This window comes from Variovorax sp. AC194 (assembly GCF_979257995.1).
The window spans coordinates 3,705,147-3,760,604 of sequence record NZ_OZ409823.1; the positions used below are offsets into that span (position 1 = coordinate 3,705,147).

Annotated in this window: 51 protein-coding genes and 1 pseudogene (2 of these 52 running past the window's edge); 22 read left to right on the forward strand and 30 right to left on the reverse strand. The window is 66.9% G+C overall.

What is annotated here, in order from left to right; genetic code table 11:
- The 4 genes from ACZYRS_RS17680 to ACZYRS_RS17695 all read left to right on the forward strand — a co-directional run.
- Nucleotides 1-404: the 3' portion of a TolC family outer membrane protein gene (locus ACZYRS_RS17680; protein ID WP_463420292.1), read on the forward strand. The gene continues 964 nt to the left of window position 1, outside the view; 404 of the gene's 1,368 nt are visible here — the last part of the coding sequence; the start codon falls outside the window, past its left edge; the stop codon is at nt 402-404.
- 433 nt (nt 405-837) lie between these two features.
- Complete coding sequence (locus ACZYRS_RS17685) at nt 838-1,608, forward strand: response regulator transcription factor (protein WP_463422500.1); 771 nt, start codon at nt 838-840, stop codon at nt 1,606-1,608.
- A gap of 285 nt (nt 1,609-1,893) precedes the next feature.
- A complete protein-coding gene (locus ACZYRS_RS17690; RefSeq protein ID WP_198783800.1) occupies nt 1,894-2,439 on the forward strand; it encodes a cysteine hydrolase family protein in 546 nt (181 codons plus the stop codon).
- Between the two features lie 61 nt (nt 2,440-2,500).
- Complete coding sequence (locus ACZYRS_RS17695; RefSeq protein ID WP_463420293.1) at nt 2,501-3,400, forward strand: LysR family transcriptional regulator; 900 nt, start codon at nt 2,501-2,503, stop codon at nt 3,398-3,400.
- Nucleotides 3,401-3,442: 42 nt separating this feature from the next.
- Here the strand turns inward: ACZYRS_RS17695 and ACZYRS_RS17700 are convergent, their stop codons facing one another.
- From ACZYRS_RS17700 to ACZYRS_RS17725, 6 genes are all read right to left on the reverse strand, one after another.
- Nucleotides 3,443-4,231, reverse strand: a complete 789-nt coding sequence (locus ACZYRS_RS17700; RefSeq protein WP_463420294.1) for an enoyl-CoA hydratase/isomerase family protein — start codon at nt 4,229-4,231, stop codon at nt 3,443-3,445.
- 20 nt (nt 4,232-4,251) lie between these two features.
- The gene (locus ACZYRS_RS17705; RefSeq protein ID WP_463420295.1) at nt 4,252-5,157 is read right to left on the reverse strand and encodes an alpha/beta hydrolase; all 906 of its coding nucleotides are present in this window, start codon (nt 5,155-5,157) and stop codon (nt 4,252-4,254) included.
- A 26-nt stretch (nt 5,158-5,183) separates the two neighbouring features.
- A complete protein-coding gene (locus ACZYRS_RS17710; protein ID WP_463420296.1) occupies nt 5,184-6,356 on the reverse strand; it encodes an alpha/beta fold hydrolase in 1,173 nt (390 codons plus the stop codon).
- 34 nt (nt 6,357-6,390) lie between these two features.
- Nucleotides 6,391-7,104, reverse strand: coding sequence for a flavin reductase family protein (locus ACZYRS_RS17715; RefSeq protein WP_463420297.1), 714 nt, complete (start codon nt 7,102-7,104; stop codon nt 6,391-6,393).
- 153 nt (nt 7,105-7,257) lie between these two features.
- A complete protein-coding gene (locus tag ACZYRS_RS17720) occupies nt 7,258-9,333 on the reverse strand; it encodes a 2Fe-2S iron-sulfur cluster-binding protein (RefSeq protein WP_463420298.1) in 2,076 nt (691 codons plus the stop codon).
- Nucleotides 9,334-9,362: 29 nt separating this feature from the next.
- Complete coding sequence (locus ACZYRS_RS17725; protein WP_463420299.1) at nt 9,363-9,974, reverse strand: glutathione S-transferase family protein; 612 nt, start codon at nt 9,972-9,974, stop codon at nt 9,363-9,365.
- A 152-nt stretch (nt 9,975-10,126) separates the two neighbouring features.
- Here ACZYRS_RS17725 and ACZYRS_RS17730 point away from each other — a divergent pair, with 152 nt between their 5' ends.
- Entirely contained in the window at nt 10,127-11,026 is a 900-nt protein-coding gene (locus ACZYRS_RS17730) for a LysR family transcriptional regulator (protein ID WP_198783808.1), read from the forward strand.
- Nucleotides 11,027-11,092: 66 nt separating this feature from the next.
- Here ACZYRS_RS17730 and ACZYRS_RS17735 read toward each other — a convergent pair whose 3' ends face one another.
- Nucleotides 11,093-11,560, reverse strand: a complete 468-nt coding sequence (locus ACZYRS_RS17735) for a nuclear transport factor 2 family protein (RefSeq protein WP_198783809.1) — start codon at nt 11,558-11,560, stop codon at nt 11,093-11,095.
- Nucleotides 11,561-11,800: 240 nt separating this feature from the next.
- On the opposite strand from ACZYRS_RS17735, the gene ACZYRS_RS17740 reads away from it, so the two are divergent.
- From ACZYRS_RS17740 to ACZYRS_RS17750, 3 genes are read left to right on the forward strand one after another with little or no spacing between them, the layout of a single operon-like run.
- Complete coding sequence (locus ACZYRS_RS17740) at nt 11,801-12,175, forward strand: DsrE family protein (RefSeq protein ID WP_198783810.1); 375 nt, start codon at nt 11,801-11,803, stop codon at nt 12,173-12,175.
- 52 nt (nt 12,176-12,227) lie between these two features.
- Entirely contained in the window at nt 12,228-13,151 is a 924-nt protein-coding gene (locus ACZYRS_RS17745; protein ID WP_463420300.1) for a pyridoxamine 5'-phosphate oxidase family protein, read from the forward strand.
- A 47-nt stretch (nt 13,152-13,198) separates the two neighbouring features.
- Entirely contained in the window at nt 13,199-13,918 is a 720-nt protein-coding gene (locus ACZYRS_RS17750; RefSeq protein ID WP_463420301.1) for a hypothetical protein, read from the forward strand.
- 104 nt (nt 13,919-14,022) lie between these two features.
- Here ACZYRS_RS17750 and ACZYRS_RS17755 read toward each other — a convergent pair whose 3' ends face one another.
- A complete protein-coding gene (locus ACZYRS_RS17755; protein ID WP_463420302.1) occupies nt 14,023-14,400 on the reverse strand; it encodes a winged helix-turn-helix transcriptional regulator in 378 nt (125 codons plus the stop codon).
- A gap of 87 nt (nt 14,401-14,487) precedes the next feature.
- Here ACZYRS_RS17755 and ACZYRS_RS17760 point away from each other — a divergent pair, with 87 nt between their 5' ends.
- On the forward strand, nt 14,488-15,639 hold the full coding sequence (locus ACZYRS_RS17760; RefSeq protein WP_463420303.1) for an alkene reductase: 1,152 nt from the start codon (nt 14,488-14,490) through the stop codon (nt 15,637-15,639).
- 128 nt (nt 15,640-15,767) lie between these two features.
- Here the strand turns inward: ACZYRS_RS17760 and ACZYRS_RS17765 are convergent, their stop codons facing one another.
- The 3 genes from ACZYRS_RS17765 to ACZYRS_RS17775 all read right to left on the reverse strand — a co-directional run bounded on the left by ACZYRS_RS17765 (nt 15,768) and on the right by ACZYRS_RS17775 (nt 17,887).
- Nucleotides 15,768-16,532: a TonB C-terminal domain-containing protein gene (locus ACZYRS_RS17765; RefSeq protein ID WP_463420304.1), complete on the reverse strand. Its 765-nt coding sequence runs from the start codon at nt 16,530-16,532 to the stop codon at nt 15,768-15,770.
- 187 nt (nt 16,533-16,719) lie between these two features.
- Nucleotides 16,720-17,154, reverse strand: a complete 435-nt coding sequence (locus ACZYRS_RS17770; protein ID WP_463420305.1) for a VOC family protein — start codon at nt 17,152-17,154, stop codon at nt 16,720-16,722.
- A gap of 106 nt (nt 17,155-17,260) precedes the next feature.
- The gene (locus tag ACZYRS_RS17775) at nt 17,261-17,887 is read right to left on the reverse strand and encodes an NAD(P)H-dependent oxidoreductase (protein WP_463420306.1); all 627 of its coding nucleotides are present in this window, start codon (nt 17,885-17,887) and stop codon (nt 17,261-17,263) included.
- Between the two features lie 61 nt (nt 17,888-17,948).
- Between ACZYRS_RS17775 and ACZYRS_RS17780 the strand changes: the two genes are divergently transcribed.
- Nucleotides 17,949-18,557, forward strand: coding sequence for a TetR/AcrR family transcriptional regulator (locus ACZYRS_RS17780; RefSeq protein ID WP_463420307.1), 609 nt, complete (start codon nt 17,949-17,951; stop codon nt 18,555-18,557).
- Nucleotides 18,558-18,714: 157 nt separating this feature from the next.
- On the opposite strand, the gene ACZYRS_RS17785 is transcribed toward ACZYRS_RS17780, so the two are convergent.
- The gene (locus ACZYRS_RS17785; protein ID WP_463420308.1) at nt 18,715-20,880 is read right to left on the reverse strand and encodes a M14 family zinc carboxypeptidase; all 2,166 of its coding nucleotides are present in this window, start codon (nt 20,878-20,880) and stop codon (nt 18,715-18,717) included.
- A gap of 128 nt (nt 20,881-21,008) precedes the next feature.
- On the opposite strand from ACZYRS_RS17785, the gene rrtA reads away from it, so the two are divergent.
- Nucleotides 21,009-21,608, forward strand: coding sequence for a rhombosortase (rrtA, locus tag ACZYRS_RS17790; RefSeq protein WP_463420309.1), 600 nt, complete (start codon nt 21,009-21,011; stop codon nt 21,606-21,608).
- Nucleotides 21,609-21,688: 80 nt separating this feature from the next.
- Here rrtA and ACZYRS_RS17795 read toward each other — a convergent pair whose 3' ends face one another.
- The 4 genes from ACZYRS_RS17795 to argE form a co-directional block, all read right to left on the reverse strand.
- Entirely contained in the window at nt 21,689-22,693 is a 1,005-nt protein-coding gene (locus tag ACZYRS_RS17795; RefSeq protein ID WP_463420310.1) for an ornithine cyclodeaminase family protein, read from the reverse strand.
- Nucleotides 22,690-23,700 (reverse strand): threonine/serine dehydratase, encoded by a 1,011-nt coding sequence (locus ACZYRS_RS17800; protein WP_463420311.1) that lies wholly within the window; start codon nt 23,698-23,700, stop codon nt 22,690-22,692. Before ACZYRS_RS17800 ends, ACZYRS_RS17795 begins: the two co-directional genes overlap by 4 nt.
- Before the next feature lie 31 nt (nt 23,701-23,731).
- On the reverse strand, nt 23,732-25,033 hold the full coding sequence (locus ACZYRS_RS17805) for an MFS transporter (protein WP_463420312.1): 1,302 nt from the start codon (nt 25,031-25,033) through the stop codon (nt 23,732-23,734).
- 69 nt (nt 25,034-25,102) lie between these two features.
- On the reverse strand, nt 25,103-26,317 hold the full coding sequence (gene argE / locus ACZYRS_RS17810; protein ID WP_463422501.1) for an acetylornithine deacetylase: 1,215 nt from the start codon (nt 26,315-26,317) through the stop codon (nt 25,103-25,105).
- Nucleotides 26,318-26,337: 20 nt separating this feature from the next.
- Here argE and ACZYRS_RS17815 point away from each other — a divergent pair, with 20 nt between their 5' ends.
- The 4 genes from ACZYRS_RS17815 to ACZYRS_RS17830 all read left to right on the forward strand — a co-directional run bounded on the left by ACZYRS_RS17815 (nt 26,338) and on the right by ACZYRS_RS17830 (nt 28,726).
- A complete protein-coding gene (locus ACZYRS_RS17815) occupies nt 26,338-26,997 on the forward strand; it encodes a helix-turn-helix domain-containing protein (RefSeq protein ID WP_233101474.1) in 660 nt (219 codons plus the stop codon).
- Nucleotides 26,998-27,088: 91 nt separating this feature from the next.
- Nucleotides 27,089-27,379 carry a DUF1330 domain-containing protein gene (locus ACZYRS_RS17820; RefSeq protein ID WP_198783838.1) on the forward strand — a complete coding sequence of 97 codons (291 nt, stop codon included), beginning with the start codon at nt 27,089-27,091 and terminating at the stop codon, nt 27,377-27,379.
- Nucleotides 27,380-27,576: 197 nt separating this feature from the next.
- Nucleotides 27,577-27,894, forward strand: a complete 318-nt coding sequence (locus ACZYRS_RS17825; protein WP_463420313.1) for a hypothetical protein — start codon at nt 27,577-27,579, stop codon at nt 27,892-27,894.
- A 49-nt stretch (nt 27,895-27,943) separates the two neighbouring features.
- Nucleotides 27,944-28,726 carry an exodeoxyribonuclease III gene (locus tag ACZYRS_RS17830; RefSeq protein WP_463420314.1) on the forward strand — a complete coding sequence of 261 codons (783 nt, stop codon included), beginning with the start codon at nt 27,944-27,946 and terminating at the stop codon, nt 28,724-28,726.
- A gap of 33 nt (nt 28,727-28,759) precedes the next feature.
- Here ACZYRS_RS17830 and ACZYRS_RS17835 read toward each other — a convergent pair whose 3' ends face one another.
- From ACZYRS_RS17835 to ACZYRS_RS17855, 5 genes and pseudogenes are all read right to left on the reverse strand, one after another.
- Nucleotides 28,760-30,502, reverse strand: a complete 1,743-nt coding sequence (locus tag ACZYRS_RS17835; RefSeq protein ID WP_463422502.1) for a xanthine dehydrogenase family protein molybdopterin-binding subunit — start codon at nt 30,500-30,502, stop codon at nt 28,760-28,762.
- A gap of 87 nt (nt 30,503-30,589) precedes the next feature.
- Nucleotides 30,590-31,078 (reverse strand): annotated as a pseudogene (locus tag ACZYRS_RS17840) (xanthine dehydrogenase family protein molybdopterin-binding subunit); the annotation flags it as partial.
- Nucleotides 31,075-32,061 (reverse strand): FAD binding domain-containing protein, encoded by a 987-nt coding sequence (locus ACZYRS_RS17845; protein WP_463420315.1) that lies wholly within the window; start codon nt 32,059-32,061, stop codon nt 31,075-31,077. The pseudogene ACZYRS_RS17840 and the gene ACZYRS_RS17845, both read right to left, overlap by 4 nt.
- Nucleotides 32,058-32,582: a 2Fe-2S iron-sulfur cluster-binding protein gene (locus tag ACZYRS_RS17850; RefSeq protein ID WP_463420316.1), complete on the reverse strand. Its 525-nt coding sequence runs from the start codon at nt 32,580-32,582 to the stop codon at nt 32,058-32,060. Before ACZYRS_RS17850 ends, ACZYRS_RS17845 begins: the two co-directional genes overlap by 4 nt.
- 44 nt (nt 32,583-32,626) lie before the next feature.
- Nucleotides 32,627-32,971: a PRC-barrel domain-containing protein gene (locus ACZYRS_RS17855; protein WP_463420317.1), complete on the reverse strand. Its 345-nt coding sequence runs from the start codon at nt 32,969-32,971 to the stop codon at nt 32,627-32,629.
- Between the two features lie 279 nt (nt 32,972-33,250).
- Between ACZYRS_RS17855 and ACZYRS_RS17860 the strand changes: the two genes are divergently transcribed.
- From ACZYRS_RS17860 to ACZYRS_RS17870, 3 genes are all read left to right on the forward strand, one after another.
- A complete protein-coding gene (locus ACZYRS_RS17860; protein WP_198783846.1) occupies nt 33,251-33,400 on the forward strand; it encodes a hypothetical protein in 150 nt (49 codons plus the stop codon).
- A 23-nt stretch (nt 33,401-33,423) separates the two neighbouring features.
- Entirely contained in the window at nt 33,424-34,068 is a 645-nt protein-coding gene (locus tag ACZYRS_RS17865; RefSeq protein WP_463420318.1) for a flavodoxin family protein, read from the forward strand.
- A gap of 114 nt (nt 34,069-34,182) precedes the next feature.
- Complete coding sequence (locus tag ACZYRS_RS17870; protein WP_463420319.1) at nt 34,183-38,574, forward strand: DEAD/DEAH box helicase; 4,392 nt, start codon at nt 34,183-34,185, stop codon at nt 38,572-38,574.
- 70 nt (nt 38,575-38,644) lie between these two features.
- Here the strand turns inward: ACZYRS_RS17870 and ACZYRS_RS17875 are convergent, their stop codons facing one another.
- From ACZYRS_RS17875 to ACZYRS_RS17900, 6 genes are all read right to left on the reverse strand, one after another.
- Nucleotides 38,645-39,532 carry a 2OG-Fe(II) oxygenase gene (locus tag ACZYRS_RS17875; protein ID WP_463420320.1) on the reverse strand — a complete coding sequence of 296 codons (888 nt, stop codon included), beginning with the start codon at nt 39,530-39,532 and terminating at the stop codon, nt 38,645-38,647.
- Nucleotides 39,533-39,542: 10 nt separating this feature from the next.
- Entirely contained in the window at nt 39,543-40,214 is a 672-nt protein-coding gene (locus tag ACZYRS_RS17880) for a hypothetical protein (protein ID WP_463420321.1), read from the reverse strand.
- Between the two features lie 41 nt (nt 40,215-40,255).
- Nucleotides 40,256-40,918 carry a hypothetical protein gene (locus tag ACZYRS_RS17885; RefSeq protein ID WP_463420322.1) on the reverse strand — a complete coding sequence of 221 codons (663 nt, stop codon included), beginning with the start codon at nt 40,916-40,918 and terminating at the stop codon, nt 40,256-40,258.
- Nucleotides 40,915-42,348 (reverse strand): cytochrome c peroxidase, encoded by a 1,434-nt coding sequence (locus tag ACZYRS_RS17890; RefSeq protein WP_463422503.1) that lies wholly within the window; start codon nt 42,346-42,348, stop codon nt 40,915-40,917. The genes ACZYRS_RS17885 and ACZYRS_RS17890 overlap by 4 nt, the downstream gene beginning before the upstream one ends.
- A gap of 100 nt (nt 42,349-42,448) precedes the next feature.
- Nucleotides 42,449-44,902, reverse strand: coding sequence for an alkaline phosphatase family protein (locus tag ACZYRS_RS17895; RefSeq protein ID WP_463420323.1), 2,454 nt, complete (start codon nt 44,900-44,902; stop codon nt 42,449-42,451).
- Between the two features lie 502 nt (nt 44,903-45,404).
- Complete coding sequence (locus ACZYRS_RS17900) at nt 45,405-46,229, reverse strand: IclR family transcriptional regulator (protein WP_463420324.1); 825 nt, start codon at nt 46,227-46,229, stop codon at nt 45,405-45,407.
- A gap of 226 nt (nt 46,230-46,455) precedes the next feature.
- On the opposite strand from ACZYRS_RS17900, the gene ACZYRS_RS17905 reads away from it, so the two are divergent.
- From ACZYRS_RS17905 to ACZYRS_RS17915, 3 genes are all read left to right on the forward strand, one after another.
- Nucleotides 46,456-47,460 carry a tripartite tricarboxylate transporter substrate binding protein gene (locus ACZYRS_RS17905; RefSeq protein ID WP_198783854.1) on the forward strand — a complete coding sequence of 335 codons (1,005 nt, stop codon included), beginning with the start codon at nt 46,456-46,458 and terminating at the stop codon, nt 47,458-47,460.
- A gap of 46 nt (nt 47,461-47,506) precedes the next feature.
- The gene (locus tag ACZYRS_RS17910; RefSeq protein ID WP_463420325.1) at nt 47,507-50,254 is read left to right on the forward strand and encodes a DUF6351 family protein; all 2,748 of its coding nucleotides are present in this window, start codon (nt 47,507-47,509) and stop codon (nt 50,252-50,254) included.
- A 190-nt stretch (nt 50,255-50,444) separates the two neighbouring features.
- Nucleotides 50,445-52,406, forward strand: a complete 1,962-nt coding sequence (locus ACZYRS_RS17915) for a PAS domain-containing hybrid sensor histidine kinase/response regulator (RefSeq protein ID WP_463420326.1) — start codon at nt 50,445-50,447, stop codon at nt 52,404-52,406.
- Between the two features lie 28 nt (nt 52,407-52,434).
- On the opposite strand, the gene ACZYRS_RS17920 is transcribed toward ACZYRS_RS17915, so the two are convergent.
- Both ACZYRS_RS17920 and ACZYRS_RS17925 read right to left on the reverse strand, forming a co-directional pair.
- Nucleotides 52,435-53,382 (reverse strand): YihY/virulence factor BrkB family protein, encoded by a 948-nt coding sequence (locus tag ACZYRS_RS17920; protein ID WP_198783857.1) that lies wholly within the window; start codon nt 53,380-53,382, stop codon nt 52,435-52,437.
- Nucleotides 53,379-53,753: a response regulator gene (locus tag ACZYRS_RS17925; protein ID WP_198783858.1), complete on the reverse strand. Its 375-nt coding sequence runs from the start codon at nt 53,751-53,753 to the stop codon at nt 53,379-53,381. Before ACZYRS_RS17925 ends, ACZYRS_RS17920 begins: the two co-directional genes overlap by 4 nt.
- 171 nt (nt 53,754-53,924) lie before the next feature.
- On the opposite strand from ACZYRS_RS17925, the gene ACZYRS_RS17930 reads away from it, so the two are divergent.
- Nucleotides 53,925-55,145: a zinc-dependent alcohol dehydrogenase gene (locus ACZYRS_RS17930; protein WP_463420327.1), complete on the forward strand. Its 1,221-nt coding sequence runs from the start codon at nt 53,925-53,927 to the stop codon at nt 55,143-55,145.
- Here the strand turns inward: ACZYRS_RS17930 and ACZYRS_RS17935 are convergent.
- Nucleotides 55,129-55,458, reverse strand: partial view of a L,D-transpeptidase gene (locus tag ACZYRS_RS17935; RefSeq protein WP_463420328.1) — the 3' portion only. The gene runs 303 nt beyond the window's last position; the window shows 330 of its 633 coding nt (coding positions 304-633); the start codon falls outside the window, past its right edge; it ends in the stop codon at nt 55,129-55,131. The two genes, ACZYRS_RS17930 and ACZYRS_RS17935, sit on opposite strands and share 17 nt — an antisense overlap.

The following is a 55,458-nucleotide window of genomic DNA, read 5'->3' on the forward strand; positions in this document are numbered from 1 at the left end:
TGGCCCTCGCGGACCAGTCGCGCGCCACGCTGGACAACACGCGTCGCAGTGTTTCGGTATCGACGCGCGCCGCGTTTCTCGGACTGGTTTCCGGCGCGAGCCAGGTGAAGGCGCTCGAAGCCGCGGAAGCGTCGAGCCAGGTGGCGCTGGACGCCAACCGCATGGGTTACCAGGTGGGCGTGCGGATCAACATCGACGTCCTGAATTCGCAGAGCCAGCTGTTCCAAACCAAGCGCGATCTGGCGCAGGCGCGCTACAACGTTCTGCTGGGAACCCTGCGGCTTCGGCAGGCCAACGGCACGCTGACGCCCGAAGCGCTGGACGCGCTCAACGCGACGCTGGCGCTCGACGGCAGGCCGGCGGTGGACAGCACGGCCCCGGGTGCGGGTGCGCGCGTGCGGTGAACAACGGGAGCATCGGATGCCGCTCGCACTTCTTCTCCAGCTTCTGCGCAGGCGATTTCCTGTCACGCTCACCGCGGAAGCGGACATCCGGCATGCATCGGTGCTCGTGGCGACCGGGCTGATCGAAGCCGAATTCCAATTCGACGGCTTCGGCTACCAGCATTACGAAAGCGCGGTCATCCTGGCCATCACGGACGAAGGGCGCGCGGAAATCGCGCACCTGCGCAACCGCGGCGGCATGGCGGATGAAGAGCGCCAGGAATCGCTCGTCACGCCGCTCGATCAGCCGCACAGGGTCCTGGAAGCAGCCGGGATGGTGGAGGCGGCCGTTCCCCCGGCCCGACCCGCCCGGCAAGAGCCCGCCCACGTCCATCGGACCGAGGACGCGCCCGATGTCACGCTCATTCCTTCCGGCGAACCCGCCTCCACTGCCATGACGCCCTACCGCCAGAACGCCATGCCCGGCGTCTGCGCCCCCGCGACCGCGCTGTGGCCCGACTTCCTCACAGGCCAGGAAAGATCGCCGGTTCGCGTGCTGCTCGTCGACGACGACGAGCTGGTGCGCCGCACGATCGCCCGGGAGTTGCTGGCGGACCTGCGCATCCAGCTGGAGGGCCAGGCCGACAGCATCCGCGAAGGACGCAAGCTCCTGGTCGCGCACGAGTTCGACGTGCTGATGGTGGACCTGCGGCTGAGCGATGGCCTGTGCTTCGAGCTGATCGACGAAGCGCGGCGTCACCGCAGCAACATCGAGGTCATCGTGATCTCCGCCTTCGAAGACGAAGCGCATGTGCTGCGCGCCTTCGAGCTGGGCGCGACCGGCTTCCTGCTGAAGAACGCCTGGCTGCAGCGCTTTCCCGATGCGGTGCTGCACGTGATGAACGGCGGCGCGGCCATCACGCCGCGGCTCGCACGGCGCCTGCTGCACCTCATGAACCAGCAACCTCCCGAGCCGCTGGCCGACGATGCGTTTCCGTTGTCGGCAGCGCCGTCGGCACCGCTCCAGCACGAGACGACGCTCTCGCACCGGGAGAGCCAGATCCTGCGCTTCGTTGCGTTGGGCCACGTCTCGGTGGAGATCGGCGCGAAGCTCGGCATCACCGGCCAGACGGTCGACGCGCACATCAAGAGCATCTACAAGAAGCTGCATGTGCATTCGAGGGCGCAGGCGGTGAGCCTGGCCGTGCAGGCGGGCCTGATCTGAGCGGCAGGCGCTCGCACGCTGGGCTCCCGCCATCACGCCGCACCAGGCGGTTGCGAGCAACTTTCGGTTGTCACAAGCATCGCAACAAGGCTGCATTGGATCTTCCGCAGCCACAACTACCGACGACTTGCAGAAAAGTGAATTGAAGATCCCGCTCATTCCCCCCGAGAGAGAGCAACCCTACATTCGTTGAACGGCAGAAAGCAACGCAATCGCTTCTCCATCCAATCGATGGGTCCGGCTTGTGTGCTCCTGTATTTCATTCAACTTTCTCAAGGACAGGCAATGACCAATCAAGCACTCATCGTGGTCGACATTCAGAACGACTATTTCCCCGGCGGTAAATGGCTGCTCCATGACGTCGAAAATGCTGCAGATAACGCGGCGCGCGTCATCGATAAGGCCCGGCGCTCGGGAGATCTGGTGGTACACATTCGCCACGAAACGCTTTCCCAAGGGGCTGCATTCTTCGTCCCGGATACCGAGGGTGCGCAACTGCACAAGAAGGCCCTGAATTTGCCCGACGAAACGGTGGTGTTGAAGCACTTCATGAATCCGTATCGCGAAACGAATCTCAAGGAAATACTGGACAACGCCAAGATCGAAAAAGTCGCGGTCATCGGGAACATGAGCCACATGTGCATCGATGCGGTGTCCCGAGCATCGGACGACTACGGTTTCGACGTGACGGTGGTCCATGACGCCTGCGCCACGCACGATCTGGAGTTCGACGGCGTGAAGGTACCGGCAGCTCAAGTTCATGCAGCCTTCATGGCAGCGCTCAATTTCGGCTATGCCAAGGTCGTGTCGACACAGGAGTTCGCGGGGTGAGCTGCGCCTATCATGGCAAGGTAGACCACTAACGGACGAACCCTTGGACCGATTCAATGCAATGGCCGCCTTTGTCCGGGTGGTCGAGTCCGGCAGCTTCACCAAGGCGGCCAAGACCCTGAATGTGCCCAAGCCGACCGTGACGCGGCTTGTGCAGGCGCTCGAATCCCAACTGAACGCCCAACTGCTCCATCGAAGCACACGTGCCCTGACGCTGACGGCCGAAGGCGCGACGTACTACGAGCGAACCGTCCGGCTGCTCGCGGAGCTGGAGGACATCGAGGCCGGTACGCGCAGCTCGCTCGCCAGGCCGTCGGGCAAGATCAAGGTGGAACTCAGCGTCGCGATGGCCGCGATGCTGGTCGTGCCCGCGCTGACCGACTTCTACGCCCGCTACCCGGACATCGAGATCGAGCTGAGCGTGAGCAACCGCGACGTGGACATCATTGCCGACAACGTCGACTGCGCGATCCGCACGGGCCCCATCGCGGACCAATCGCTCGTTGCGCGCCGCATCGGCTACCTGCACTTCACGACCTGCGCCAGCCCCGCCTACCTGGCGCGTCGCGGTGTTCCGACGCACCCCGACGAACTGTCGAAGGGCCACGACACGGTCGGCATGGTGTCGAGCCGCACCGCCCGCCCCTTGCCTTTCGTCTACCACAAGGATTCCGTGCGGCTGGAGGTGACGCCGCAGTACCGCCTGTCGATCAACGACACCCATGCCTATCTTGCGGCGGGTGTCGCTGGCCTCGGCATCGTCCAGGCTGCCAGCATCGCAGTGCAGGACGCCATCGAATCGGGGCAGCTCGTGCCTTTGTTGGAAGACTGGCAATCCGATGTGTACGCGACGAGCATCGTGTATCCGCCGAACCGTTTCCTGAGCGCGAAGGTCCGGGTGTTCGTGGACTGGGCGGTCGATCTCTTCGAGCACAACAAGACAGTCAAGCGCAAGTCCTGATTCGCGCCCTGGCTTCCCCGCGCCTGTGCAGCGCGCTTGCGCTCAACGCCCCTTGAAGTCCATGACGGGCCGAGGCTTGCCCGCCTTCAATGCGTTCACTGCGGAGGGAATGCCTTTCTGCACATCCTCGGTATCGAACACGGGCATCGCGATGTCGAACATCACCTCGTCCGCGGCGCTGATGCCGCCCACCGCCCAGGTGCGCAGCAGCGCCTTGTGCGCCGCGTAGGCGCGGGTCGGTCCGGCGGCGATCTTCGCGACGAAGGCCGAAGCCTCGGCGAGCAACCGGTCATCGGGCACGACCCTGTTGACGACGCCGAAGCGCTCCATCGTCGCCGCGGGCACCTGCTCCGAGGTGAGCGCCCATTCGGCCGCACGCGAACGCCCTGCCCGCTCGGCCACGCGGTAGACACCGCCCAGCACCGTCACGATGCCCAGCGACTGCTCGGGGTGGCCGAAACGCGAGGTCTCGGATGCAAGGATCATGTCCGCGCGCAGCGCCAGTTCGAGCCCGCCGCCAAAGCACAGGCCTTGCACGGCGGCCACCACAGGCAGGGGCAGCCGTTCGAACTGGTTGAAGACGCTCATGTAGCGCTCGAACAGCGCGCGCAGCGATGCACGGCTCATGTCCGGCCACGGCAGGATGTCGCCGCCGAAACTGAAGTCCGGGCCTTCGGCGCGCAGCAGCACCGCACGCGCATCGCTTTTGCCGATGGCCTTGATGGCCGCCGCGAGTTCGTCGGCCATCTGTTCGTCGATGCGATTCTGCGGCGGGTTGCGCAGCACCAGGGTGGCGGTCTGGTTGTCGATGGTGCAGGTCAGGTGTTGCATGGGGATCGATTCGTGCAAGTTCAGGAAAGGTGTGCCTGGAACCAGGCCAGCGCCGCTGCGCTCGATTGCGGGAAGTTCACCAGGTAGGGGTCGAAGTGACCGCCGGGTATCGACACCAGCTTCTTGGGCTCCAGCGCGCGCTCGTAGGCGGCCAGCGCGAGGTCGGTCACCGTGACGGTGTCGTTGAGTGCGACAACCATCAGGAGCGGCGTCGGCGAGACGCGGGCAATCCATGCACCGGGCTCGTACATGCGGGCAGCGCGCGTCGAACGCACGGTCACTTCATTGGTCCAGACCCCCTCGGGCACGGGCTGCAGGTAGAAGTCGATGGCATCCTTCGCGCGGTAGGAAGCCGGCTCGCCCATGTCCGCGCTCACGATCTTCTGCCGGCGCAGCGGCTCGCCTCGCAGCTGACCCCGTTCATCCTCGGAAAACGCCGCTTCGACCGCCGCCACGCCTTCGGGCGGAATGCGCCGCAGCCCCTGCTCGAAGCCGCTGATCGTGGGAACCTGCGAGACCACGCAGCGCAGGCGCCGGTCCGTCGCGCCCAGCACGATCGCGTGTCCGCCTGCGTAGCTGGTGCCCCAGAGGCCGATGCGGTTGGCGTCCACGTAGTCCAGGCTCTCCAGGTACGAGATGGCGCGCCGCCAGTCGGCGATCTGCCTCCACGGATCGACGTCTTGCCGCGGGGCGCCCTCGCTGGCACCGAAGCCCCGGTGGTCGTGCAGCAGCACGACAAAGCCGCGCTCGGCGAAAGCCTTCGCAAAGGCCTCGATGCCGTGCTCCCTGGTGCCGGCATAGCCGTGCGCCATGGTGATGGCGGGATAGGGCTTCACGGGTCTCGTGCCGCCTTCGGGAACATAGAGCCAGGCACGCAGCGCGACGCCTCCCTCTGCCTGGAACTCGACGTCCATTCGCTTGACCATACAAACTCCTTGGGGGTTGGGCGCACTCAGGCGCCGTTGTAGAAATGAGCGGCGGTGATGGTTCCGCTCAGGCGCTCGCGCAGTTCCTGCGAAAAGCGCAGTGCGGCCTTCAGCGGGCGATGGTGGATGGCCACGCGAACGATCTTTCCGGCCTCGTTTTTCTGCAGCACCGTCACGCCGAGCAGTTCCTGGCCGCCGAAGGCAACGGCCTTCCATTCGAGATAGCTGCGCTGCCCGTTCACCGCCTCGTGCGTGAAGACCAGCGACTCGTAGATCTTGCTGGCCGCAGCCATGACCGCCTTGACGTCCACCAGGCCTTGCACCGGCAGGGCCAGCGTGCTCGCCTCCAGCGTCACTTGTGCATCGAAGGCTTCCGCGAAGGCGTCTTCCGATTTCTTCGCGAAGGCCTGCGTCCATCCCTGGCTGCGCACGTCGCTGGCGGTGTTGCCCGCCGATGCGGAGACGTCGATGCTGGCAAGAAATTTGTCCAACAGCCCGGCGACAGCCTGCCGCTGCTCGGCATGGGGCCAATGGCCCGCATGGGCGATGATTTCCGTCGCTGCATGCTGGAAGCGCGGCGCCACGGTCGAGGCGATCAGATCGGCGGTGACGAACCCGTCGCTCTCGCCGCCGACGATCAGTACCGGCCCCGCGAACGTGCTCGGCGATTTACCTACGGGATGCCCCGCGTTCCATGCATCGGCCGTCGCGGCCACGACCTCCGGCCGGACCGGCAGGCCGAGTGCGATGAGCCTGTCGAGCTTCGCGGGCGCAAGCCCTGCGGTCAGTTGCTGCCGCACCGCGGCCTGCGCCGCCGGTTGGCCGCCCAGGCTGCGGAAGGGCTCGAGCGCGCCCGGCGGCATGCCGGTGCCGCCGAGGGGAACCGGCGTCAACAGCACGAGTCCCCTTGCGAGATCCGGACGCGCGGCGGCAACGAGTTCGGCCACCTGTGCGCCCATGCTCTGCCCCACGATGACGAAGGGCTTGGCGAGCGCATCCACCACGGCGCCGACGTCGGCGGCGAACCGGTCGAGGTCGAACGGCCCTTCGTCGGCCACGCGCGCGCCCATGCCCGCCAGGTCGACCTGGACGGCCGCGATGCCATCGGTCTTCAATTCGGCGATCACGTCGTTCCAGACGGCTGCCGCGTCCAGGAAGCCATGAACGAACACGAGCGCGTGTTCCTTGTTTTTCGTCATCGGGGTCTCCAGTGCGTTGTGGATGGAAATGAAATCAGGCGGCCGTCGATCCGGAAGCGGACCAGCCGCCCGTATCGATCGGCGAGAAGTCGGCGGCGTGAGCGTCCAGGCGCGCCATGCGACGGCCGTCCAGCGATGCGAGCAGATCGCTCTCCAGCGGCGTGGTGAACACGTTGTTCACCAGGCTGTACTCGGCGGCGAGGCGACCGACCGCCGCCAGCGCGGCCGTGTCGATGCGGCCACGGTCCAGGTACAGGTCGTCGCGGATGTGGAAGCGCACCACCTCGCCGAAGACGACGTGGTCGCCCAGGTCGCCGATGGTGATCACCCGCTCCAGCCGGCATTCCATGGCGATCGGCGCGCCCTTGACGCGCGGTGCGCGAACCACTTCGCAGGCCTCTTTCTCCAGGCCCACGGCCTCGAACTCATCGACGTCGGAAGGAAATTCGAAAGCGCTGCGGTGCATGTGATGCGCCTGGGGCAGCGTCACGAGGTTCGTCACGAACTCGCCGGTGTCGCGGATGTTGGTGAAGGTGTCCTTGAGCGTGACGCCGTCCGAGCGCGGCTGGAGCGACAACGACACCATCGGCGGCAACCGCCCCACGGCCGTGAAGAAAGAGATCGGCGCCAGGTTGGCCACGCCGCCCGGAGAGAGGGTGCTGACCCAGCCGATAGCGCGCGGAAGAATGCTGCCGATCAGCAGCTTGTAGGCGGAAGTTGCATCCAGCGTGCTGGCGTCGATGATCATGGTGTCTCTCTGTTGCCCTTGTTGCATGTCCCTGATGGACACGGTTGGGGAACGATAGGCAAAAGAGACGCGGCTCGATAGTCAGTTCCGTGGACTGCGCCGTTGTGAAAAGTGAAACAGCCTCCCCGGAGACTCGCAGTGCAGGACCATCTGCTACATCGCCAGATGCAGCGCCGTACCCGATGCCTTCGACGGCATCGCGCAGCAGATCAACGCCTCGCCTTCTTCGAGCGGAAACGAAGGCGTGCTCGCATAGGTGACCGAACCCTCCAGCACGCGCGTCATGCAGGTGCCGCAACTGCCACCACGGCAGCCGAACATGGGAGACAGGCCACGCGCCTCCGCCACCTCGAGCAAGCTGCCGTCTCCGGGGTTCCATCGCCCTTCTTTTCCCGATTCCGTGAAGACGAGGCGAACCGATTCGGTCGCCGCCGGTGGCAGTTGCGGCTCGGCTGCGCCACCAATTTCCCCTGAGCGGCGCAGCGACGACGGGCCGAAGGTTTCGGCATGGATGCGCTCGTCCCTCACGTTGAGTTCGCGCAGGCCGTCGTACGTCGTCTGCATGAAACCCGATGGGCCGCAGAGGTAGAAGTCGTGGTCGCCGAACGGCAGCGTCGCCTTCAGGAGCGCCATGTCGATGCGGCCCTCCTTGTCGTAGTCGCGCCCGATCACCGCGGCACCGGGCTGGCTGAGCGTGCGAACGAGCCGCACGCCGCCGTTGCCGGCTTCCACAAGCGCCGCGATTTCGGCGTCGAACGGCCGGTCCTCGATCGTGCGGGCCGAATGGAACAGCCAGGTGGGCCGCAGCGTTCGCGTGCGCTTTCCTTCGTGCACCAGATGGCGCAGCATCGCCAGCAAAGGCGTGATACCGATGCCTGCGGCGAGCAGCACGGCAGGCCGTCTTTGCGCGGCGTCCACCGTGAAGGCGCCCGCGGGCGCACGCACCTCGAGCAGCGCGTCTTCGCCCAGCGTGTGAAGGTGCCGCGAGGCCTTGCCGTCTTTCTTGACGCTGATGCGGTACTGGCCGTCCGACGGCGCCATCGACAAGGTGTAGGTCCGGCTCAGCGCCTCGCCGCCGTCGGGCAGCGTCATGCGGATCGGCAGGTGCTGCCCGGGCAGCGGCGGGATCATCGCCATGCCGTCCGCCGGCGACAGATAGAGCGAGCGGACGGAGGCGCTCTCCTCCACCATGCGGGTCACGCGGAACGGGCGCCATTGCTGGGCGAGCGCTTTGGCGGCCAGGCGCTGGTCGGCATCGGCCCAGCTCCCGGTCATGAGCAGGTTCGGCGACCAGCCGTCCGCTTCCATCCGCCAGCGCAAGGGCAGGCCCTCGGGCCGATGCACCACGCGGCGCGCGGTGAACGTCCACAGGCGCTCGGCGCCTTCGAACGCGGCGATCTCGGGCGAATCCAGGATGACCGCGGCATCGCCCGTCATCTGCAGCATGTCGCCCGTTTCCGAATCGACGAACAGCAGGCCGGTCTTCGGATTGACGTGGATGTTGCCCAGCGTCATGAAGAACAGGTTGCCCGAGAAGTCGGGAATGGTGAGCACGCCGTCGCTTCCGACCCGCACGAACCCGGGCTTGCCGCCGCGATGGGAAACGTCGACCTGCCGCGTGCCGTCGTCCCGGTCCACATACGACGCGACATAGAAGGTGTCGGCGCGCTCGATCAACTGGCGGGCGCGGTCGTCGAGGGCATCGAGATGGACCGCCGCAGGCTGCGCGGCTTCTGCCGGATCGCGCGCGAAGCTGAAGCTGCGGTTCTGGATGTACCGCGGGCAGTTGCCGAAGCTCTGGGTGACGTCGATGTCGAAGGACGCGTCGTCGTCACCATCGCGCCGCAGGTTCCCGTTCATCCGGTTGCGGCGGCGCGTCATGAGGTCCACGCCCAGCAGGCCGATCGCATCGCCGGCTTCCATGCCGCGCTCGGCCGGATCGGCGTGGTCTCGCGGCGCACTTACGCGCAATGTCGCGGAGTCGGGCGATTGCAGAAAGCCCGGCTCGCCCGCCCTGAGGGTCGCCCACGCATCGCCCTGCGGATCGACGGTGCCCAGCGCGACGAAATGCAGCAGCGGATAGAAGCTGCGGTGCTGCTCGAGCAGGAAGTTGCGCACATACAGCCGGCCGGGCCGGTCCATGTGCTGGACCACCCCGATGCTCGCCTGGATGGCGAGCTCTCCGGCGTGCCACGGCGACTTCTGGTTCGTGTTGTCTTGATCGGTCATGGTGCTGGCGCGCGGGCTGCTCCGAAGAATCAGGCGGTGAGGCCGACGGGGCTCTTGCGAAATTCGACGAAGCCGGGAAGCGCCTCGATGCGCGCAAGCCAGCCGCGCACGTTCGGGTACGCCTGCAGGTCGACATTGCCTTCGGGTGCGCGCGCGATGTAGCTGTAGAGCGCGACGTCCGCAATCGTGGGCAAGGCGGCGGTGATGAAGCTGCGGCCGGAAAGCTGCGCCTCGACCACGGCCAGCACGCCATGGGCGCGCGTGATGACCTCCTCGGGCCTGAACGAAGCACCGAACACGGTGATGAGCCGGGCCGCGGCGGGGCCGTAGGCGATCTGCCCCGCGGCGACGCTCAACCACTTCTGCACCGCGGCAGCGGCCGCGGGCGACTCGGGCAGCCAGTCGGTCAACTTCAGCTTCTTTGCGACGTAGACCAGGATGGCGTTCGAGTCGGTCACGATGGTGCCGTCGTCATCGAGCACCGGGACCTGGCCGAAGGCATTCAGCGCGAGGAATTCGGGCTTCTTGTGCGCGCCCTTGGGCAGATCGATTTCGACCAACTCGTGCTCGACGCCGATGAGTCCGAGAAAGAGCCGTGCGCGATGCGAGTGGCCGGAGAGGGGGTGGTAGTACAGCTTCATTTGAGAATCCTTGGAGAGGTCGGATGGAGGAACGGGAAGAGAGGTGTCCTGGAGCACCGATGGTCCCGCCGATCCCCCGCCTCTAGAATCCCTGCGGGCGACAAGTCACCCTTCTCGAAACGTCAACAAATCCACCGCGCAAGGGAACTGAGATGGATCGAATCCAGGCCATGGCGGCGTTCCTGACGGTCGTGGAGACCGGCGGATTCGCCTCGGCGGCGCGCAAGCTCAATGTGTCGCCGTCGGTCATCACCCGCGCCGTTGTCGAGCTCGAGGAGCGGCTGGGCGTGCGCCTGCTCACGCGGACCACGCGTTTCGTGCGGGTCACCGAGGCCGGCACGAGCTATGCGGACAGTTGCCGCCGCATCCTTGCGGACATCGAGGAGGCCGAGAGCGCCGCCGCCGGAACGCATGCCGCGCCGCAGGGCCAGCTCACCGTGACCTCGTCCGTGAATTTCGGGCGCATGTACGTCTCGCCGATCGTGCGCGCCTACCTGGAGCAGTTTCCCAAGGTGGACATCAACTGCTGGTTCATGGACCGCATGGTCAATCTCGTCGACGAGGGCGTGGACGTCGCCGTTCGCATCGGCGAGCTGCCCGACTCTTCCCTGCAGGCCGTGAAGGTCGGCCAGGTGCGCCAGGTGCTGTGCGCTTCACCGGACTATCTTCGGCGCCGAGGCATCCCCGAACGGCCCGAAGAGCTGACAGCGCACGTCATGATCGCCGCCACCGGCATCACGCCGACGCCCGAATGGCGCTTTCGCGATGGCGACAAGCCCGTGCTGGTGCGGCTGCAGCCGCGGCTCACGGCCACAACGAACGAGGCCGCCGCCGAGTCGGCCGCGGCAGGGCTGGGCATCACGCGCCTGCCCCTCTACCAGATTGCGCAGGCGGTCGAGGACGGCACGCTCGAACTGGTCCTGGAGGCGTTCGAGCGGCCCGCGGTGCCCATCCACGTGGTCCACCGCGAGGGCCGCCACGCCACGCACAAGGTCCGCGCCTTCATCGACATGGCGGTCGATGCGCTGCGCAGCGACCCCAGGCTGCGGTAGCGCCCAGGGCTCCAAGCCCATGCAGCGTCGCCTGCACTGCCCGTCATCGACGGGCCGCGGTGTGCGTCAGAGTCCGAGATCGCTCAGCCCGGGGTGATCGTCCGGGCGGCGGCCCAGGGGCCAATGGAACAGGCGATGCTCCTCGGAAATCGCCAGGTCGTTGATGCACGCGAAACGGCGCTTCATGAGCCCGCTCGCCTCGAACTCCCAGTTCTCGTTGCCGTAGCTCCTGAACCACTGGCCCGAGGCATCGTGCCACTCGTAGGCATAGCGCACGGCGATGCGGTTGCCGGTGAACGCCCAGAGCTCCTTGATGAGGCGGTAGTCCAGCTCCTTGGCCCACTTGCGTTCCAGGAACGCTTGCGCGGCAGCGCGCCCTGCGGGGAAGTCCGTCCGGTTGCGCCAGACGGTGTCTTCGGTGTAGGCGAGCGCGACGCGCGACGCATCGCGCGTGTTCCACCCGTCTTCCGCGAGACGAACTTTCTGCACGGCGGATTCGTGGGTGAAGGGAGGAAGCGGTGGGCGTGTTTCCATGAAAGGCTCCTTGTAGATAGGAGGCCTACTGTGCAACGGCGCTGCCGCGCCTTCAATCCTCCAGCCGGCAATTGACCAGTGCGGAAACTGCAATGCCGGCCTCTCCCACCCACTGTTCCAAATCCCGAAAGAGCTAATTCTCGGCCAGGGCATTTCTCTCGCGGCAGCGTCTGCCTAGCATCGGAACCCAAGGAGAAGCAACGCTCCTGGAACGCCGACTCACTCACCCAAGGAACCCTCATGAAAGCCGCAATCATCATCCTCTCCGACCCCGTCTCGGGTGGCGAAGAAGCCCTCGGACGCGCCTTCAACGGCCTGGCCGCCGCGTACGACTTCAAGCAACGCAAGGTCGAGACATCGATCTACTTCCAGGGCACCGGCACGCGCTGGCCCAGCGTGGTCAGCAAGCCGGACCACCCCATCCATGCGCTCTTCAAGGCCGTGGAAGACACCGTCGCCGGCGTCTCGTGCGGCTGTGCGGACGTATTCGGCGCCCGCGAGGACGCGGTCAAGAGCGGCTTCGACCTGATCACCGACAACAGCGTGCCCGGCACCTCGGGCCTGCCCAGCCTCGGCCAGCTCGTCGAGGACGGCTACACCGTCTTCACGTTCTAACGAAACGCACGCGCCCGCCATCGCCGCCCGACCGAAAAGACAGGAGCACGCCATGACACGACCTTTCGAGTTCCACGACGGAGAGCTGTCCGTTCAGGCCCGCGCCGGTGAAGCGGCGGTCGCGTCGCGCAATGCGCGGCTCGTCTCGGACGCGGCCATTCCGGGCGCGCTCGCCTTCATCCGGAAGCAGCGGATGGTCGTCATCTCGAACGAGGATTCGCACGGCCACGTGTGGGCCTCGGTCGTCTTCGGCGCGCCGGGTTTTCTTTCGGCTTCGAGCGAGCGGACCATCCGCATGGAAGGCGGATTGCGCGGCACCGGCGACCCGGTCGGCGCGCACGTCACGGCGGGGTCGCACCTGGGCATGCTGTTCATCGAGCTGGAGACCCGCCGCCGCTATCGGGTCAATGGCGTGGTTTCCGCGGTCTCCGAAGACGGCCTCGACGTGGAGATCCAGGAGGCCTACCCCAACTGCCCGAAGTACATCCAGCGCCGGCAGCTGCGGGACGTCGCAGCGGCGACCGGCAGCGCTACCGAGGCGGTGCGCGGCGCGCATCTCACCCCGGACCTCGCCGCGCTGATCGCCGGCGCGGACACGTTCTTCGTCGGCAGCATGCGCCCCGGCGGCGATTCGGACGTCTCGCATCGCGGCGGCCATCCCGGCTTCGTCGGTCTGCTCGATGCCTCGACATTGCGGATTCCCGATTACCACGGCAACAGCCTTTTCAACACGCTGGGCAACCTGAGCCTCCATCCGGAATGCGGACTCGTCATTCCCGATTTCCAGGGGCAGCGCCTGCTCCATCTCAGCGGAACCGCCCTGTTGCAATGGGACCTGGACGATCACGAAGGCCGCACGGGCGGAACGCGCCGCTTTTGGGATTTCCACGTCAGGGAATGGCTCTTGCGCCCGCTGCCGGCGGCGCTCGAATGGGATTTCGTCGACGCCTCCCCTTTCAATCCGGCGGCCTCGTAGCTGCGCAGGGCCTTTCGCCACAACCATCTCAACCTCAGGAGAACGACATGAATCAATTGCTCGAGAAGGCGATCCAGGCGCACGGCGGACTGGATCGCTGGCACCAATTCAAGGAACTGAAGGCGACCATCGTGACGGGTGGCGCGCTGTGGGGCATCAAGGGCCTGGTGCAGGATCCCAGTCCGCGCGAGATGACGATCTCTCTTCACGCGCAGACGGCCTCCGTGCGTCCGTTCGGCAACCCGGACTGGCACACCGCCTTCAAGCCCGGGCGCGTCGCGATCGAGGACAGCGCGGGCGCCGTCGTCCGCGAGCGCCTCGACCCGAGAACCTCCTTCGATGGCCACCAGCTCCAGACGCCATGGGACCCGCTGCACCGGGCCTACTTCAACGGCTACGCCCTCTGGATCTACCTCACGACGCCGTTCTTCATGGCGATGCCCGGCATGCAGGTGACGGAGATCGCGCCGTGGATCGAAGGCCACGAAAAATGGCGCGGGCTGCGGGTGCGCTTCCCCGAGGGGATCGAGACGCACAGCCCGGAGCAGGACTTCTACTTCGGCGACGACTTTCTCCTGCGCCGGCACGACTATCACGTCGACGTCGCGGGTGGATTCGCAGCGGCCCAGTACGTCACCGACATCCGGGAATTCTCGGGCCTGCGGTTTCCGACACGTCGGCGCGCCTACGTGCGGGACGACAAGGGCTTTCCCAAGTTCGATGAACTCATGGTGTCGATCGACCTGGACGACATCCGGCTCGGCTGATGACACGCAAGGCCGGTGGCGTGCGACGGAAAGTCACCTGCTGATTGATTTTCAAAAGACTCGCGGGCGATTAAATCGGCGCCGCCTCATGCCCTCCACATGCGTCACCTGGCACGCGCCTGCACGACGGCCTCGCATGGCAAAAGCCGATGGACCTCATCGACCTCCTTGGCGTGATAAGCGCCCCAATCGATCAGCGATTCCAGGATGGGCCGCAGGCTCTCGCCCAAAGGGGTCAGCAGGTATTCGATGCCCTGGGCTTCCGCGGCCATGGGCCGGCGGCTCACCAGTCCATGTTCCTCGAGCGCTCGCAGCTGTTCGATCAACACCTTCTGCGGTATGCCGGCAATGCGCTTTTCCAGCTCGCAGGTGCGTTGCGGGCCGTCCCCGAGGACATGCAGGATGACCGCCTTCCACCGCCCGGACAGGATGCCCAGCGCGCGCTCCACCGGCAAGCCCGGAAGCCGTTTGATGATCTTCATGTGAAACCGCTGACCAATGCGTGTGTAGATGGAATGCCGCGCGAGAAATAACCTTCGATCCATCTGAAATCAATCGAAGGAAGACCTGTGGCAGACCTGTTTGAATCCCACCAGTTGGGCGGCACCGTTGCGCTCAAGAATCGCATTGTCATGGCTCCGATGACCCGCACGCGCACGTCCGAGGGCGACGTCCCCAATGCGCTCATGGCCAAATACTACGGACAGCGGGCCGGCGCCGGCCTGATCCTGACCGAAGTCACCAATGTTGCGCCGTCCAGCAAGGGCTACGCGCTGATGCCGGGCATCTACACCGAAGCCCAGCAAAAAGGGTGGCGCCTGGTGACCGACGAAGTTCATCGCGTGGGAGGCAAGATCTTCCTGCAGCTCTTTCACGTCGGGAGGATGGCGCATCCATCGCTCATGCCCAACGGCGAAGCGCCCTGGGGCGTGACCGCGCAAAGGGCCGAGGACGCCGACGTGTTTGTCCAGGATGCGCATGGCAAGCTGGGCTTCGTTCGTGCGGGTGCACCGAGGCGGCTGGAGACAGAAGAAGTCTCGGCCCTGGTCGGCACATTTTCGGAAGCCTTCGCCCATGCGCGTCGGGCCGGCTTCGATGGCGTGGAGATCCACGCGGCCAACGGCTATCTGATCGACCAGTTCATGAACTCCGCGCTCAACACCCGCGACGACCGCTACGGCGGCAGCAACGTCGAAGACCGCACGCGATTCCTGATGGAAGTCGTCGACGAGGCGGTGCGTCAGTTGGGCCCCGGGCGCGTCGGCGTTCGCCTCTCACCCTTCGGCAAGTTCAACGCCATGCCGGCGGACCCGCGCGTCGAGGAAACCCTGCTGCATGTCGCCGAGCAACTGGGTCGCCGCGGCGTGGCCTACATGCACCTGGTCTACCAGCTCATGCCCGAGGGAAACATGGACACCAGCGAGTTCGAGGAACGCCACATCGACCATGCGTTGCTGGCCAAGGTCCGCGCCGCTTTTCCCGGCGCGATCGTCTGGTGCGGTGGCTTCGCGAATCCTGAGAGCGCTCAGGCTGCGCTGGACACCGGTCTGGTCGACCTCATCGCCTTCGGCAGACCCTACATCGCCAACCCCGACCTGGCGGAGCGGCTGAAGCACGGTTGGCCGCTGGCCGAGGCGGACCCATCGACCTTCTATACCCCTCGCGGCGAGGTGGGGTACACGGACTTTCCTGTTTATTTGGCCGACGATTTGGTCAATTGAGTGGGCGGTCGTTGAAGTGCGGTGGATAGGCGCTCTGCCCGTACAGCCCGTATCCGGCGCATTGACGCATCGATGGACCGGGCTCTCCTGCGCAATGCGCTCAGACTCAAGCCATTGCGCGAACTGAACTATCGTTTCGGCCGAAGCGAAAGCGTCAGGCGCGCAGGTACTTTCCCGTCCACATCGCGAGGCAGCCGCTCCGTCTTCAGGATCCCGCGGCGTGCCGCTGCGTCCCAGTCCGGCCACCCACTGCTCTTGGCAAGCGTCGCCGAAATGATGGTGCCATCCGGCGCCAGTAGCACGTCGAACTCCGCGGCCGGATTGCCGGGTATTTCGTCAGGATCTCCGTAGAAAACGATGTTCGGCCGAAGGGTTGCCGCGACCAGCCCGGCGTACCCGCCTGCTCCGATCGCGGGCGATGCTCCGCCAAGTGGTGGTGATGGTGCTGGCGTGTGTTGAATGACCACGGCCGACACCCGCGTCGCGCCTATCGCAATCAGGGCCTGGTGTGGCGCCACGCCGCTGTCGTCGACCGGGAGGCGTGACGTCTTGCGCAACCCAAGGGACGCCGCACGGTCCCATAGCGGATTTCCGCTGGAGTTGAGCAAGGCTTTGTCGGTGATCGATCCGTCCGGGCTCATGAAGACCGTAAATTCTGCAGTCTGCGCTGGCCGTGGTTGGGAAACGGAGTACTCGATGTTCGGCGCTATTGCCGCCGTCAAGCGGCGATTCCAGGCCTCGCTGATCCGTGCCTGCGGCCGCGAGAGCGATGCTTGCGCTTGTGAGGCAAGGCCTGGTGCGGACGCAGTCGCTTGCCGTTGTTGCGTAGCGCAGCCGCTCAGCACGGCCGCTAGGAGGATTGAACTTATGGCTGGAGACTTGAGCAGGTTCATTGGCATATTCGTCCATCATCCGCGATGCGCGAAGGCGGCAAGTCCGTCAGCGCAAGCATCGTGACTGAAGTTCTCGGCTGAAGGGCTGATGCAGCACTTGGCGCGTTCGTCTGCCTTTCAGGCGGCAGGTCTTTCTACACCCCGATGCAATCCCGTGGAAGTCGTCGCGCGGGCGAGCCGCCCACCCTCAGCCGAGCTTCTCGGCAAGCCCGACGATGATGCCCTCCGGCCCACGGATATAGGCGAGCCGGTACGACTCCCCGTACTGCATCTGGCCGATGATTTCTGCGCCATGGGCCTGCATCCGCGCAACGACAGCATCGATGTCGTCGACGCCAAACATGATGCGACGAAGACCCAAGGTGTTCACCGGCGCATCCACGGGCCCGAACCTGACCGCATCCGGCGTGTGGAATTTGTCCAGCTCGATGCCCAGCCCATCGGGCGTGCGCAGCATCGCGAGCGTGGCCCGGACGTCGCCAAGCCCGATGAGGCTCCCGACAGCAGGCCCTTCCACCGTGGATTGGCCCTCGAGCTCGAGACCCAACTCGATGAAGAACGCCTTCACCGCTTCGAGATCGTCGACAACGATCAGGATGTTGTCCATTCGCTTGACTGTCATGGCCTTCGGCTCCTTTTTCAACGGTGTCACATATCGGGAAAATCGGAGTCTAGATCGAGCGGGATGGACGGGTTTTTCAACGCTCCGGTCTATGCATTCGACAGATTCAAAGCGAGGACACGGTCGGCGAGACCTTCTGGTTTGCGTTAGCTGCAAACGCGTTGCCGCCGAGGGCTCGCGCAGTGACGATGTGAGACGCCCCGCCCTGCCCATTCACATCGAGCAGGAACTCCGAGGTGACGACGCGCGCGCCGCAGAAATCGAAGATGCCGTGGTCGATCTGCGTGCGCATCGCCTTGTCGTAGCCATGCCGCGCGTAGGTGCCCCCGTCCGCGCCGCCGATGCCGATCAGGTGGACGTCGAGGCGGCCGAGCCGCTTTCCGAGCGTGCCGTCCGGCGCCTCGTCATAGGCCCATCCGTTGGAAAATACGCGGTCGATCCAACCTTTGAGCTGGCCGGGGAACGACCACCAGTAGACGGGATAGACCAGCACGAGCGCGTCGGCCCGGTCGATGCGCGCCTGCTCGCGCGGGATGTCCGATGGCAACGGTGCTTGGAGAAAATAGGCGGAGCGGTCGGCCTGGTTGAAGTCCGGCTGGAAGCCTTCCGCGGCGATGTCGGCGATCTCGGTGGTGTGTGCACCGGACTCCGCAACGCCCTCGGCGAACGAGCGCGCGACGGCGTGCGTGAGGGACCGGGAATCGGGATGGCTGACGACGATGAGAGCATGCATGGCGGGTCCTTTGGGGGTGGGTGTAAAATACTTTTAGTAGGTTACCTTTGGTAGTTTAAGAATGTCAAGCAAGCAGACGGAACCGGTTGTGCCAGTCGCACCGAAGAAGCGACTTCCCAAGGACGCGCGCGGCCGCCAGCTGCTGGACGTCGCGTGGTCCATCGTGCGCAGCGAAGGAACCGATGCGCTCACGCTGGGCTATCTGGCCGAGCGCGCGGGGGTGACCAAGCCGGTCGTGTACGACCATTTCGGCACACGCACGGGCCTCCTCGGCGTCCTCTACGGCGAATACGACAGCCGGCAGCACGCGCTGATGGACGAGGCCCTGCGGGCATCGGGAAAGACGCTCCCGGCGGTGGCGAGGGTGATTGCCGCCGCCTATGTCAACTGCGTGATGGAGATGGGGCACGAGATGCCCGGCGTCAGCGCCGCGCTGGCCGGCTCGCCCGAGCTCGATGCCTTGAAGAAGGAACTGGAGGCCGAGTTCTCGGTGAAGTGCCGGGGCGCATTGCAGCCGTTTGCGAAGCGGCCCATCGCGCCGGCAGCGATGCGCGCCATGCTGGGCGCGGCGGAGGCCGTGTCGTTCGCGGCGGCCGCGGGCGAGTTCGATCCGGTGGATGCGGAGAACGAGATCTACGACGCCATCGTGCGGATCGCGCAGAGGGCGTGAAACGGGCGGTTGATGATGTGGGCGCGGCCGGTCTGTGCGCGCGTTGCACCTCGATGGAACCCTTGCAAGTCGACTGCGCGCCACGAAAAAAAGCCCGGGTCACCGAGGTGCTCCGGGCTTTGCTCCATTGCGTGCACGCGGCACGCAGCGTTCAACTTCAGCCGCGTTTGCGGCGTGCGCCGGCGATACCGGCCAAGCCCAACAGCACGAGCGCAAAGTCACCCCAGCCCAGCGAGCCGCCACCGCCGCGCTTGCCGAACGGCATCGCTATGGCTCCGCCCGGCGGAGGCGTCGAGGTGTCGCCGCCCGTGGGTGGCGTGGTTGTGTCCGCTGCCTTCACGTTCAGGAATGCCGCCGACACCGAACCCGGCTTGCCGTCGGCGTTGGTGCCTTGCACGTAGACCATGTGCCGCCCGGCGACCAGGCCCGTGGTGTCGAGCATGCCGCTCGCGGTCTTGGTGGCTTCCGGGAATTCGGCGCTGGCATGCTCCGATGCCGCCAGCGTCAGCGGAATGCCGACCGCTCCGGCTTCCCAGGGCAGCTTGTCGATGTAGGCCATCGCCGTCTTGATGTTCTTGATGACGGGCACCGGCGGTGCGGGAATATCGGATTGACCAGGCTTGGAATAGAGGTAGCGGTTGTCGTCCACCGTCGCTGTCACCGCGGCCTTCGCACCCACCGCGATCGCATCGGCGGCGATCTTCACGTCCACCGTGTCCGGCCCCTGCGGCAGTTGGTATGGGCGATACAGGATGCGGCTGAGGTAATGGAACCCGTTGAAGTTCTCCGGATAGACCTCCTTGTTGAAGTTGTCGCAGGTCTCGTAGAACGAGCGGCCCATCTCCACCGTGTAGGAAGGCGCGCCCAGGTAGCCGTAGATGGCGTCCTTGGTCGTTCCTTCGGTGTCGTAGCCGAGCACCTGTTGAGCGGAGTACTTGTTGTGATAGGCCAGGCGTTGCGCGATGGTGGCCAGGCCGAGGTTGTTCGGCGTCTGGATGCTGCCGTCGTTCTCCGAGCGCGTGACGCCCCACGACCACAGGATGGCGCGCGCATTGCTGTGCAGGTCGATGAAGATGCCGCCGCCGTAGTTCTCGTCGGCACCGGTCTTCCAGTCGAACTCGCCGGCGCCGCCGTTGTCGCGGTTCTGCGCGTTGCAGTAGTTCGCGTTCTTCGGCCGCCCATCGGGCAGCGCGCCGCCTTCCCACTTGCAGGCGGCCTGGTTCCAGGTGCCGCGCACATAGTCCAGCACCGCCTGCGTTTCAGGTTCGGAGACGGGCGCGGTGCCGCGATAGTCCTCCGCGCACTTGTTGTCGGAGGCGCCCGGGCCTCCGGTGCGCCAGCCGAACGGGTAGTTGCGGTTCAGGTCGACACCGCCCCGCGATGCGTTGGTGCTGCAGGCCGCTACCTCGTAGTCGGTGTTCTTGCGTTGGCTGGCGGACACCTGCTGCTCGGCGATGGAGCGGCCGTCGGGGTTGTGCACGGCGAAGTGATAGCGATTGGTGTCCAGCATCATGCGGGCATTCGCATCGGTCTCGTAGTTCGCGAGCATCCACTCGATGTACTTGATGCCCACTTCCTGCGGCGCGTATTCGCGCGCATGGATGCCGCCGGTCCACACCATGTTCGGCGGCTTCTCCGCCTGTGCGTCCTGCTTCTCGAAGTTGCCGGCCACGATCACCTTGATCGGATACGGCTCCTGCGGGAACAGGCTCAGGTTGAAGAGCTGGATCACGCTCAGCGGCAGGTATTTGGCCAGGAGGTTGCCGAACGAAGAGGCCGAGTTGTCGGCGGTGTCGGTGCCGGGCTTCTTGTACTTCGTGCCCAGCCAGGTCTTGCCGAGCGTCTGCACCTTGACCAGCTTCGGATACTTGGCGGCCAGTTCATCGAAGGAGGTGTAGACCTGTCCGACGGTGCGGTAGCACAGGGAGTGCGAGCCAGCGTCGGAGATCTTCTGCGAGCCGACCTGCCCCGCGCTCGAAGGCTTGGTGCGCTCGGCGATGAATTCGCCGATGCGCGCCGTCTCGGCTTCGTTGATCCGTACCGTCAGCCCCAGCGCCTGCAGCTTGGCAAGCTCCTCCGCACCGACCTCCGCGGAGACCGTGCGGGCTTTCTGGTCCACGTAGGGGTGGTCGATCAGCCGGGTCAGGGCGTTGAGGTCGTTGTCGTTGGAATACGGAACGACGATCGAGTAGACCTTGCCCCAGCCGGACGTGTCCGAAGGGTCGGCGGCCGACACCATGTTGCAGGTGGTGATGGCCGCCGCGAGAACGATGGACCAGCGTGCGACTCGGACATACTGGCCTTTGTTGGTTTTAATGTTCATCGAAATTGAGTTGGTGAGTTAGATGGAGGTTGGAAATCAGCAATTTCCAGCATCAGTATCTAATCCTTTCATTTTGCTTTCAATGGAAAATACGAGCAGATAAGCAACTTCTCAACAAGGCATAAAACATGCGCGCGCACACGTCCCGTTCAACGTTTTTGAACTTGCTTACACCTACGGCGTCGGCCTTTCTGATCGTGCTTTTTCAGATGGGCGGCGCGCCGATGTACGAACTGCTGCGCTATGAGCGGCAGGCCGTTTTCGCGGGAGAGTGGTGGCGGCTGGTTACTTCAAACTTCGTGCACCTCGGTTGGGCGCACTGCCTGCTGAACCTGGCCGGGCTGGCTGTGTGCGCGGTTTTCGCTGCCGACACCCGGTCCTGGCGCGAATGGGCCAGCGCCGTTGGCGTGTTGGCGCTCGGTGTTGGCCTGTTGCTGCTGCTGGCGTCGCCCCGGGTCGGGGACTACGCAGGCTTGTCGGGCGTGTTGTATGGGTTGTTTGTCTGGGTGCTGGCACCGCGAGCCTGGCGCGGCGGCCTCGTGCCGCGGCTCGCGCTTGCCTTCGTCTGCGCTCGCATCGCATGGCAAATGCTGTTCGAGTCACCGGGTGCGGCAAGCGAGTTGATCGGGGGCCACGTCGTGGCCGAAGGGCATCTGTACGGTGCTCTCTGCGCCATTGCCGTGCTTGGATGGGAAGGCTTGCGGGCGCGCAAGAAATCGGCCGATTGAATCGTTGAGCGGCGCAGTCGCCCTGCCTCGTCTTCGACCATGACTTCCATAGAAACAGGCGCGTCATAAGTCGGTATTGGTTATTGAATCAACCAGGTCCCAGCGTCGAAAGACCGCGCCTGCTTGTACAGCCACCGCGCCGCCGCCACATCCTCGAGCGCCATGCCCAGCGACTTGAACAGCGTCACTTCATCCGAGCTCGAACGTCCCGCGTGCCGGCCGATGACCAGTTCGCCTATCTCCGCGAGCAACCTCGCCGGCGTGACCAAGCCGGCGTGCAATGCATTCAGATAGTCACCCGATTCGCTCAACGTGGACTCGCGCCTGTCGACGAACAAGGAGGCATGCGCCATCAGCGCCGGCGCGATCTCGCAATGCGAGGGCGTGCTGGAGCCCACTGCATTGATGTGCGTGCCCGGCGCGATCCATTGCCGCTGCAGGATGGGTTCGCGCGCGCTCGTGACGGTGACGACGATGTCGGCGTCATGCACCGCGGCTTCCACCGAGTCCACGGCTTCCATCGCAAAGCCGTACAAAGGCTGCTGCGCTTCGACAAAGCTTCGCGCGCTGGCCAGGCTGCGTGCCGCGACCTTGACCGACGACAGCGTGCGCACCGCCGCGACGGCCTGTAATTGCCAATGGGCCTGGTGGCCGCTGCCGATCAGGGCCAGGCGGCCGGCCTCGGGCCGCGCGAGCAGGCGCGTGGCCAGGCCGGTCATCGCGGCGGTGCGGATGCCGGTGATCTCGGACGCAGACATGACCGCCATGAGCGCGCCGGTCTCGCCGCTGAACAAAAGAACGCAGCCCTGGTGCGGGTCCATCCCGATCGCGCTGTTGCCCGGAAAGAAGCCGCCGGTCTTGGCGCCGTACACCGGCTCGGTGCCGCCGATGTAGGCAGGCATCAGGCCCAGAAGACCCTTGGCGTCCGGCGGGCGCACGATCTGGCGCAGCGGTTGGTGCACCTCGCCGCGTGCGAGCGCGGCCATCGCGTCGGCCATGAGGTCGATGCAATCCGCAACGCTGAGCAGGCGCGCGATGTCCTGTTGGCCGAGAAAGAGAACGGGCGCGCCTGCACCCTCTCTCATGCGAGCGCCCGGGCCGCGTCCAGGTGCCGGGTGAGCGTGCCCAGGTCGGTGTTGGTGCCGCACAGCAGAACGCCCACGCGTTGGCCTTGGAGCTGGTCGCGCAGGGGGCCGAGCAGCGCCGCCGTGGCGGCCGCGCACGCGGGCTCCGGCGAGAGCTTGAGCTCCTCGAACAGGTGGACCATGGCGCGGCGGATCTGGTCGTCGGACACGGTCACGAGCTGGTCGATGCTGCGGCGGCAGAGCTCGTAGCTGTAGGCCTCGGTGTGCGGCGCCATCAGGCTGTCGGCAATGCCCTGCATCGGACCCATCTTGATCGGGTGGCCGGCCTTGAAGCTCTGCCCCATGCCATCGGCGCCCTCGGGCTCCACGCCGTAGACCTTGCAGTTCGGCTGCATCAGCTTGAACGCGGTGGACACGCCCGCCGCCAATCCGCCGCCACCGACAGGAATGATCACCGCGTCGAGGTCCGGCGCCTGGCTCGCCCATTCAAGGCCGAGCGTGGCCGTGCCCAGCACGGTGCGGTAGCCGTTGAACGGATGCACGAAGAAGCGCCCTTCTTCTTTCTCGATCTGGTGCACCTGATCGAACGCGGCCGGGCCGTTGTCGGCCATCACGACCTGTGCGCCGTACTGGTGGCACAGCGCCACCCGGAACGGGCTGGCCGTCTTGATCATCACCACCTTGGCGCTGATGCCCAGCTTCATCGCGGCGTAGGCGACCGCGACCGCATGGTTGCCCGCGCTCACGCAGGTCACGCCGGCCTGGCGCTGCGCGGCATCGAGCGCCAGCAGGTTGGAGAAGGCGCCGCGTGCCTTGAACGTGCCGCTGGCCTGCAGCAGCTCGAACTTGAAATTGATGCGCGCATCGCGCAGCGTGGAAATCGCGTCCTTGTCCAGCGTGGGCGTGGTGAACACGTAGGGCTGCAAGGCGGCGGCGAGTTCGCGGATGGCGTCGAGCGTCGGCACCGGCTGGCCGTCGATGAGGGTGGGGGTTGGGGTTGGGGTCATGGAAAGATCGTGGAATGAGCGCGCACGCCGGTCACTTGAAGCCCAGCCGGATGCGCGTGAACACCAGCGCGACGATGCTGATGATCGCGGCGAAGATCAGGTAGTAGCTGGGCGACAGCTTGTCGTTGGTCACGCTGATCAGCCAGGTCAGGATGAACGGCGCGAAGCCGCCGAAGATCGTGACGGCCGTGTTGTAGCTCAGGGACAGGCCCGTGGTGCGGGTCTGCGTGGGAAACAACTCGGACAACAGCGCCGGCACCGGCGCGAAGTACGCGGTCATGAGGCAACCCAGCACGATCTCCACCAGCAGCAGCGTGCCGAAGCTCGGCCGGCTCACCAGCAGCGCGAACATCGGGTAGATGGCCAGCAGCAGGAGCACGCCGGCGATCAGCATGATGCGCACGCGGCCGATCCTGTCCGACAGATGGCCCACGACGGGCGAGAAGAACATCTGGATCACGCCGACCATCATGGTCGCGGTGAAGGCCACCGACGCCGGCAGGCCCAGTTGCTTGACGCCGTACGTGGGCATGAAGAGCACCAGGTAGGTGGCCACGGTGCCGAGCACGACGATGCCCACGGCCAGCAGCAGGCGCTCTTTCTGGTGGCTCAGGGTGTCGCGCAGCGGCGTGGTGGTGGCCTCGATGCTGGAGAACTCGGGGCTCTCATCGACGTTGCGGCGGATGTAGTAAGCGACCGGCCCGATCAGCAGGCCGAAGATGAACGGCACGCGCCAGCCCCAGGAGGCCAGCTGATCGGCCGTGAGCGTGCTCGTGAGCACCGCGCCGAAGCCGGCCGCCAGCAACGTGGTCAGGCCCTGGCTGGCGACCTGCCAGCTGGAGAAGAAGCCGCGCCGCCGGGGTGCGTGCTCTGCAAGAAAGGCGGTGGCACTGCCGAATTCACCTCCGGCAGAGAGGCCCTGGATCATGCGTGCGACGACGAGCACCGCGGGCGCGAGCAGCCCGATGCTGCTGTACGTGGGCACGATGCAGATCAGCAGCGTGCCCGTGAACATCAGCATGATGGACAGCGTGAGCGCAGCCTTGCGGCCGGCACGGTCGGCGTAGGCGCCGATGACGATTGCGCCCAGCGGCCGCATGAAGAAGGAAACGCCGAAGGTGCCCAGCGTGAGCAACAGCGACACCGTGTCGTCGCCCGTTGGAAAAAAGAGCTTGGAAATCGTCGCGGCGAAGAAGCCGTACACCACCAGGTCGAACCACTCCAGCGCATTGCCGATGGACGCCGAGATGACCGCGCGCCACGGCGGCGCATCGGGATGCGGGGAAGCTGCGGGCCGGGCGATGCCGCCTTGCAGGCTTTGAGCGTGGGTCATGGAACTTTCCTTTTTTGTCTCTGTTGGTTTTTCTTGTGTCCCGCCCTGCTCTGCGCGCCTTCGGGGTGTTCAGGCGGCGGTCGACATGCTGTGGATCAGCTTGCGCAGGAAGGCTTCGCATTGCGCCACCTGCGCGAGCGTGACGAACTCATTCGCCTTGTGCGCCTGCTCGATGTTGCCGGGCCCGCAGACGACGGACGGGATGCCCATGCGCTCGAACAATCCGGCCTCGGTGCCGTAGGCCACCTTGCGCACGCTCCGGTCGTGCGTGAGCGCCCGGACCAGTTGCGTGATGGCCGCCTGCTCGGATGCGTCCAGCGTGGGCGCGGTGGCCAGCAGGTCGAACTCGATGTTGGCGCCGGGGTGCTCGCCCTTCATCTGAGGCAGCAGCGTGTGGGCGGCGTAGTCCTTGATGCGCGCGATGATCGGCGCGCTGTCCACGCCCGGGAGGTTGCGGTATTCGAAGCTGAATTCGCAGTGCGCCGGAATGGTGTTGACCGCGATGCCGCCGCTGATAACGCCGGTCTGCAGCGTGGTGAAAGGCACGTCGAAGGCCTCGTCGAACGGGCCCTCGCCGCGAAACTTGTCGGCCTGGTCGCGAATGAAGCAGATCAGCCGGGCCGCGTACTCGATGGCATTGAGCCCCTGCGGCGTGAGCGAGGAATGCGCCGCATGCCCGTGGACCCGGCAGCGGTAGGCATTGATGCCCTTGTGCGCGACGATGACGCGCATGTCGGTCGGCTCGCCGACGATGCAGCCGTTGGCGTGGATGCCGCGGGCCTTCAGGTCGTCCAGCATGTAGGGCGCGCCGATGCAGCCCAGCTCCTCGTCGCACGAGAACGCGAAGTGGATCGGTTCCCTCAGGCGCGCCGCCTTCATCTCCGGCAGCATCGCCAGCGCCACGCCGATGAAGCCCTTCATGTCGCAGGCCCCGCGCCCGAAGAGCTTGCCGTCACGCACCGTGGGATCGAAGGGGTCGCTGTCCCAGTCCTGGCCCTTGACCGGCACCACGTCGGTGTGGCCGGAGAGCACGATGCCGCCCTGCGTGGCCCCGTCCGCCGCGGGAATGGTGGCGAAGAGATTGGCTTTCCTCCCGGTGGGCTCGTAGGTCAGGGTCGAGGTGTAGCCCTGCTGCTCCAGGTGATCGCGGACCGTCTCGATGAGGCCGAGATTCGACGCGAAGCTGGTCGTGTCGAAGCGGATCAACTTCTCGATCCACGGGAGGGAAATGGGTGCTGCGGAAGGGACAATAGGCGTGTTCACAGAATTATCATATGCGAAAATTTTCAGATAAGAAAATTTTTATGGAGCCTTCCATCGCCTCCTCGACCCCGCCCTCTTCCTCCTCCAGCGCCCCCGGACACGGCATCGTCCTGGACAAGACAGAGCTGGGTGCGCGGCTGCGCAGCGCTCGCCTGGCGCAGCAGCTGACCTTGACCGAACTGGCGATCAAGTCGCAGGTCTCGGTGGCTTCCATCTCCAAGGCGGAGCGCGGCCTGCTTGCGCTCAGCTACGAAAAATTCGCCGCGCTGGCGGCGGCGCTGCAGCTGGACTTGTCCACACTGTTCGGCAGCCAGCCGGCCGGCTTCATCGCAGGCAGCGTGGTGGTGACGCGCAACCAGGACGTCGTCGAATACCACTCCGAACGCTACCTGTACGGCATGCTGGCCACGCAGGTGACGACCAAGAAGATGACGCCGATGCTCGGCCGCGTCGAGGCCCACTCGGTGCTTCGGCCCGGCGAGTTCAGCCGGCATCCGGGCGAGGAATTCATCTTCGTTCTGGACGGAGCGCTGGAGATGCACTTCGTGGACGGGCGCGTCGAGCGGCTCGAGAAGCACGACAGCATTTACTTCGACAGCGGGCTGGGCCACCTCTACGTGAACGGCGGCGACGAAGGCGCGCAGATCCTGGTGGTCTGCTGCAACGAACCGGGCGTTCCGTCGATGGACGACGTGGCCTGAACCTGTACGGCGTCAAAATCGAAATCGACGCGGCGACGGGTCGAGACATCGTTCCTCCATTCATTCATTCATCAACCAGAGAGAGATCACCATGGCAAAAGCCTATTGGGTCAGTGCATACCGTGCCGTCAAGGACGCCGACAAACTCGCGGCCTACGCGAAACTGGCCGGCCCGGCGATCACTGCCGGCGGCGGGCGCTTTCTCGCGCGCGGCCTGCCGGCCAAGGTCTACGAATTCGGTTTGGCCGAACGCACCGTGCTGATCGAGTTCGACAGCATCGAGCAGGCGACGGCCACGCATGACAGTCCCGACTACCAGGCCGCGCTTGCCGCGCTGGGCGACGGCGCCGAACGGGATCTGCGGGTCATCGAAGGCGTTTGAGCGACCCGCGCAAGAAGACCGGCTAGCCAGCTGGGCGGCGCGATATCCGCGGCGAATCGACGCCGAACATTTCTTCGCATCCGCACGACCTCGCGACGGCGAATTCGTGCGCGCCTTGGCGGCGCCGGCCTACAAGAGACTGGCGGAAGGCCTCTAGATTCGGTGTCGCCGCGCGCAGACATGACCGAAGGAAACCGATGGCCGAAGAACCCACCCCTGCTGCATTCGTCGCCTGGATGACGGCGGAAACTGCCGCCTACACGGCCATCCACCAGCTTCACCAACGCACGCAGGGCGGGCGCCTCAGCATTCCGGACAACCGCATCGAGCAGATCGCCAGGCTGCGCAAGGATGCGGACGTTCGGTTCGCCAGCCTGTGGAGCACGCTCGGCCCAGCGTCGCCGCAGCCCAGCGCGGTCGCACCGGTACCGGTGCAGCGCGGGCGCGGGCATCGCCCGGCCTTCGAGCTTCTTTCGCGACCGCCTGCCGACACGATCGAGAAGCGCGTCAGTTAGGCGCGGCCACGGTGGCCAGCCCTCTCGGCTCTCTCCCCGCTCGCCCGAGATGAAGATCGCGACCTTCAATGTCAACGGCGTCAACAGCCGCCTCGCCCGCCTGCTCGAATGGCTCGCCGAATCGAAACCCGACGTCGCCTGCCTGCAGGAGCTCAAGAGCCCTGATGCCAACCTGCCGGTCGATGCGATCCGGGCCGCGGGCTACGGCATCGTGGCGCACGGCCAGCGCGCATGGAACGGCGTCGCGATCCTCGCGCGCGGGAAAGAGCCGATCGACACCGGCCGCGGCCTGCCGGGCATGGAGGCCGACACCCAGAGCCGGTACATCGAGGCAGTGGTCGACGGCGTGCTGATCGGCTGCCTCTACCTGCCCAACGGCAATCCGCAGCCGGGCCCGAAGTTCGACTACAAGCTCCAGTGGTTCGAGGCCTTCAACAGGCACGCGAAGAAACTCTTCGCGAGCGGCCTGCCCGTCGTGCTGGCCGGTGACTACAACGTCGTGCCGACCGATGCCGACATCTACAACCCGGCCTCGTGGCGCGACGACGCGCTGCTGCAGCCCGAAAGCCGCGCGGCGTTCGCGCAGTTGCTCAAGCAGGGTTGGACCGATGCGATCCGCGCATGCCATCCCGACCGCGTGCCCTTCACCTTCTGGACCTACTGGCGCAACCGCTATCCGCGCGACGCCGGCCTTCGCATCGACCACCTGCTGCTGAACGCCGAACTCGCGCCGATGCTTCGCAGCGCCGGCGTGGACCGCGATGTGCGCGGGCGCATCGGCGCGAGCGATCACGCGCCGGCGTGGATCGAGCTGGACGTTCCCAAGGCTTAGACCGGTCAGCCGTCCAGTTCGCCGCCAGGAAAACTAGCCCCCCATCAACTTGTCCAACGTGATCGGAAGCGCGCGCACGCGCTTTCCGCACGCGTTGAAAACCGCATTGGCCACCGCGGCGCCCACGCCGGTGATGCCGATCTCGCCCACGCCGCGCGCGCCCATCGGCGAGTGCGGGTCGGGGATGTCGGTCCACATCACATCGATCTCGGGCACGTCCATGTGCACCGGCACGTGGTAGTCGGAAAAGCTGGCATTCATGATGCGGCCGTTGCGCTCGTCGAACTGCGTCTCTTCCATCAGCGCGAGGCCCAGGCCCATGATGATGCCGCCGCGAAACTGGCTGGCCGCCGTCTTGGCGTTGAGGATGCGGCCGCAGTCGAACGAGCCGAGAAAGCGGCTGACCCGCGTCTCGCCGGTCACCTCGTTCACCCGCACCTCGCAGAACATGGCGCCGTGCGAATGCATCGACCAGTGCTGCACTTCGAGCGGCAGCGGCGCGCTAGCTTCGGCGACCAGTTCGTCGCGCCCGGCGCGCTCCAGCATGGCCGCATAGCTGTCGAAACGGCCGGCCTCGTCGATCTTGCCGAGGCCGCCATCGCGGCCGGCCACATCGTCGGACTTCAGGCCATGCAACGGCGAGTCCTTGCCGCAGAGCTTGAGCAATTCGGTCACGAGCGCGTGCTGCGCCGCCATGACCGCGCCGCCGATGGCCGCCGACTGCTGCGAACCGCCAGCGAGCACGACGCCGGGAAATCGCGAATCGCCATGGCAGAACTTCACCTGCTCCATCGCGAGGCCGAGCCGCTCGGCGATGACCTGCGTCTGCGCCGTGGCGGTGCCCATGCCCATCTCGTGCGCCGCGATCTCGACCTTCGCATGGCCGTCCTTCGTGAGCGTGATGCGCGCCGCGCCGCCCGGCATGCGGTAGTACGGGTACGTGGCGGTGGCGCAGCCCATGCCGACCCGCCATTCGCCTTCGCGGCGCGTGCCCGGCGTCGCGCTTCGGCGGTTCCAGCCGAAGCGCTCGGCGCCGGCGCGGTACGCCTGGACGATATGCCGCGACGAAAAAGGCGCGCCCGTGGTCGGGTCCTTCTCGGGCTCGTTGCGGATGCGAAGCTCGATCGGGTCCATCTTCATCGCGTGGGCCAGCTCGTCGATGGCGCTCTCCAGCGCGAAGGTGCCGACCGCTTCTCCGGGCGCGCGCATGAAGGTGTTGGCCACCATGTCGAGCGTCGCCACCTCCACGTCGAGCTTGAAGCTGCCCGCCGCATAGGCCGAGCGCGCCGGCAGGATGAACGGCTCGGGCATGTTGTTGTGCTCGGTCATCGTCACGACGCCGGTGTGGATCAGCGCATCGAAGCGCCCGTCGGCCTGCGCGCCGATGGCCACGCGCTGTTCGGTGTCGGTGCGCCCGCCGACCACGCGGTACACGCCCTCGCGCGTGAGCATGATGCGCACAGGCCGCCCGGCCAGCTTCGAGGCCGCCGCGGCGAGCACATGGTGGCGCCACAGCGTCTTGCCGCCGAAGCCGCCGCCGACGAAGGGCGAGGTCACATGCACCTGCTTCTCGTCGATGCCGAAGATTTCCGCCATCGACCAAGCCATGTGCGCGACGGCCTGCGAGGCGTCGTGAATGACGAGCTCGTCGCCCTTCCAGGCCAGCGTTGCCGCATGCAACTCGATGGCGTTGTGGTTCTGGCGCGGCGTGGTGTACATGACATCGACCCGGTGCGGCGCGGCGGCCAGCGCGGCTTCGGCATCGCCGATTTCCATCTTCAGCGGCTCGCCCTGGAAGACGCCAGGCTTGGTTCCCCTGGCCTTCGCGGCAGCGATCGACGTCGTGGCCGGCGCGGTTTCGTAGGTGACGCGAACCAGCGACGCCGCGTGATCGGCCTCTTCCTGCGTCTGTGCGAGCACCACGGCGATCGGCTGGCCGTTCCAGTGGACCTGGTCGTCCTACATCACGGGCAGGTCGTCGCCGCCGGCAGCCTTGTCCTTGGACATGAAGAGCGGCATGGGCTTCAGGCGCGGCGCGTTCTCGTGGCTCATCACCAGCGCGACGCCGGGCGCCGCCTGCGCCGCGGCCGTGTCCAGCGTCGCGATCCGTCCGCGCGGCACGGTGCTGTACACGAGCGCGGCGTAGAGCATGTCCTCCATCGGAAATTCGGCCGCGAACCTCGCCTGCCCCTGCACCTTGAGCGGGCCATCCAGGCGCGAGACCGGCGCGCCGATCAGGCCGCTCTTGCGCGCGATGAGCGGGTCGGGCTTGCCGCCCGGCATCCACGCATCGGGCGCGAGCGCGACGGCTTTTTTCATGACCGCCTGAACGGCCTCTTGAACGATGCTCATGCTGTCATCTCCTTGAGTTCGGCGAGCACCGCGACGATCGCGCGCGTTGCCAGCTCGACCTTGAATCCGTTGTCGCGCAGCGGCTTCGCGTCGGCCAGTTCTGCCTCTGCGGCGGCACGGAAAGCCTGCGCATCGGCCGGCTTTCCCTTGAGCGCCGCTTCGGCTTTCCACGCGCGCCAGGGCTTGTGCGCGACGCCACCCAGGGCGATGCGCACGTCCTTGACGGCGTCGCCGTCGAGTTCGAGCGCAGCCGCCACCGACACCAGTGCAAAGGCATAGCTGGACCGGTCGCGCACCTTGCGGTAGGTCGATCGCGCCGCGAACGGCAGTGCGGGCAACTCCAGGGCGGTGATGAGCTCACCCGGCTCGAGCAGCGTCTCCACATCGGGATGGTCTTCGGGCAGGCGATGGAAGTCCGTGAAGGGCAACGTGCGCTCGCCGCTCGCGCTGCGCAGATGCACGACGGCCCCCAGCGCGGCGAGCGCCACGCACATGTCGGACGGATGCGTGGCGACACAACTGGGCGAAGCGCCCAGGATCGCGTGATAGCGGTTGATGCCTTCGGCGGCATCGCACCCTTGGCCCGGGTTGCGCTTGTTGCAGCGCGAGCCGTCGTCGTCGTAGAAATACGCGCACCGCGTGCGCTGCAGGATGTTGCCGCCGACCGTGGCCATGTTGCGGATCTGCGCCGACGCGCCGGCGGTGATGGCCCGCGCGAGCACCGGGTAACGCGCGCGCACGGCGCGGTGCGAGGCGAGCGCCGTGTTGCGGGTCGCCGCGCCGATCAAGAGGCTGCCATCGGCGCGTTCCTCGATGTCGCACGACAGGTCCGTCACATCGACCAGCGCGATCGGACGCTCGATGGTTTCGCGCATCAGGTCGACCAGGTTCGTGCCGCCGCCCAGGTACTTGGCGCCGGGCCGGTTGCCCAGCTGGAGCGCATCGCCCGTGTCGTGCGCGCGGGCGTAGGTGAAGGGGGTCATGCCGGCTCCTTCTCGAAGTTCTCGAACGTCTCGAAGGTCTCCGAGATGGCCGCGACGATGCCGTTGTAGGCGCCGCAGCGGCACACGTTGCCGCTCATGCGCTCGCGCAGTTCGTCATGGCTGAGCGCGATGCGCTCGGTACAGAGGTCGGCGGTGACGTGGCTGGGCACGCCCTGCCGCAACTCTTGCGCCATGCCCACGGCCGAGCAGATCTGCCCGGGCGTGCAGTAGCCGCACTGGAAGCCATCATGTTCCACGAAGGCCTTCTGCAGCGGATGCAGGTCGCCTTGCGTCGCGAGCCCCTCGATGGTGGTGACTTCACGCCCCTCGTACTGCACGGCCAGCGCAAGGCATGACAGCACGCGTTCGCCGTCGACAAGCACGGTGCAGGCGCCGCATGCGCCCTGATTGCAGCCCTTCTTGGCGCCGAACAGATGCAGGTGCTCGCGCAGGAGATCGAGCAGCGAAACCCGCGGATCGCCGGGCAACTCGACCGGCGATCCGTTGATGGTGATGGTCATGTGCGTTCTCGTGGGGGTCGTGGGGGTCGTTGGCAGATGGCCGCTCAGAAACCGTAGTACTTGTTGATCGAGCTGCTGTAGCCCTCGTCGTAGTCGGGAATCCGGTCGCTGGTGTAGCGCGGCGCGCCTTCGAGCCTGGCCTTGTCGAGCGGCACGACATAGCCGTCCTGCGCGGTGTCGTACTTCAGCATGGTCCAGGGAATGGGATAGCGATCGGTGCCCATGCCGAGGAAGCCGCCGAACTCCATGACCGCATAGCGGACCTGTCCGCTCAGCTTGTCGATCATGAGATCGTCGATGGTGCCGAGCTTGTCGCCCGCCGCGTTGTAGACGCTGGTGCCTTCGACGCGGTCCGATGAAATCACGTTGCTGCCGGATGTGAGTGCCATGACTATCTCCTGTGTGTGTGGCACCGCTGTCGCGGTGCCGGTAACCCGAAATGGGTGGCTGAGGCTGCCTGTGTCGCGCACGACACCACGACGCCGGATCGGTTGCGGCACTGTCGTTCTGTAGGAAGTCTTCCCGTTGCGAAGGAAAAGCAGGGGAAAACGCCGAGGCCACCCGCCCTCCGGAAGACGGTGTTCCTTCAGGGCGAAGTGAAGCTGTCCGACAAGGCGATCCACGCCTGCGCCGCAAATTGAATTTCCACCCCAGAAAGGAGCACCTCGATGATCCGGAAACTCGCCTCCGGCGAATACCGCCTTTACTCCCGCAAGACCGATCCCAAGACCGGCAAGCGCCGCAACCTCGGCACCTTCGATTCGCGAGAGCAGGCGCAGCAGCACGAGCGCGAAGTCCAGTACTTCAAGCGCCACTGAAAGAGCCGGCAAGTCTCGGCACCATGACCTCTCTCATCGCCACCTCCGGGGCGCCGTCGCCGCCCCTTCGCGCCCTCGCCTTCAACTGCAGCCTGAAACCCGCGCAACGCCCCTCTTCCACCGGCGCGATGCTCGGCGACATCCGCGATGCGCTGGCCGCGCACGGCGTGGAGACCGACATCGTGCACGCCGCCGCGCACAACATCCTGCCCGGCACCCGCTCCGACGAGGGCCCCGGCGACGACTGGCCCGCGCTGCGCGCCCGGGTGATGGCGGCGGACATCGTGGTCATCGGCTCCCCGATATGGATCGGCCAGCCCAGCAGCATCGCCAAGCGCGTGCTCGAGCGCATGGACGCGTTCATCGCCGAGACCGGCGACGACGGGCGCATGCCCTCGTACGGCAAGGTGGGCGCCGTGGCCGTGGTGGGGAATGAAGACGGCGCGCACCACGTGGGCGGCGAGATCTACCAGGCGCTGAACGACCTGGGTTTTTCGCTGGCGCCGAACGCCATGGCGTACTGGGTCGGCGCGGCACGCAGCGCCGAGGAGTACCGCGAACTCAAGCCCGTGCCCCCCTCGACCATGGACGCCACGCATCTCATGGTGCGCAATGCCGTGCACCTGGCGCGGCTGCTGCGGCAATCCGCCTATCCGCCGAAGGCATGAAGGCCGAGGCCAAACGGCACGCGCGGCTTGAGATTTCCCGTACCGCCCCTAGCTGTTTCGATAGCTGCCTGCCGTGTTGCGCTGCCGCGATGCCTGCCGTAGCCTCATCTCCCCGTGGTCCTGCAATCCTTTCATCCCGCCATCGCCCGGTGGTTCCTTGGAACCTTTCCCGGCCCCACGCCCGCCCAGGTCGAGGCGTGGCCGGCGATCCGCGCCGGCCGGGACACACTCGTGGCCGCGCCCACCGGTTCCGGCAAGACGCTCACCGCATTTCTCGCGGCACTGGACGAACTGGTTCGCCGGGGCCTCGCGCCCGAGGGCCTGCCGGATGAAACCGCCGTCGTCTACGTCTCGCCGCTGAAGGCGCTCTCCAACGACATCCGCCTGAACCTCGATGCGCCGTTGGCGGGCATACGCGGCGAACTGGCGGCGCTCGGTTTGCCCGACGTCGACATCCGCACGGCCGTGCGCACCGGCGACACGCCGCAGCGCGAGCGCCAGCAGAGCCTTAGGCGGCCGCCGCACATCCTCGTGACCACGCCCGAATCGCTCTACGTCCTGCTGGGCTCGGCATCGGGCCGCCGGATGCTGTCGACCGTGCGCAGCGTGATCGTCGACGAGATCCATGCCATCGCCGCGAGCAAGCGCGGCAGCCACCTGGCGCTGTCGCTGGAGCGGCTGCAGGCGCTGTGCGAGGCGGAAGGCCGCGCGCGCCCGGTGCGCATCGGCCTCTCGGCCACGCAGAAGCCCATCGACGAGGTCGCGCGCTTCCTGGTCGGCGCGGGCGCGCTGCATGCCGATGGCACGGCCGACTGCGCCATTGTCGACATCGGCTATGCCAAGCAGCGCGACCTGGCGCTGGAGCTGCCGCCGACGCCGCTCGAGGCGGTGATGTCGGGCGACCAATGGACGCAGGTGTATGCGCGCGTGGCCGAGCTGGTGTGGCTGCACAAGACCACGCTGGTGTTCGTCAACACGCGCCGCATGGCCGAGCGCGCGGCGCGGCACCTGGGCGACATCCTCGGCAAGGAGGCGGTGGCTGCGCACCACGGCAGTCTGTCGAAGGAAACACGGCTCGATGCGGAGCAGCGCCTCAAGCGCGGCGACCTGAAGGTGCTCGTGGCCACGGCATCGCTCGAACTGGGCCTGGACATCGGCGACGTCGACCTGGTCTGCCAGCTCGGCTCGCCACGCGCCATTGCCACCTTCCTGCAACGCGCCGGGCGATCGGGCCACGCCGTGGGCGGCGTGCCGAAGGCGCGGCTATTTCCGCAGTCGCGCGACGAGCTGGTCGAATGCGCCGCCCTGCTCGACTGCATCCGCCGCGGAGAGCTCGATGCACTGCGCGTGCTGCCCGCGCCACTGGACGTGCTGGCGCAGCAGATCGTGGCCGAGACCGCCTGCCGCGAATGGAACGAGGACGAACTTTTCGCGCTCGTGCGCCGCGCGTGGCCCTATGCGCAGCTCTCGCACGCGCGCTACATGGAAGTGGTGCGCATGGTGTCCGAGGGATTCACCACGCGGCAGGGCCAGCGCGCCGGCTACGTGCACCGCGATGCCGTCAACCACCTGCTGCGCGAGCGCAAGGGCGCGCGCATGACGGCGCTGACCTCCGGCGGCACCATCCCCGAGACCGGCGACTACACGGTCGTGCTGGAGCCGCAGGCCGACAAGATCGGCACGGTCAACGAAGACTTCGCGGTCGAGAGCCTGGCGGGCGACGTGTTCCAGCTGGGCAACACCAGCTACCGCATCCTGAAGATCGAGCCGGGCCGCGTTCGCGTGGAAGACGCGCAGGGCGCCGCGCCCAACATTCCGTTCTGGCTCGGCGAAGCGCCGGGGCGCAGCGACGAGCTGTCGTTCGGCGTGTCGCGGCTGCGCGAAGAGGTCGCGCAGGCGCTGGCATCCGGCGGGAAAGACGCCGCGATGGAACTGCTGACGCAGACCGTGGGCCTCGACGACGAAGCCGCGCGCCAGATCGTCGGGCATCTCGCGCATGCGCTCGCGGTGCTGGGGGCGCTGCCGACGCAGCGCACGCTGGTCATGGAGCGCTTCTTCGACGCCTCCGGCGGCATGCAGCTGGTGATTCACTCGCCCTTCGGCAGCCGGCTCAACCGCGCATGGGGCCTGGCACTGCGCAAGCGTTTTTGCCGCACCTTCAACTTCGAGCTGCAGGCCGCGGCGACCGAGGACGCGATCGTGCTGTCGCTGTCCACCAGCCACAGCTTTCCGCTGGACGAAGTGGCGCGCTACCTGCATTCGGCCTCGGCCCTGCATGTGCTGGTGCAGGCCCTGCTCGATGCGCCGCTGTTCGGCGTGCGCTGGCGCTGGAACGCGACCACCGCGCTGGCGCTGCCGCGCTTCAGCGGCGGGCGCAAGGTGGCGCCGCAGCTGCAGCGCATGCGCTCCGAAGACCTGCTCGCGGCCGTGTTTCCCGACCAGGTCGCGTGCGCGGAAAACATCGTCGGCGAGCGCGAAGTGCCCGAGCACCCGCTGGTCGCGCAGACGCTGGACGATTGCCTGCACGACGCGATGGACGCCGAAGGCTGGCTCGCGCTCTTGCGCCGCATGGAGTCGGGCGAGGTGCGCATGCTGGCGCGCGACCTGCCGGCGCCCTCGCCGCTCGCGATGGAAGCGTTGAACGCGCGCCCCTACGCCTTCCTGGACGATGCGCCGCTGGAAGAGCGCCGCACGCAGGCCGTGCAGAACCGCCGCTACACCGACCCCGAGAGCGCCGACGACGTCGGGCAGCTCGATGCCGACGCCATCGCCAGCGTGCGCGAAGAAGCCTGGCCGCAACCGCGCAGTGCCGACGAAATGCACGAGGCGCTCAACATGCTCGGCGCCCTGGGCGACGACGAAGTGGCGCGCGAGACGGACTGGAAGATATGGCTCGCCGCGCTCGCCAAGGCCGGCCGCGCAACGCGCCTGCTGCTCGAAGGCAAGGGGCGCACCGCGCGCGGCCTGTGGGTGACGGCCGAGCGGCTGCGGCTGCTGCAGGCCATCGCCCCCGATGCGCCGATGCAGCCCGCCATCACCGCGCCCGCCGATGCCGAGCAGCCGGCCGATCGCGATACCGCGCTGCGCGAACTGCTGCGCTCCCGCCTCGGCGGCCTGGGCCCTGTCACCGTGGCGCAACTCGCCGAGCCGCTGCGCCTGCCGCCTGCGGACGTTGAAGGCGCCCTCCTCGCGCTGCAGACCGAAGGCAGCGTGCTGCAAGGCCACTTCACGCCCGGCACGCCCGACACGGCCGACACGGCCGATCTCGAATGGTGCGAGCGCCATCTGCTGGCACGCATCCATCGCTACACGCTCAAGCGCCTTCGCCACGAGATCGAACCGGTCGAGCCGCGCGACTTCGTGCGCTTTCTCTTCGAATGGCAGCACATCGGCGCGGCCGCGCGCGTGAGCGGGCCGGAGGCGCTGTCGGGCATCCTGTCGCAGCTCGAAGGCTACGAGGCGCCTGCGCCGCTCTGGGAAGCCGAGCTGCTGCCCGCGCGCGTGACCGACTACGCCGGCGCCTGGCTCGACGACCTGTGCACGGCGGGGCGCGTGCTGTGGACGCGCCTGCGCCCATCCGCCGCGGAAGGACGCAAGGGCGCGGGCAGCCTGTCGTTGCGCGCCACGCCGGTCGTGCTGCTGCCGCGCCGCAGTGCGGCGCTGTGGACCCGCCTGGCGCCGGCCCCGGCCGACGACGAAACGCTGGGCTCACGGGCGCTGCGCGTCTCTGCGCACCTGGCGCAGCACGGCGCCTGCTTCTTCGACGAGATCGCGCTCGGCACGCGCCTGCTGCCGGTCGAGATCGAAGAGGCGCTGACCGAACTGGTCGCCAAGGGCCGTGCGCGCTGCGACAGCTACGCGGGCCTGCGCGCCCTGCTGGTGCCGGCGTCCAAGCGCGCATCGGCCGACACGCGGCGCCGGCGGCGCACGCCGCTCTTCGGCATCGAGGATGCAGGGCGCTGGACGCTGGTGCGGCCGCCCGCCGCCGCCGAAGCGATGGCGGCACTTTCCGCGGAGGCCATCGAGCAGGTCGTGCGCGTGCTGCTGCGCCGCTACGGCGTCATCTGCTGGCGCCTGCTCGAGCGCGAGGCCGCGTGGCTGCCGCCGTGGCGCGACCTCGTGCGCGTGTGCAGGCGGCTGGAGGCGCGCGGAGAAATCCGCGGCGGCCGCTTCATCGCCGGCGTGTCGGGCGAGCAGTTCGCGCTGCCCGAGGCGGTCGCATCGATGCGCCAGGTGCGAAGGCAACCCGGCGACGGCGCGCTGATCGCGCTCGCGGCCAGCGATCCGGCCAATCTGCTCGGAACCCTCGTGAACGGGCCCAAGGTGCCACGCGTCGCGGGCTCGCGCGTGCTGTACCGCGATGGCGTGCCCATCGCGACCAGCATGGCGGGAGAGTTCGCGCTGCTGGTCGCGCTCGATGCGGCGCAGGAACAGGCGGCGAGGCACGCGCTGTCGCTGGGGGCGTCGTTGCGCGTGCCTGAGCTTGCCTTGCAGGCAGCCGGTTGAAGCCGGCGCAGCGTTTCTTCGGACGACGCGCTGCCTGCTGCGGTGAACCGGCCGCAGCGAAAAGCGTCGATCAAACGGCCTGAACGCCCGCCACGAAGCGGCGCTCGCGCATCCACTTGGTCATCACCCACTTGTCGCCTCGCGTCACGGCCGCGCTCGCGTGCAGGGACCGCGCATCGACGCGGCCGTTTCCATCGCAGTACTCGAAGTAACAAGCATTGCCGCGGATCGGCGAAACCGCGAGACCCAGCTGCGGGAAGACGGTCTGGCCGCCCTCCGGCACGTCGTTCAAGTAGGTCACCAGCGTGCTCACGCGCTGGCCGCTTCGCGCGACGGATTCGCGGTTGGCGGCGTTGGTGGGAGCCAGGTAGTCGTGGTGAGGCTCGCTGCCCGCGCCGGTCGGGTAGTACAGCAGCTGCAGCCCCTCGCCGTTTTCCAGCGGAAGGTTCATCAGCGCTGAAAGGCGCCGATCGAGACGCGCGACCAGGTCGTTTTCGCCCAGCCGAAAGAACATGCCCCAGCTCGCGCGCTTGTCGCTCACCACATCGCGGCCGCTCATCGGATCGACCAGCGTGGAAGGCTTCAGGCGCGGCCGTGCCATCTCGATGAGGACCTTGCATTCGTCGGCATCCACGACGTTGCCGAGCGCGGCGAAGACCGGGTCATCGCTGCGAGAGTGCACGACGACCTCGCGGTCGGCCGCCGGGATTCGCGTCCCCGGCGCGAGCCGCGCGACGGGCTTGGGCGGTGCCTCGTCCGGCAGCTCGACGGTGTCGGCCGGCATCGCCACGCCCCGCTGGCGCGCATCAACGTAGGCCGCGACGATGGCGTGCGCGGCGCGTTCGTTCATGCCCTGCCCCCGCATCGTGGCCACCAGCGCCTGTGGCGCCTGGCCGGCATCGAGGTTGTGCGTGAGCCAGCGGCCCAGGTCAGGCGAGAAGCGGACGACGGTGCTCATGGGGCCTGCGTCAAACCGGCCCCATCTGCGCGACCCAGCCCTTGTCGCCGCGCGTGAAGCCCTGGCGCAGCTGCAGCTTTCCGCCCGCGCCGTTCGCGATGCGCGCGATCATCGGGAACACGCGCTGCGCGTCGGCGTCCTGCATCCACGGTGCCGTGTCGATCTGGTAGGTGTAGCTCACCACCGCCAGCGGATGCTGCGCGTTGGTGGCATCGACCTTGACGTCGACGATCTGCTCGCGCTTGAGATGCGCCACGCAAAGATCATTGGCATGTTCGGCACCTTGGGTCGCGTGCGGATGCGGCTTGTAGAACTTGCGGCCGGCGTCGGTCAGCTCGAATCGCTTGACCGCGCCGTCCGGGTTCTCGGTGCTCTTCGGTACGGAGACGATGGTGCTGTGCACCAGGCCCAGCTGTTCCATCACCGGAAACTGGATGGCATGGCGCGCACCGGCGCCGGCCTCGGCTTCGGTCAGGTCGATGGGCCAGTCGAACATCGCGAGACAAATGTCCCCGCGCTGGGCCAGGTAGTCGTCCAGTGGCGCGGCGAGATTCTCGGCGGTGGGTGCGTTGGCATCCTTGCCGACGCTGCATGCAGCGAGTGCGCAGAGCATGGCGATGCCGGTCAGGGTCTTGATCGATGCCCGGGCGCGACGGCTTGGGCGGACAAAGCGGAAATTCATGCGATCTCTTGTTGTTGATTGACGGGTAGTCATGGTTTCAGTCAGTGCGCATCGAGCTCGTCCGCGACCCAGCCGCGCTGCGTCAGATGGACGCCAAGGCGCACCTGCATCGTTCCTTCGCGCTGCATGGCGCGCGCCAGCAACGGAAAGGCTTGCTGCACCTCGGGCGCTGCGGCCCACGGTTCGGGCGCGATGCGGTAGGTGAAGAGCAGCGAGGTCGCGGTGCGGCCATCGCGCGTCTGCGGCGGGTCCCAGCCGACCAGGCGGTCCAGGCTCAGCGTGGCCGCGCAGAAGTCGGCCGGGTGCGTGACGTTGTCTGTCGTGGTGCGGATCACCACGGGCACCTTCAGGTAGTACTTGCGGCCCGCGTCGGTCAGCACGTATTCGCGGGCCGGGGTGGCCGCTGCCGTGCCCTTGGGGGTGGCGACGACGTCCTTGCCGGTCACCAGCCCCAGCTTCTCGAGCACCGGCATCTGCTGTGCATCGGGTTCGCGCGAGCCGGCCGTCACCGTGATCGGCCACTCGTACTTGGCCAGGCACACATGGCCGCGCTGCGCGAGGTAGTCGTCGGTCGTCGCGGTGAAGTTCTCCTGCGTCGGAAGGCGCGCCTGTTCGTTGTCGCAGCCGGCGAGCGAAGCCAGCACCGCCAGCACGGATGCGGCGCCACCGATGCACCGAAGGACGGAACTCGCAAGCGTCTTCATTGCACGCACCTGCCGCTGGCCGATGGCGCGGTGGAAGGCTGGTAGCCGTCGCTCAGCGTGCCCAGGAAGCAGACCAGGTCGGCGATCTGCTGCGGCGTCATGACGGGCGTGGAGCCCGGCGCGCGTGGCCGGGTGCCGCTGGCGAGCGTCTTGTCGCCGCCCTCGCCTGTGCCCAGGGGCACTTCCTCGTCGATGCTGCCTTGCTGCGCGTGCGGCAGGTCGTTGTACTTGTCGATCGCCGCGCCCGGCACGGCGGTGGGCTGCAGGGCCCACGGCGGATTGGCTTGCGGCTTGCCATCGCTTCCATGATCGAGGGCCGGATACCAGTACTCCGGATTGGTGTCGCGCGTGTTGTAGAAGTTGACGACCTGCTCCAGCGAATGGAGCACGCCGTTGTGAAAGAACGCGCCCCGCGTCGCCGCGTTGCGCAGCACCGGCACCTTGAACATGCCGCAGTACGGGTTGGGCGTCTCCAGCGTGGCGGGCATGTGGTCGGTGCGGAAGGGGCCGCACAGGCCCATGTCGAAATACCTGGGATCGTCGTTGGCCGGAATCGGGTCCGGGTTGTTCGGAATCGACCGGTCGTTGCGCGGCGCGCCCAGGGCCTGGTAGGTGAAGTCCGTCATCAGGCCGGTGTTGCCGTTGAAGTTGGCGCCCGTGTAATGGCAGCCCGAACAGTTGGTGACGCCGGTGCTGTGGAACAGCACCTCGCCGCGCCGCTCGGCCGGCGTGAGCACGCCGCCGATCTTGTTGAACACGTAGAGGTCGTACTTGCTGCTGTACGGGTGAAAGCTCAGGTCTTCGGTCTCCAGCGCCTGGATCGCGGTGCCCAGCGCATCGAAGGCCGCATCGGTGTTGTTGAAGATGTCGCCGCCGAAGGCCTGCCTGAAGAGGCCCGCATAGGCACCGTCCCGCACCGCCTTCACGACCGCCTCCTTGGAGGTGTTGTTCATCTCCACCGGGTTGAGCAGCGGCAATGCCGCCTGCGCCGCGAGCGTTGCGCCGCGGCCGTCCCACATGAAGCCGCCGCCCGGCGAGTTGGAGGTCACACCGTCCGGGTTGGGCGCGTCGTCGCTGAAAGGCGGCGTCGAATCCCGGTAGCGCAGCGAAGGCACGGCGCGCGCGCCCGCCTGCGTGATGTCGGAGCCCAGCTGCACCGAGATGCTGTTCGGCGGGCCGTAGGCGTACTGCGGATCGTGGCAGCTCGCACACGACATGTTCCTCGCGCCCGAGAGGTTCTTGTCGAAGAAGGCCAACTGCCCGACCTGCGCCTGGACGCTCAGCGCCGGTGCGCGCGGGCCGGCGGTGCTTGCGGCCGGTGCCGCGCTCTTGCCGTCGCACGCCGTCAAGGCCAATAGCGCCACCGAGAGCGCGGTCACGACCGCCATCGCGGGCGGGACCATCCTGTCCACCACCAGATTCAGATTCATCATTGCTTGCTGTGCGGAACACCGGAAGCCGCAAAGGGATAGGGGACAAGGCCCGCAGGCCTTGCCCCCCAACGACCTTCGCGGCCGGTGTTCCTTGCGCTTACTTCGTCGCCCAGACGCTGCTCTGGCTCGCGTCGGCACCGACCTGCGGCGTGATCAGGCCTTCGGTCTGGCCCGTCTCCAGGTCGTGCACGCCCACGATGTCGTTCGCGTACAGCTTCTGCTTGTAGTTGGCCGGGATCACGTAGGCATGGTTGATCGGGCGCACCGAGTCGAAGTGCGTGTCCGCGCTGTTCTGGTATTCAGGCAGTGCCAGGATGTTGGCCGTGATGAACGCTTCGGAGTACTTGGCGCGGTTCAGGTACGTCGCATCGATGGCCGGATCGGCGATCTGGAACATGTCCTGCAGCGTGCGAACGAACGAGAAGTGGCTGTAGGCGTCGCTGTCCGCGACTTTCTTCTTCGCCGAACCCACGTCCTGCTGGTTGGTGAGGATGCCGAAGATCGAATTGCCGTGGCCGAAATTGCCGCCGGCGTAGTTGGCCGGAGCGACGGTGGCCGTCGCCTTGCCGCTCGCGTCCACGGTCACCGGCGTGGCGCCGGAGTTCGGGCCGCCCGCGTTCCAGCCGCAGCAGGAACCGTTGCTGCCGCCCTCGCCTTCGTCGAACATCACCACGATCGCCACGCGCTTGTGCGGGTTCTTCCACAGCGCCGAGTTCTGGATCGCCTTGACCGTCATGCCCAGGTAGATGTCGGCACGCTTGATGTTGGGGCCCTGGCCGTCGTTGCCGCCCTGGCAGCTCGTGTCGCTGCCCACGCCGTGCATGTCGTCGCACTGGTCCGGAACGATGAAGTTGATGTTGCCCACGTCGCCCGCGGCCAGGTCCTTGCTGAACTGGTCGTAGACCCAGCCGCTGGGCACCTTGTAGGCCGCGGTCTTGAGCCAGTCGGCTTCCTGGTACTGCGTGCCGAAGATGGTGCGGTTGGTGGCCGCGAACTCGGGCAGGCTGCGTGCTTCCTGGAAGGCGATCGACGGGCCGTGCTTGACCTTGTACAGGCCGCCCACCACCGCGAAGTTGGCCGTGCCGACGAGGGCTGGAATGGCCGAGCCGTCCAGGTTGGTGACGCCCGCGAGACGGCTCGTGTCGTACGTGGCGACCACGTTGCCGTCGGCGATGCTGTCGGCGCGCACGTCCTGGCCGGGGTTCATCGATTCGCTGTAGGTGCGAATCGTGCGGCCTGTCTTGGACATCAGCGTGAACAGGTTGGCGCCGGGGACGTTGTGCACGGTGCCGCCGGTCGGCTTTTCACCGCAGGTCAAGTCGCCCGACTTGAAGCCGGCGCGGTGGGCGCTGTCCGCTGGTGGCAGATCGCCTTGGCTGGGCAAAGGCTGGCCGTCGGAGGCCGTGCCGCCGGCAAATGCGACGTCCTTGACGCTGTAGTCACCGGCAGCGCCGCAGCCGAACCAGTTGTCGTCGTGGATGCCGAAGTCGTCGCCGCCGCCCAGCGCGGTGTAGTTCGGCTCGGACGGGTTGCCGGTCGAGTAGTACGTGCTCAGCTGGTTGTAGTTGTTCAGGATGTGGTTGATGTTCGCGGCGCGCGGGTTGCCCACGATCGCGTCGGTCGACTTGTTTTCCTCGACGATCACGAAGATGTTGTCGTAGGCCGGCACGCCCTCCACGTTGAAGGCCGCCTGCTGCGCCTGTGCGAAGGTGATGGGCGCCTGCTTCTGCGCCGGCGCCGTGGGCGTGGCCTTGGTGCCGTCGGCGTTGGTGAGGGTCACGCCCGAGAGGCCCACGAGGCGCGGGTCGCCGCCGAGGACGGCCAGGTTGTCGGGGAACATGTCCTTGCGGTCGAGCTTGGCGGTCGCGTAGGTGTAGCGGTTGGTCAGCTCGTTGTCCTGGTACAGCGCCGCGTACTGGGTGGCGCCGCTCAGGCCGTTCACGTCGGCCAGCGGATCGGCGAACTTGGCATCGCCCAGGTTGAAGGCCGGGCCGTTCAGGCGTGCGACGAGGTTGGCCTTTTCGGTTGCGTAGTCGCTGCCGTTGGCTTCCACCAGGCGCTGCGCTTCGCTGGACAGCGGGCTGATGACGATCTTGCCCGCGCCCTGGTCGGCGATCTGCGCGGCCGAGGCGCGCAGGATCAGGTGACCGGCCGCGGCGGCGCCCGTTGCGCTGTTGATCGCGGAGGTGCCGATGTCGGCCACCAGTTGCCCGGTGGCGGCGGTCGTCAGCGTGAACTTGCCGCTGGCATCGGTGACCGCCGACGCTTCGCCGCTGTCCAGCACGCCGTTGCCGTTGGCGTCGACGAAGACCGTGGCCTTCTGGTAGTAGCCGGGCTTCAGCGTCGGGTTGCCCGTGGTGCTGCCCGGAACGAAACCGCTGGCCGCCACCACGCCGCTCAAGGTGCTGCCCGTGTTGGAGGTCGTGTTGCCGGGCGGCGTGATGATCGGGAAGAAGCCGCTGTTTCCGTCGCTCCCTCCGCCGCAAGCGGCGAGCACGCAGGCTGCAACTGTCGTCAATGACGAGAGCAAAACTCGTTTTTGGAAAATCATCATATTTATCCGGGGCAGTTAGTTATGGATGGTTTTGACTGGCCTGCATGGGGATGCCGGGCATCGTGCGTTTTGAATACGAAACGCCACTTCGAGGAGGAATGTAGAAATAGCGGGTGACATCTTTGTGTCAAAAGAGCGCGAATTCTTTTGCTAATTCCCAGCTAATAAATGGCGATATCCCGGCCAAATCAAATTTTCAAAACCGAATTAACTGACCGCAAGCTGACCTGATCGCCGGAAAGAAATCCAGGGCATCTTTCGCGGAGATCTACAGAGGGAATTTGGCTTGTTGTTTGCCGTGCCGCCGCTTCGCAAATGAGCCAATTGCAAGAAGAGCGCGGTCGATGGAGAGACGACCGAAACGCCAACACGGTCGGAAAGGCGAACGCGCCGGCGAAACGGCGCGACGCGGAATTACGCAATGTGCGCACTGCGTAACCATGGAAATCGCGCAGCCGAATAACGCGCCGCGCGATCAAGCCCGAATCGATGCAGCCCGTCAGTCCTTCCAGTCCGCCGCATGAATGGCCGAGACGATCGTCCCCGCCGCCTCGACCAGCAGCGGCCCCACCTCCTCGCGCAGCGCATGGCTGTGCAGCCAGCTCGACGCGCCGCCGACCGACAGGCCCAGCAGGGTCCGCCCATCGCCCACCACCACCGGCACGGCCGCGGCTGAAATCGAAGGGTCCCATTCGCCTTCGGTCGTGACGAAGCCACAGGTGTCGAACTGCTGCTGCACCTCTGCGAGCCGCGCCTTCACGGCGGGCCAGCCGTCTCCCTCGGCCTGCGCGATGCGCTGCATCAGCATCTCGCGCTCGCCCGGCGACATGCCGCACAGCACCGCGCGGCCCATCGACGTGCGCGCGATCGGCAGGCGCGCGCCGACGTCCAGCCCCAGGATCAGCCGCGCGGTGCTGCGGCTGTGCGCGACGTAGATCATTTCCAGCCCGTGCCGCGCACCCAGCGACACGGCGGCCTGGCACTTGTCGGCCAGCGCCTGCATGGTCGGGCGCGCGATGCGGGCGATGTCGAAGTTGCCGAGCATCGAGAAGCCCAGGCCGAGCACCGCCGGGCTCAGGGCGTATTCGCCCACGTCCTCGCGGTGCTTGAGGTAGCCCATGGCCGTGAGCGTGAAGGTCAGGCGCGACACCGTGGCCGGCGGCAGCGCGATGCGCCGCACGATCTCGCGGTGGCTCAGCCAGCGGTCCTGCGGCTTGAACACGCGCAGCAGTTCGATGCCGCGCGCCAGTGCGGCGATGAAGCGCGGGTCCTTGGTCGCTTCGTCGGCATCGACCGATCCGGCCGCGTTTCGTTTTCTGCCCATTTCAATCTCCTTATTCCGATCTGCGGAATATATTGAATCACAGGCACGGGGCCTGCTGCATTGCACCTCAGGGTTCTACCGATTCGGAGAATCCCTTAAGGCTGTTTACAGCCATCGAGCGCGCTTCTAGACTTTGACGGGATTGGAAATCGTATTCCGCAGAACGGAATATGAATGAACAGTCCTTGCGTCGAACCGAAACCGCTTCCCAAGGACAAATCCTTCCATGACCCTCGGCCCTTCCCCTTTCACGCCCGCCAGTGCGGCTGCCTCGCGGCGAACGGTGCTCATCGCCGCGGCCGGCGCCGCGACGCTCGCCGCCTTGCCGGCACGCGCGCAGAGTTTTCCGAGCCGGCCGATCACGCTGATCTGCCCCTGGCCCGCCGGCGGCTCGACCGACCGGCACATGCGCGCGCTCGCCGAACTGGCCGGCAAGAACCTCGGGCAGCCGGTCATCGTCGAGAACAAGCCCGGCGGCGGCGGCACCACCGGCCCCGGCACCATGGCGCTCACCGCCAAGCCGGACGGCTACACGATCTCCCAGTACCCGATGGGCATGCTGCGCGTGCCGCACATGCAGAAGGTGCAGTGGGACCCGCTGAAGGACTTCACCTTTCTGCTCGGCGTCTCGGGCTACACCTTCGGCCTCACGGTGCGCGCCGATTCGCCCTTCAAGAGCTTCAAGGAATACATCGAAGCCGCCCGCAAGGACCCCGGCAAGATCGACTACGGCTCCACCGGCGTGGGCACCTCGCCGCACCTGCTGATGGAGGAGCTGGCCGCCAATGCCAAGGTCACGCTGAACCACATTCCCTTCAAGGGCAACGCCGACCTGCAGCAGGCGCTGCTGGGCGGCCACGTGATGGCGCAGAGCGACGCGAGCGGCTGGGACAAGTACGTCGACGGCGGCCAGATGCGCCTCCTGGTCACCTTCGGCGAGAAGCGCACCAAGCGCTGGCCCAGCGTGCCGACGGCGCAGGAGCTGGGCTACGGCGTGGTCTCGACCTCCCCCTACGGCCTCGCCGCCCCCAAGGGCATGGACCCGGCCGTGGCCAAGGCCCTGCACGACGCCTTCCGCAAGGCGATGGAAGACCCCAAGCACATCGAGCTGCTCGACCAGCTGAACCAGGACGCCTGGTACCGCAGCGGCGACGACTACGCGAAGTGGGCGCGCGAGACCTACGCCAAGGACAAGCAGCTGATCGAAAGGCTCGGCCTGGCTGCGAAGTGAAAGCAATGAGATCGCTTTTTTGAACAACAACACTGGAGACAAGAAGATGAGAAAGACAGACACAGGAATCAAGCAGCGACCGCTGCATGCATCGGGGCTGCTGCTCGGCACGCTCGCGTTGGCGCTGGCAGGCTGCGGCGGCAGCGGTGGTGGTGGCGGCGGCTGGGCCGGTTGGCCTGGCGGCAATGGCGGGAACGGCGGCAACGGCCCCGGCGGCGGCACTCCCGGCGACAAGCCGGCCGTGACGGTGCAAAGCCTGTCTTCCCCCGAGAAGATGACCAGCGGCAACGACACGCTGATCCAGCTGAGCTCCAGCGACGGCAGCGCCGTGGCCGGCGTGAAGGTCGTGCTCAACGACAAGGACGTGACCGACCAGTTCAAGAAGGCGCCCAACGGCAACGCATCGCTCGGCCTGCTCACTGGCCTCGCGCAAGGCGAGAACACGATCGAAGTTCGCGATGCCGCCGACGCCTCCAAGGTGCGCGGGAGCCTGAAGCTCACCGCCTATCCGATCCAGGGCCCGATCCTCTATGCGCCGCAGGAAGGCAGCTTCCACTGCCAGACCGACACCTTCAACATCTATCCGGGCGGCCCCACGCTCACGACCGGTGCGAACACCGACGCGAACTGCGCCGCGCCCACCCGCATCGACTGGGTCTACCACGACGCCACCAAGGCAGGCACCGCGGTCTGGCAGAAGTACGACCCGGCGAGCCCGCCGGCCACGGTCGAGCAGACGACGCTGCTCGACGGAAAGAAAGTGCCCTACATCGTGCGCCTGGAGACGGGCGTCATCAACCGCGGCATCTATCAGATCGCGGTGCTGGGCGACCCGGCCGGCAACCCGAATCCCACCGCGACGAATCCGCCGAGCGGCTTCAACGGCCGCCTCGTCTACCCCTTCGGCCAGAGCTGCGGCGGCGGCTGGTACGTGCAGGGCCGGTCGCTCGGTCCGGTGGGCGGCTCCACCAATTCGGCGAACGGCGCGGCGGGCGACTTCAATGCGCTCAACGACCTGCCGCTGAGCAAGGGCTTCGCGGTCGCGAACTCGACGCTCAACTACTTCGGGCAGAACTGCAACCACATCATCTCGGCCGAAACCATGATGATGGTCAAGGAGCGCTTCATCAAGGCCAACGGCCCGGTGCTCTACACGATGGGCTGGGGCAGCTCCGGCTCGGCGATGCAGCAGAGCATGATCGCCGACACCTACCCGGGCCTGCTGGACGGCATCGTGATGCTCAACGGCTTCCCGGACAACGCGGGCCCGCAGAGCATGGAGGGGCGCCTCTTCTACAACTACCAGCTCAATCACACGAAGAACGGCACCACGCAGAACGGCACCTACGTGCCGGTGCCCAACACCGCCTACGACCCGACCTACGACAACGCCACCGCGGCCAAGCGCGCCGCCGATGCGACGCTGCCGATGTGGACCAACGCGGAAATCGCCGCGGCCTCGGGCTACTCGACCTACCACAGCATGCGCCAGCAGGCGAGCTTCTGGGCTGCGCGGACCGACTCGGTGCTGCGCCCCGCCAACCAGGGCGATCGCGACAACGTGATGGCCGGCAGCGGCAACAGCTCGGTGTTCAACGCGATCATCGGCGCGAGCGAGAAGTACAGCCCGGCCAACGTGGTCGCAAGCGCACCGATGGGCGTGCTGCCCGCACCGCCCGTGAGCCTCCTGGCGGCCAACCCCACGGGCCTGCGCCCGAACGTCGCGGACCACAACCGGAACGTGCTCGGCATCGATCCGGCCACGGGCTTTGCGCGCTCGTTCTCGGGCAATGCCGGCGTGCAGTTCGGCCTGAACGCGCTGAACACCGGGCAGATCACGATGGCGCAGTTCATCCACCTGAACGAGAACATCGGCGGCCAGGACCCCGACGGCAACCTGGGCACGGCGCGCATGCAGCCCGACCCCATCGCGCTGAAGGCGGCCTACCAGACCGGCATGATCGCGTACGGCGGCGCGGGCCTGGCGACCACCGCGATCCTCGACCTGGACGGCCTGAACAACGAGTTCACCGGCGCGGGCGACATGCACCTGAAGTTCTTCCACTACATCCTGCGCGCGCGCATCGCGGCGGCGACCGGCAAGTTCGACAACCACGTCATGTGGAACGGCATGGCCAACGTCGCCGCCTTCAACCCCGATCCGAACGCCAACCACGCGACGCCCATCCAGGCGCCGCGGCCGGCCAAGACCGGGCGCACGATCGGCGCGATGCAGAAGGCCTTCTTCGCGATGGACCAGTGGCTCACCACGCTGGCCAACGACAAGTCGGCCGAGCCGCTCGCGGTGAAGGTCGTCAAGACCAAGCCGGCGACGCTGGTCGATGGCTGCTTCGGCGCGACGACGGCCGGCGCGGCGGACGACTTCATCGCCGAGCCGCAGGTCTTCGGCGGCTTCAACTCGGTGTTCGTCAACGGCAACGGCGGCAAGTCGCCGGCCGGCACCGTGGGCACGGGCTCGGCGCCGTCGCGCTGCAACGCGATGTTCCCCGCCTCGTCGTTCCCGCGCTTCGAGGCCGGCGAGCCGCTGCAGTCGCGCACGATGCAATGCCAGTTCCGCCCGGTCGATGCCGCGGACTACGCCGGCTACGCCACACGCAATCCCGGCTGGACCGGCGGCGCGCGCGATGCAGATCTCGCAAGGCTGCGCACCGTGTTCGCGAGCGGCGTGTGCGACTACACCAAGCCCGGACTGGAAGAGCAGCCGCTGGCGGGCACCTGGATCCAGGTGACCGGCGTGAACCAGATGAAGGTCGGGCATCCGTTGAGCCGATAGGCTGTGCGTGCGGTGGGGGCCAAGGCGCGAAAGCCCTTGGCCCCCGCTGCCTCGCCGGATTGAAAGACGGGCAAGCGCGCCTCGCTGCCTGCGGCGTTGTCCGACACCGGCGCGCAACAAAAAGCAATAACGTCTCGCTCGACAGTGGCTGCGTGCCGCTCTGGCTTTCCCCAACGAGATCCGAGAAAAAATGGCCGATGGCAGCAAACCAGTCGAGAACAACGAACAGGCCCAAGATCCCAGCGCTCCCCTGAACCTCGGATTGATCGCCGATGCCGACTACCGGCTGATGATCGATTCCATCACCGACTACGCGATCTTCTTTCTCGACCCCGACGGCATCGTGCTCAGCTGGAATGCAGGGGCCAGGCAACTCAAGGGCTACGAACCCCACGAGGTCATCGGGCGCCACTTCTCCATCTTCTATCCCCCCGAGCTGCTGGAGAAGAACTGGCCGCGGCACGAGGTCGAAGTCGCCACGAAAACCGGACAGTACAAGGAAGAAGGCTGGCGCCTGCGCAAGGACGGCACGCGCTTCTGGGCCAGCATCGTCCTCACCCGCCTCACGAGCCCGGACGGCACGCTGCGCGGTTTCTCCAAGATCACCCGCGACCTGTCGGAACGCCAGCAGCAAGACGACCTACTGCGCGCGAGCGAGGAGCGCTTCCGGCTCATGGTGGACGGCGTGAAGGACTATGCGATCTTCATGCTCGACCCGAGCGGCTACGTCGTCAGCTGGAACAAGGGCGCCAGGGCCAACAAGGGCTACGAGTCGCACGAGATCATCGGCAAGCACTTCTCGGTGTTCTATCCGCCCGAGGTGTCCGCCACGGGCTTTCCCGACACGGAGCTCAAAGTCGCGCGCGAGGTCGGCCGCTTCGAGGACGAAGGCTGGCGCGTGCGCAAGGACGGCAGCCGCTTCTGGGCCAGCGTGATCATCACGGCCCTCTTCGACGAGACGGGCCGCCACCGCGGATTCGCCAAGGTCACGCGCGACCTCACGGAGCGCCGGCGCATCAGCACGCTGGAAGACGAGGGCCGCCGCATCACGACCTTCCTGGCCATGCTCGGGCACGAGCTGCGCAACCCGCTCACGCCGATCTCCAATGCGGTGGCGATCATGGAACGTCTTGGAAATGGCACGAATGGCGGAAATGGCGTCGACGCCAAGACGCTCGCGCGCATGAACAACATCATCGCGCGCCAGCTCAAGCAGATCACCCGGCTGGTGGACGACCTGCTGGACGTCGGGCGCATCACGAGCGGCAAGATCCACCTCGAATCCAAGCCGGTGCAACTGGCCGAGGTGATCGACGAGGCGGTGGAAATGGTCAAGCCCTCCGCCGATGCCAAGCACCACGCGCTGGTCGTGCAGAGCACCGCCACCGACGCATGGATCGCCGGAGACCGCGCCCGCATGATCCAGGTGGTGTGCAACCTGCTGAACAACGCCGTCAAGTTCACGCCCGATGGCGGCCGCATCGAGGTGCGGCTGCGCAAGAGCGGCGCCAACGCGGAAATCAGCGTCAGCGACAACGGCCCGGGCATCGCGCCCGCGTCGCTGCCGCGCGTCTTCATGCTGTTCGCGCAGGGCGAGCAGGAAATTTCTCGGCCGCACGGCGGACTGGGCCTCGGGCTCACGCTGGTGGAGCAGCTGGTGACGCTGCACGGCGGCGACGTCAGCGCCTTCAGCAAGGGCATCCCGGGCGAAGGCACGGAATTCATCATCCAGCTGCCGCGCGTCGCGGCGCCGCTGGAGAAAAAAAGAAACGACGGCGCCGACACCGGCAAGGTGGTGCTCGTGGTCGACGACAACCGCGATGCGGCCGAGACGATGTGCCTGCTCGTGGAGAGCCTGGGCTACGCGACCCGCACCGCGTTCGACGGCCCTTCGGCGCTCGATGCGATCAAGGTCGAGCAGCCCGACATCGTGCTGCTGGACATCGGCCTGCCGGGCTTCAGCGGTGTCGAAGTGGCCCGGCGCGTGCACCGCGAAGTCGCGCATCCGCCGAAGCTGTTGGCCATCACCGGCTTCGGCCAGGCCTCGGACCGGGAGGCGAGCCTTGCGGCCGGCTTCTATGCGCACCTGACCAAGCCGATCGATGCGCATCATCTCGAGGGCCTGCTCGAACGCCTGCTCGGCAAGCCCTGAGCGCTCCGGCGCCGGTTCAAGCGCCGGTTCAAGCGCCGGAGGCCGCGCGCTGCTTCACGGCAGTGCTCGCAGTGCCCGCCCTGGCCTGCTCGGCCGCAACCTCGGTGGCCGCCTGCGCCTTGGCGGCCGCCACCGACCCGTGGGCATTCGCATAGACCTTCGTGAACTCCGCGCCGAGCAGGAAGATCTGCGCCGCGTAGTACACCCAGGCCAGCAGCACCACGAGCGATCCGGCCGCGGCGAACGATTCGTTCACGCCGCTCTTGCCCAGGTAGAGCCCGATCAGCACCTTGCCCACCTCGAACAGCACGGCCGTCACCGCCGCGCCGATCCACACGTCGGGCCAGGCGATCGGCGCGCTCGGCATGAACTTGAAGATCATCGCGAACAGCAGCGTGAGAATGCCCAGCGAGACGACCGCATTCAGGCCCTGCAGCAGCAGCTCCCAACCGGGAAAGAGGCCCGTGCTCCAGCTGCCCACCGCCGCCAGCCCCGCGCTCACGACCAGCGACACCATCATCAAGAAGGCCAGCCCGAGGATCAGCCCGAACGACAGCAGCCGCGCGCGCAGGATGCCCCATACGCCGCTGGGCTTTTCGCGCTCGGGCACGTGCCAGATGCGGTCCAGCGCGCTCTGCAGTTCGGCGAACACCGTCGTCGCGCCCACCACCAGCACCACCACGCTGATGCCGCCCGCGATCAGCCCGCGCGACGGCTCGCTCGCGGCCTTGACCAGGCCCTGCACCACCAGCGCGCCGTCGCGCCCGATCAGGCCCGACAGCTGCGCGGCGATCTGGCCCTGCACGGCCTCGGCGCCGAAGAGCGCGCCCGCCACGGCGATGACGATCACCAGCAGCGGCGCGAGCGAAAACGCCGTGTAGTACGAGATGGCCGCGCCCATGCTCGGCGCGAAGTCGTCCACCCAGGCCATGGCCGCGTCCTTGCAAAGGCGAAGAAGGCCGGCGGCTCTGGTCATGGCACCCCTTCCGCGCAGAACGCCAGGAACTCGTTGATCTCCGCCGCCTTGTCGAAGACGGCGTCGGCGCCCAGGGTCAGGCACTGCGCGCGGTTGTCCGCGGAGGCCGCGTTCGTGAGCGCCACCACCAGCCCGCACTTGGGGCCCAGCGCCGCCAGCGCGCCGAGCACGCCCAGGCCGCTGCCCTGCTTGAGCAGGAGGTCCACCACCAGCAGGTGCCAGCCGTCCCGGTTTGCCTGCAGCCACGCCACGGCCTCCGCCTCCGAGGTCGCGGTGCCGACGATTTCGGCCCGCAGATAACCCTCCAGCACCACCCTCAGGCTGTCCTGGATCGTCGGTTCGTCTTCCACGATAAACACGGCGCGCGTCATGCGAAGGAAGCTCGCTCTTTCGCCTGCGCACAGGTGTAGGCAGACAGCGCGTCAGCATGTTGGCCGCAACGGGAAATTGTCCGACCCGCGGATGGGCGCAGTGCCCGCGCGCGCATCGCGGCGCGAGGCAAATCGTGCGCTCATCTCCACCTCTCAAGCGAAGGAATCCGCATGAAAGCCCTCACCTACCAGTCATCGAAAAACGTCAGCGTGCAGACGGTGCCCGACCCCGTCATCCAGCAGCACGACGACATCGTCCTGCGCGTGACCGCCACCGCCATCTGCGGCTCCGACCTGCACATCTACCGCGGAAAGATTCCCGACATGGAGTCGGGCGACATCCTCGGCCACGAGTTCATGGGCATCGTCGAGGAGACCGGCAAGGGCGTCACGCAGCTGAAGAAAGGCGACCGCGTGGTGGTGCCCTTCACCATCGCCTGCGGCCAGTGCTTCTTCTGCGCCAAGGCCCTCTTCGCCGCATGCGAAACCACCAACCCGGGGCGCGGCGCCATCCTCAACAAGAAGAACCTGCGCTCGGGCGCGGGCCTCTTCGGCTACTCGCATCTCTATGGCGGCTACCCCGGCGGCCAGGCCGAATTCGTGCGCGTGCCCAAGGCCAACACCGGCCCGCTCCTCATACCGCCCGGGCTGGCCGACGAACAGGTGCTGTTCCTCTCGGACATCCTGCCCACCGGCTACCAGGCGGTGGTGAACGGCGACGTCGGGCCGGGCTCCAGCGTCGCCATCTTCGGCGCGGGGCCGGTCGGCATCATGGCGGCCGCGTCGGCGCGGTTGCTGGGCGCCGAGCGCATCTTCATGGTCGACGAGCATCCCTACCGGCTCGCGTTCGCGCAGGCCACCTACGGCGTCGACCCGATCAACTTCAGGGACATCGACGACCCGGCCGGCGCGATCATCGAGCGCACCGATTTCCGCGGCGTCGATGCGTCGATCGACGCGGTCGGCTTCGAGGCCAAGGGCAGCGCAGTGGAGACAGTGCTCACCGACCTGAAGCTCGAAGGCTCCAGCGGCAAGGCGCTGCGCCAGGCCATCGCGGCCACGCGCCGCGGCGGCGTGGTGAGCGTGCCGGGCGTGTACGCGGGCTTCATCCACGGCTTCATGTTCGGCGACGCGTTCGAGAAGGGCCTGACCTTCAAGATGGGCCAGACGCACACGCAGCAGCACATGCCCAGGCTGCTCGAGCACATCCAGGCCGGGCAGCTCAAGCCCGAGGTGATCATCACGCACCACATGGCGCTGGAAGACGCGGCGCGCGGCTACGAGATCTTCGAGAAGGCCGAGGAGGAATGCCGCAAGGTCGTGCTCACGCCCTCCGGCCCGGCGCAACCGACCATTGCTACCACCGCTACCGCCGCTACCCCGGTCCCATGAACCCGAAGCGCGCCTGCAAGGGCGTGCTTTCCGGCAGCACGTACACCACCCCCTTGCGCTCGCCGAGCACGGGGCGGATGTGCGTGTCGTAGAAGCCGGCCGGCACGTTGATGCAGCCGTACGAGATGCGGTTGTCGGCCACGCTGGGCGTGGCCAGGCGCTCCAGCCGGCGCTCGGCCTTGTTGGTCGCGCGCACGCGGTGCATGGAGACCGCGGCGTCGTAGTCGACCCACACGATGTCCTCGCCCTGGAGGTTGCGGCCCGGCTCGCTCGCGAAGCGGCCCGCGGGCGTGGTGCGCTCGTCGGGACGGAT

Bases quoted from the DNA above. Each gene is read 5' to 3' on its own strand.
- ACZYRS_RS17720 (WP_463420298.1), bottom strand. From the start codon at position 9,333: ATGACCGATCAAGACAACACGAACCAGAAGTCGCCGTGGCACGCCGGA.
- ACZYRS_RS17795 (WP_463420310.1), bottom strand. From the start codon at position 22,693: ATGAGAGAGGGTGCAGGCGCGCCCGTTCTCTTTCTCGGCCAACAGGAC.
- ACZYRS_RS17815 (WP_233101474.1), top strand. From the start codon at position 26,338: ATGGAGCCTTCCATCGCCTCCTCGACCCCGCCCTCTTCCTCCTCCAGC.
- ACZYRS_RS17850 (WP_463420316.1), bottom strand. From the start codon at position 32,582: ATGACCATCACCATCAACGGATCGCCGGTCGAGTTGCCCGGCGATCCG.
- ACZYRS_RS17770 (WP_463420305.1), bottom strand. From the start codon at position 17,154: ATGACAGTCAAGCGAATGGACAACATCCTGATCGTTGTCGACGATCTC.
- ACZYRS_RS17910 (WP_463420325.1), top strand. From the start codon at position 47,507: ATGAGAAAGACAGACACAGGAATCAAGCAGCGACCGCTGCATGCATCG.
- rrtA (WP_463420309.1), top strand. From the start codon at position 21,009: ATGCGCGCGCACACGTCCCGTTCAACGTTTTTGAACTTGCTTACACCT.
- ACZYRS_RS17865 (WP_463420318.1), top strand. From the start codon at position 33,424: ATGACCTCTCTCATCGCCACCTCCGGGGCGCCGTCGCCGCCCCTTCGC.
- ACZYRS_RS17690 (WP_198783800.1), top strand. From the start codon at position 1,894: ATGACCAATCAAGCACTCATCGTGGTCGACATTCAGAACGACTATTTC.
- ACZYRS_RS17765 (WP_463420304.1), bottom strand. From the start codon at position 16,532: ATGAACCTGCTCAAGTCTCCAGCCATAAGTTCAATCCTCCTAGCGGCC.
- ACZYRS_RS17900 (WP_463420324.1), bottom strand. From the start codon at position 46,229: ATGGGCAGAAAACGAAACGCGGCCGGATCGGTCGATGCCGACGAAGCG.
- ACZYRS_RS17820 (WP_198783838.1), top strand. From the start codon at position 27,089: ATGGCAAAAGCCTATTGGGTCAGTGCATACCGTGCCGTCAAGGACGCC.
- ACZYRS_RS17780 (WP_463420307.1), top strand. From the start codon at position 17,949: ATGTCAAGCAAGCAGACGGAACCGGTTGTGCCAGTCGCACCGAAGAAG.
- ACZYRS_RS17725 (WP_463420299.1), bottom strand. From the start codon at position 9,974: ATGAAGCTGTACTACCACCCCCTCTCCGGCCACTCGCATCGCGCACGG.
- ACZYRS_RS17920 (WP_198783857.1), bottom strand. From the start codon at position 53,382: ATGACCAGAGCCGCCGGCCTTCTTCGCCTTTGCAAGGACGCGGCCATG.
- ACZYRS_RS17715 (WP_463420297.1), bottom strand. From the start codon at position 7,104: ATGATCATCGACGCCAGCACGCTGGATGCAACTTCCGCCTACAAGCTG.
- ACZYRS_RS17750 (WP_463420301.1), top strand. From the start codon at position 13,199: ATGAATCAATTGCTCGAGAAGGCGATCCAGGCGCACGGCGGACTGGAT.
- ACZYRS_RS17890 (WP_463422503.1), bottom strand. From the start codon at position 42,348: ATGAATCTGAATCTGGTGGTGGACAGGATGGTCCCGCCCGCGATGGCG.
- ACZYRS_RS17905 (WP_198783854.1), top strand. From the start codon at position 46,456: ATGACCCTCGGCCCTTCCCCTTTCACGCCCGCCAGTGCGGCTGCCTCG.
- ACZYRS_RS17875 (WP_463420320.1), bottom strand. From the start codon at position 39,532: ATGAGCACCGTCGTCCGCTTCTCGCCTGACCTGGGCCGCTGGCTCACG.
- ACZYRS_RS17895 (WP_463420323.1), bottom strand. From the start codon at position 44,902: ATGATTTTCCAAAAACGAGTTTTGCTCTCGTCATTGACGACAGTTGCA.
- ACZYRS_RS17885 (WP_463420322.1), bottom strand. From the start codon at position 40,918: ATGAAGACGCTTGCGAGTTCCGTCCTTCGGTGCATCGGTGGCGCCGCA.
- ACZYRS_RS17860 (WP_198783846.1), top strand. From the start codon at position 33,251: ATGATCCGGAAACTCGCCTCCGGCGAATACCGCCTTTACTCCCGCAAG.
- ACZYRS_RS17745 (WP_463420300.1), top strand. From the start codon at position 12,228: ATGACACGACCTTTCGAGTTCCACGACGGAGAGCTGTCCGTTCAGGCC.
- ACZYRS_RS17930 (WP_463420327.1), top strand. From the start codon at position 53,925: ATGAAAGCCCTCACCTACCAGTCATCGAAAAACGTCAGCGTGCAGACG.
- ACZYRS_RS17805 (WP_463420312.1), bottom strand. From the start codon at position 25,033: ATGACCCACGCTCAAAGCCTGCAAGGCGGCATCGCCCGGCCCGCAGCT.
- ACZYRS_RS17740 (WP_198783810.1), top strand. From the start codon at position 11,801: ATGAAAGCCGCAATCATCATCCTCTCCGACCCCGTCTCGGGTGGCGAA.
- ACZYRS_RS17845 (WP_463420315.1), bottom strand. From the start codon at position 32,061: ATGACCCCCTTCACCTACGCCCGCGCGCACGACACGGGCGATGCGCTC.
- ACZYRS_RS17730 (WP_198783808.1), top strand. From the start codon at position 10,127: ATGGATCGAATCCAGGCCATGGCGGCGTTCCTGACGGTCGTGGAGACC.
- ACZYRS_RS17785 (WP_463420308.1), bottom strand. From the start codon at position 20,880: ATGAACATTAAAACCAACAAAGGCCAGTATGTCCGAGTCGCACGCTGG.
- ACZYRS_RS17710 (WP_463420296.1), bottom strand. From the start codon at position 6,356: ATGACGAAAAACAAGGAACACGCGCTCGTGTTCGTTCATGGCTTCCTG.
- ACZYRS_RS17855 (WP_463420317.1), bottom strand. From the start codon at position 32,971: ATGGCACTCACATCCGGCAGCAACGTGATTTCATCGGACCGCGTCGAA.
- ACZYRS_RS17835 (WP_463422502.1), bottom strand. From the start codon at position 30,502: ATGGAAATCGGCGATGCCGAAGCCGCGCTGGCCGCCGCGCCGCACCGG.
- ACZYRS_RS17925 (WP_198783858.1), bottom strand. From the start codon at position 53,753: ATGACGCGCGCCGTGTTTATCGTGGAAGACGAACCGACGATCCAGGAC.
- ACZYRS_RS17755 (WP_463420302.1), bottom strand. From the start codon at position 14,400: ATGAAGATCATCAAACGGCTTCCGGGCTTGCCGGTGGAGCGCGCGCTG.
- ACZYRS_RS17825 (WP_463420313.1), top strand. From the start codon at position 27,577: ATGGCCGAAGAACCCACCCCTGCTGCATTCGTCGCCTGGATGACGGCG.
- ACZYRS_RS17880 (WP_463420321.1), bottom strand. From the start codon at position 40,214: ATGAATTTCCGCTTTGTCCGCCCAAGCCGTCGCGCCCGGGCATCGATC.
- ACZYRS_RS17735 (WP_198783809.1), bottom strand. From the start codon at position 11,560: ATGGAAACACGCCCACCGCTTCCTCCCTTCACCCACGAATCCGCCGTG.
- ACZYRS_RS17685 (WP_463422500.1), top strand. From the start codon at position 838: ATGACGCCCTACCGCCAGAACGCCATGCCCGGCGTCTGCGCCCCCGCG.
- ACZYRS_RS17830 (WP_463420314.1), top strand. From the start codon at position 27,944: ATGAAGATCGCGACCTTCAATGTCAACGGCGTCAACAGCCGCCTCGCC.
- ACZYRS_RS17695 (WP_463420293.1), top strand. From the start codon at position 2,501: ATGGCCGCCTTTGTCCGGGTGGTCGAGTCCGGCAGCTTCACCAAGGCG.
- ACZYRS_RS17705 (WP_463420295.1), bottom strand. From the start codon at position 5,157: ATGGTCAAGCGAATGGACGTCGAGTTCCAGGCAGAGGGAGGCGTCGCG.
- ACZYRS_RS17915 (WP_463420326.1), top strand. From the start codon at position 50,445: ATGGCCGATGGCAGCAAACCAGTCGAGAACAACGAACAGGCCCAAGAT.
- ACZYRS_RS17700 (WP_463420294.1), bottom strand. From the start codon at position 4,231: ATGCAACACCTGACCTGCACCATCGACAACCAGACCGCCACCCTGGTG.
- ACZYRS_RS17800 (WP_463420311.1), bottom strand. From the start codon at position 23,700: ATGACCCCAACCCCAACCCCCACCCTCATCGACGGCCAGCCGGTGCCG.
- ACZYRS_RS17775 (WP_463420306.1), bottom strand. From the start codon at position 17,887: ATGCATGCTCTCATCGTCGTCAGCCATCCCGATTCCCGGTCCCTCACG.